Below are 48,883 nucleotides of genomic sequence, written 5' to 3'. Positions count from 1 at the left end.
GTAAATCCAAGTACGTGCGGCGGGGTGGATGGTTCGATTTTGTTTTCAACGACGTTGCCCACGGGGAGTTACACGTTGACGTATGAGAAAAACGGTCAATCGAGTTCGGGTTCGATTACGGTAGGAACGCCAAGCGGCCGCGTGGGGGGAATGTCAGCTACGTTTACGTTGTCAGGACTAGGCGCGGGCAGTTATGGTAAGTTCAAAATCCTGTACGAAGGTTGTGAAGTTACGTTGGCGGGGCCTTTTACGCTAACTCAGCCTCCCTTGGCCACTGCCAGCGTGACGGGAACTTCCATCGTTTGCCAAAATGCCCCTAACGTGCCCATTACCTTTACGGGGGCCAATGGTACTCAACCTTATACTTTTGAATATCGTGTCAATGGTGGGAGTATCCAAACCCTCAAAACAACGGGTGGCTCTAGCACCGCAACGCTTCAACAAACAACTGCTTCGGTGGGCGTCTTTACCTATGAATTAGTACGGGTTTCCGATGTAAATTGCGGTCAAGCCCAAAGCGGCACGGCGGTTGTAAGTGTACAAGGTAAACCCACGATTACGCTTACTACATTACAACAAACCTTGAACGAAGGCAATTCACAAACTTTCTGCGACACGGATGCCAATCCTGTTAACAGTTTACAGTTTGGGGTTTCGAGTTCGTGTGTTTCGGGTTCACCTGTTTGGCGAGTTCAAGTTGGTAGTGGTGCATGGAGCGACTGGTCAGCGACAGCCCCAGTTTCCCAATCCTCCAATAACCAACCCCACCGTTACCAAGCAGCTTGTGATGCGAACTGTTCCGTGACTTATACGTCACCAATTGAGTTGACGATAAATTACCGTTCGACCGTTCCGCAAAACGTGTCGCTGTTGGTGGACGGGGTGACAGTTGCCGTAGGCGAGACGAAGGAAGTGTGTAGTTTGGTGAATATGCCTCTTACATTTAATGCCAATTGCGGAGCTCACGAAGTGATGATTTATTCGGTGGATGGTGGCGAGTACAGTGCGGGTGTACCCGTAGGCTTGGTGGATAATCAGTACCACAATTACCGCGTGCGCTGCCGCAAATCAGACGGAACGCCATCGTGCGTGGAATCTGAGTCGGGGGTGATGCGCTTAAAACTGGTCACCATTCCATCAGCGCCGACGGTCTCGTTATCATTGACAAGCAGTTGTAACCCATCGGCGAGTTTCAGCGGCCAATCAACTTGCGGCAGTTTGCGCACGGTTTGGTACAATGCGACGACGAATGTGGCTTTGCCAAGCTTACCTTCAACCGTTCCAAGTCAAACGACGTCGTACTACGCTCGTTGTCAAACGGAAAACGGTTGTGTAAGTGAAAAGAGTAATGTGGTGACGTTTACCTTGCCGCCAACCCAAGTAGCTCCTGTGATTACAGCTTCGCAAGAAATTGTTTGCGCGGGCACGATGGTCACAATTTCGGCGAACTGCCCCGCAGGAAGTACCACAAGCTGGAATACGGGCATTACTACACCAAGTTTTGAAGTGGCCTTTAACAACGTGACGAAGCAAACGTACTGGGCAAAATGTATCTTTGACGGTGGCTGTCAAAGTGCCGAAAGTGTTCACAAAGATATTTATTGGAATGCGTTTGTGGTGACGTTGATCAACATTGGTGAATCAAAATCAGCCATCAAAACCAATGACCGCGCGGCGTGGCGTAGTCAGTTTATCACGCGTGATGGTGGCCCTGAGTTGGAGCAAAGCACGCAGGTAAATCCAACTTTGTATTACGTCGAAAATGCCAATAAAACAGCCCCTCGCTACTGGACCATCAACGTAGAAGCTTGCGGATTAAGCACCGACGGTTCGTTGACATTCGATATGTTGGCGACGCCAGAAATGGGCGTGATTCGTTCGTTCAACACGCACGAGAACAACGCGCCGTATTTCATGTACGCCAACCGTGAAGGCTGGACGGAGTTGTACGGACAAAACCACCCTGCCTACGGTTTTTACCAAGACAACGGTGCAGGTGGTAACGTATATGACGCAGGGTTACCCAAAGGATTGTACAAATTAGGCATTCGTTACTGGGATCAAAAAGGCTGGGGCAGCATTTACCCCTCTACCCGCAAACCGCAAGGTAACGTGTTGGCCTACCAAGAATATTGGTTCCGTATCCAGTCGCGGGATGGAGTAGGGGTAGGAGCAGCGAGGACAGCGGACAGCGAAGGGGCAAATGGCAAATGGCAAGGAGCAAGAGGCGAAGGGCAAGAGGCAAATGGCAAATGGCAAGGTTCGGATAACGGGCCTTTTGCTTCGGTCATGCCCAACCCTGTGACTAACGTTCTCCGCCTGAAGGTTCAAGACAGCAAGGGGCAAGTGGTGCAAACTTCGTTGACGGATGCTTCTGGTAGAGAGGTCGTACGTCGTCAATTTGTGCCCGAAACCAACACCCATCAAGAGGAGTTTGGGGTAAGTGAATTGCCGACGGGAATGTACTTCTTGAAGGTGACGACAGAAACACAACAAGCAACCTTGAAAGTGGTAAAAGCACCGTAGTAAGGGGCAAGTAAGGCAAAGGGCAAATAATGCAAGAGGCAAGAGGCAAAATAATGCAAGGGGCAAATGGGCAAACTTTTCCCTTGCTAACTTGCCCCTTGCATTTTGCTTCTTGAAAAACTTGCTAACTTGCCTTTTGCCCCTTGCTAACTTGCTTCTTGAAAAACTTGCCTTTTGAAAACTTTATTTTTCTAAAAAATGCTTCATTGCCCAGTGGAGAAGTATGTTTTTTTCTTTGGGTAAATTTAGCTTTTGAATTATGTTTGAACGGTGTTTTTCTACCGTTTTTTCCGAGATAAATAGTAAATCACCGATTTGCTTGGATGTTTTTTGTTGCGCGATGAGTTCCAGTACCTTCTTTTCGGCAAAAGTTAACTCTTCGCTTTCGTTGGCCTGGTGTTTGTTTGCTTCTTTTAAAATCAAGTCACTCATGTATTTGCCACCTTGTGCAACGGTTTCCAAACACAGTTTTAATTCAGCTTCTGAACCTTCTTTGAGCAAATAACCCGACAAACCCATGTTTTTAGCACGTTTGTAAATCGTGGCCTCTTTGTGCATCGTAAACAGAATAACGCGCGTAGAAATGCCCCGTTGATGTAGCTTTTCTAGCACTTCCAAGCCGTCCATTTGGGGCATACTGATGTCCAAAATCGCCATCTTGGGTTTGTGCCTGACAATCCACTCAAACGCTTCTAGTCCATCGGTGCAGATGTGTACTACCTTGTACCCCAGCGACGTCACAAACGCTTGGGTGCCGTAAAGGGTAAGGGGATGGTCGTCGGCAATTAAGACACTCACTGGGTTTTTCTCTAAAACGTTGTTTTTCATTTACTTAGCTATTTCTACATCAATCACTGAGCCTTCGGGCGATGATTGTATATGGGTGGTTCCTCCAATAATTCGGCTACGTTCTATGATGTTGTGGAGCCCGAAAGCATCGGTGCTCGACAGGGTTTTGGCAACGTCAAAGCCTACGCCGTTGTCGCGGATTTGTAGGTGGATTTTTTCGGCAGATTCGGTCAGGGTAATTTTGGCCGCGTGCGCCTTGGCATACTTGATGATGTTGGTCAGGCCTTCTTGGATGATGCGATAGAGCTGCAATTCGGCTTGTGAACTCAGCGAGCCTTGGTAGTCAAACTCGGTGCTAACCATCAGGTTATGTTGGGCCTGAAACCGCTCTATCAATTGTTCGATGTTGGGCTCTAGCCCAATTTTGTCAAACATCACGGGGTGCAAGTTTCGACTAATGACCCGCACGTCGTTGATGATTTGGTCAATCTTCGTATTGATCACCTCGGGGTCTTGTTTCTCACTTTTTTTGAGCGACAACAGTTCATAGTTGATACTGTCGTGCAAATCTCCCGCAATTCGCTTGCGTTCTTCTTCCGTTTTTTCTAACAGTTGTTTGGTATAATGTAAGTTTCTTTCTTTTTCGGTCTGCAATTGTTTTTTTCGTTGCCACAAAATAAAATACGCCACAAAACCCGAGAGTGTCACCAAAATACCTATCAGGATGAGGTTCTTTTGTTGTTCGTTTTTTAAACTCGACTGGTAGAGCTTTTCGTTGATTTTGTTTTTTTCTTGTTGGTATTTTAATTCACGGTCTTTGAGCGCCGACAAATGCTCCTCTTGTTTGTAAATGGTGTTGAGCGAATCATAGACCTTGAGGGCGTTGAACGCCGCCGAAATATTGCCCAAGCGTTCGTAGGATCGGTACAGCTCTTCGTAGGTATAAAGCCCGTATTTGGTGATTTTGCAGGAGTCGGCGGCTTTGATGGATTGGGCGGCGGCTCTGCGCATTCCTGCTTCGTTGCCCATTTTTTCGTAGAGCTGAATGAGCTTGGTATAAATCATCGGCACGTCGCAGGTGCTGCTGCGTTGTAGGTGCGTCAGGGCTTCGTAGTAGCGCCGTTCGGCATTGGGGTAGCGCTTTTGCAAATACAGCAAATAGGCTTCCTGCATGTTGATTTTTGCCCGCTGCTCTTCGTCCAAATACTGGTAGTTGGTGCGGGCAAGTTGCTGCATTCGCTGGTCAGCCTCCTCGTAGCGGTGGGTATCAAATAAGACATACGCCTTCTGACACGAAATATTGGCTTCAAAATAGGCGCGGTGGGCAGTTTTGCGGCCATAAAACAAGGCGGAGTCTAGCTGCTCCAACGTGGTGGTGTAGTCAAAAAGCCGTTTGTAGGTGTGCGAAAGGTACAAAAAAGCGTAGAAACGGTCTTCGTTGGAGGTCGTTGGGGCATCAATCATGCGGCGGAGCAGCACAATCGACGAATCGTAACGAAAGGCGTTGTTGAGCACATATACTTCAAGTCCCAGCTTGTTTATCGACGGTTTGGGCAGCGGACTTGGGGTTTCTTGCCCCCAAACGTGACACAAAGTAACCATCCAAAACAAATAAAAGTAGCCGATTTTCATAACCTAAAAATAAGGGTTAACCCTTATATCATTTTGTTTTTTTTTGACAGACCTTTGTACTGTACATACAATTACCCTACTTTGTTATAACCTCAACCTACCTCACCCCCAACCCCTCTCCTTTCTGGAGAGGGGCTTTTTTCGTTCTTATTGGCATATATTTCCCTTAAAAAGTCATAAAAGTATCCAAAAAATAAGGGTTAACCCTTATTTTTTCTCGTTTTTTTTTGCTATTTATTTGTGGCTTCAAATTTAACGGACTACGTATATGAAGCTACATTATCTCTTTACACGTTTAAAACACCTCAAAATCACCTACCTCACCAGCCTATTTTTGGTGCTGGGACTGGGGGCAAGCCAGCCACTGTTGGCCCAAACAAAACTCTGGGCGGGAGATGCAGGGACCAACGACTGGAATAACGCCAGCAACTGGAGCCCAGTGGGTGTTCCTACCGCCACCAACGATGTGATTATCACAACCGTATCATCACCACTGCTTTACCCAACCATCAGCACGACCGATGCCAAAGCCAAGTCGGTGTTTATCGTGTCTTCTAGCGCTGCCCTGACCATTGCCAATACGGGAAAATTAACCATTAATGGATTTAATAATACTACTAATACTTCTTTTACCAATAGTGGGATTTTTGAAAACAGCGGTCAGTTGGTGTTGGGAAATGAAAGTGCGTTATATACTTATGGGATTAAAAACAATGGGATTGGGACGATTAAAAACAACGCAGGGGCAACCATAGCGGTGGATAATACCTCGAACATCGCAATAGATAATAGTGGTACGTTTACCAATGCAGGAACGGTGAATGTGGGTCAAACGCAGTCGGTGGGAAGTGCTGGTTTAAACAATCTTGGGTCATTTGAGAACAAAACAGGGGGAGTGTTCAAAATAGACCGATGTGTCCTTCGGGCTATGGAAGTGAATGAAACGGCCACTTTTGTGAATGCGGGAACTATCAACATTGGCGTGGGTGGAAGTGTGGGTAGTGTTGGTATCACCTCTAAGGGAAGTTTTGATAATAACTTAGGCGGTGTCATCACCATTGACAATTTCAGTAACTATGGAATTGAACATGTGGTTGGCACTTTCCGAAACTATGCGACCATCATAATAGGAGCCACTGCGGGAGGAGCGTTTGGTTTGGGTAACGGAGCTACTTTTATCAATGACGGTTGTAGTGCCTTGCTGTCGGTTCAGTCTAATAGTCGAATTTTTAGCGGTTCTGGCGCTACCACAAGCAATTCAGGGACCATCATCGAAAAAGCCTCGGGCAACAGCAACATCACGGCCAACACGGGCTTGATACAAAACCTCAACGGAGGTACGTTTAACGTAGGCGCGGGGCCACTCCCCGTCTTGGTAGCGGTTGGGGCGCCTCCTACCACGTTCAACGGCGGCGATGGCTCCATCAAAATCAAAGGTTTGCTCAACGATACGTACGAGCTGACTTATAGCAAGGACGGCGGAAGCCCTACCACCAACAGCGTGGCAGTGACCACCAACGAAATCACGATTCCCTCTTTGGGCGTGGGGACGTATGCCATCACAGTGAAAGGAACCACCTGCAGCACCCTTGAGTTTAGCCTATCGACCATGGTCGAAAACCCAACGCTCACCCTAGGAGTCGCTGTTGTACCAACGACCTGTACGGGTACGGGGAGTATTGCGTTTACGAGTACGGTTTACAGCGGCACTACCCAAACGTTGAGTTACAGTTACCAAGCCAACGGCAACGCCACGGCTGAAACCCGCACGGCTTCGGTGACTATTGAAAGCAATGGCACTTTTACGTTAAACAATCTTCCCATTGGTATTTACAGCCAGTTTGCGATTGGAGGAATTAGCGCTACGGGGAGCCGTGTAATCAATGTCCTTGCTAACGAAACTACGTTGATATGGACGGGCTGCGCCAACGGCGAATGGCACAACGCCGCCAACTGGAGTAACCTGACCGTTCCTGCCGCCACCGAGGATGTAAAAATCGGAGTGGTGTCATCACCACAGCTTTACCCAACCATCAGTACCACCGATGCCAAAGCCAAATCAGTGATTATATTTTCCAGCGCTACCCTGACCATTACTAACTCGGGAAAGTTGACCATTAACGGATTTAGAAATAATCTTTCTTTTGACAATAATGGGACTTTTGAAAATAACGGTCAGTTGGTATTGGGAAATGAAAATGCGCTGGGATCTACAGGGATAGCAAACAGAGGAACTTTTAACAACAACGCCGGGGCAACCATTACGGTGGATTATACATCCAACACTGCAATAAATAACGATCCAAATGCTACGTTTTCCAATGCGGGGACGGTGAATGTGGGCCAAACGCAGTCAGTAGGTGCTAATGGTATTGCATGTGCTGGTGGTACATTTGAGAACAAAACAGGGGGCGTGATAAAAATAAGCCGATGCACAAATGCGGCGCTGATTGTTAGTCCAGGCATTACGTTCACCAATGCAGGCACGATAAATGTCGGTAATGTGGGGGGAATACTTCTATTTGGTATTTATAATCTTGGTAATTTTGACAACAATGTGGGAGGGGAAATTACCGTTGATAATTTTCCTTTTAACGGTGTCGGTATAGAAAATAGTGCCAGTGGGGTTTTCAGAAACTATGCCAGCATCATTGTTGGAGGCATTGCAGCGAGCGTAAACTCACGCGCCTTGAATAACGGGGGTACGTTTTCAAATGTAGGTTGTGGTTCTTTGCTGTGGATTAAGTCAAATAGCATAATCACAGGCACAGGCACGACCAACAACGCAGGGATGATCATCGAAAATGCTACGGGCACTAGTACCATAACGGCCAATACTGGGTTGGTGCAAAACCTCAACGGAGGGACGTTCACCATTACCCAATCCGCCACATCGGTACCTGTCTTTACCCCCCTTGGCATTGCTCCCTCCAACTGCCCAACCAACAACAATGGTAGTGTGTTACTTTTAGTAGAGCCCAATACGGAGTACGCCGTTACGCTAGGCGTAGGAGGCACTCCCCAAAACCTAACGTCTAACGCCAGTGGGCAGTTAAGTATGGGTGGTAATTTATCAATCGGTACATATACCATCACCCTCAAAAAAGCCTGTTGGCTGCAAGCCATCACTAGCACGGTTACGGTATCAGAGGCAGCTTTGACCAACGGAATTAGTGCGAATCAGAGTGGGGCTAATTGTACAATAAAGGGACGCATCGAGTTTGCTACCAACTTGGGCTTTACGGGTACCTCAAGTACGTATCCTGTTACCTACAAACGCAATGGCGTCAACCAATCGGGACAACTAGTAGTCACAAGTAAAGGTGGGGTTATTAGTGAATTGACCGAGGGCACTTATTCCGACTTTAAAGTGCTGGAATACGGTACGTGCGAAGTAGTGAATGCAGGAATAATCTATGTAGCTGGAATAGTTTCTCCTGCTACAATTACTTCTCCCACTACTTGCGCGGGTACAGACGGAAGTGTATTATTTAACGTTGGAATCAATCCAGGAACGTATTCGTTGAGTTACAAAAAAAATGGTACTACCGTAACAATTGATGTGACGGTAGTGCAGGTGGGTAGGGCTAGACGGTTTAACTTGTCTAATTTGAGTGCGGGCATTTATTCGGATTTTGTCTTGACTGCAGACTGTGCACTTTCTTATTCACCCGTTATCCGTCTTGGCGATTTGCCCAACCCTGCCGTAAGCGGTACAACGGCCGTTACGACCGTGGGGGGCAGCGATGGCAGCATTCAGTTGTCGGGCTTGGCTGTGAGCAAAAGCTACAGCATCAGTTACCAAAAAGACGGCGGTACGGCCGTTACCACCACCGCCAGTTCCAATGCCGATGGCAATCTTACCCTCGCCAATTTGGGCGGAGGAAGTTATACCAATATCATTTTAACCATCAGTGGTTGCAGCAGCAGTGCGCTTTCGGCTACGGTGAGTGCGCCTGCGTCTGCCTTTACGTTTGCCTACAGTTCAACGGTGCCACCGAGCGGCTGCGGCGCGATGGACGGCGCGCTGGTATTTACCACCACCCTGCCCGTAGGTACCAACGCCTATACCTTAGATTATACTTTCCTTGGGAGTCCTGGTGTTGCCACTATTTCGGTTACGGCGGGCAGCGGAGGCAACAATACCTTTACCTTGTCGGGACTCAGGGCGGGGGCATACCGAGATTTCAAGATTGTGCATAACAGCACCGATATTACGATAACAGACATTCTTACGGTATCCAATCCCAACAAACCAACCTTTGCGGTGGGTACCAAAACACCACCGAGCGGCTGCACCACCACCGACGGTAGCATTCAGTTGACGGGTTTGGCGGCGAGCACCAGTTACAGCGTGAGCTACCAAAAAGACGGCGGCACGGCAGTGACGGCGACGGTCGGCAGCGATGCTTCGGGGAGTTTGGTGATTAGTAGTTTGGGAGCAGGTGCTTACACGAACATTAAAGTGACGTTGAACAACTGCATCAGTGACGCCGCCACGGCCACCCTAAGCGCACCGACGTTTACGCTGACCCAAACTGGCATCAGCAATCCTACCACTTGCGGCGCAACGGACGGCACACTATCGTTCTCAACCAGCTTGCCAGCGGGGAATTATACCTTGAGTTACAAGAAAGGCAGCGACGCACTTTCAACCCTTATTACAGTAGGTACGTCGCGCGGACGGGTGTCGGCGGTAGGAAACACCGTTGTTCTACCAGAACTTGGCGCAGGTACTTACAGCGATTTTAAAATAACCTATACTGGCTGCGAGGTGACTTTGGCGGGGCCTTATTCGCTATCCGACCCCAACAAACCGACTTTTGCGGTGGGGGCCAAAACGCCACCGAGCGGCTGCAACACCACCGACGGCAGCATTCAGTTGACGGGTTTGGCGGCGAGCACCAGTTACAGTGTGAGCTACCAAAAAGACGGCGGCATGGCAGTGACGGCGACGGTCGGCAGCGATGCTTCGGGGAGTTTGGTGATGGGTAGTTTGGGGGCAGGTGCTTACACGAACATTAAAGTGACGTTGAACAACTGCATCAGCGACGCCGCCACGGCCACCCTAAGCGCACCGACGTTTACGCTGACCCAAACTGGCAGCAGCCATCCTACCACTTGCGGCGCAACGGACGGCACACTATCGTTCTCAACCAGCTTGCCAGCGGGGAATTATACCTTGAGTTACAAGAAAGGCAGCGACGCACTTTCAACCCTTATTACAGTTGGTACGTCGCGCGGACGGGTGTCGGCGGTAGGAAACACCTTTGTTCTACCAGAACTTGGCGCAGGTACTTACAGCGATTTTAAGATAACATACAAAGGTTGTGACGTGACCTTGGCGGGGCCGTACACGCTGAATGCCCCTTCCTCGGTGACGGCCAGCATTGCGGGCTCAACCACGGTTTGCCAAAATGCAGCTTCGGCGACCATTACCTTTACGGGCGCAAACGGAACGGGCGTTTATACGTTTGGCTACCGCATCAACGGCGGGCCGCTGCAAAGCGTTTCGTCGGCCAGTGGCGCCAATACCGCTACGGTGACGCAACCCACCACGACCGCAGGCGTATTTGTGTATGACCTCGTGAGCGTGTCGGCTGCCAATTGTAGCCAAGCGCAAACGGGCAACGCTACGGTGAAGGTACAAGGCAAACCAACGGTTACGCTGACAACCCTCCAACGCACCTTGGTTGAAGGTAATTCCCAAACCTTGTGCGACACAGATGCTAATCCAGTTAATGGTTTACAGTTTACGGTTTCGGGTTTGTGTGTGGTAGGCAATCCTGTTTGGCGAGTACAAGTAGGGAATGGCGTATGGAGCGACTGGTCGGCGACAGCCCCCGTTTCTCAATCCTCCAATAATCAACCCCACCGCTACCAAGCAGCTTGTGACGCAACTTGCCCCGCAACTTACACGGGACCAATTGAATTGACCATTACTGGCCGTGCTTCGGTACCGCAAAATGTGTCGTTATTGGTGGATGGCGTGACGGTAGCCGTGGGCGAAACCAAAGAAGTGTGTAGCTTGGTCAATACGACCCTCACATTTAACGCCAATTGCGCTGGGGGAGAAGTAGTTCTTTACTCAGTCGATGGTGGCGAGTACAGCGCGGCCGTTCCAACGGCTTTGGTGGACAACCAATTCCACAACTACCGCGTGCGTTGTCGCCAATCGAACGGTGCTCCATCGTGTGTGGAATCGGAGTCGGGCGTGATGCGGTTAAAATTGGTGGTCATTCCATCGGCACCGACGGTCTCGTTGTCGTCAACAAGTAGCTGTAACCCATCGGCAAGTTTCAGCGGACAATCGTCTTGCGGAAGCCTGCGCACAGTTTGGTACAATGCCAGCACGAACGTGGCTTTGCCAAGTTTGCCATCAACCGTTCCAAGCCAAACAACGTCGTACTATGCTCGTTGTCAAACGGAAAACGGCTGTGTAAGCGAGAAAAGCAACGTGGTGACGTTCACGCTAACGTCGGGACAAGCAGCGCCCGTGATTACGGCCAGTCAAGAGATTGTTTGCACGGGTACAACGGTGACGATTACGGCCAACTGTCCCGCAGGAAGCACCACGAGCTGGAATACAGGTGTGACTACGCCAAGTTTTGAAGTGGCTTTCAGCAACGTAATAAAGCAAACGTACTGGGCAAAATGTCTATTTGAAGGTGGTTGCCAAAGTGCTGAAAGTGCTCGCAAGGATATTTATTGGAATGCGTTTACGGTGACGTTGATCAACATTGGCGAAAGCAAATCTGCCATCAAAACCAACGACCGTTCGGCTTGGACGAGCCAGTTTATCACCCGCGACGGTGGCCCCGAATTGGAACAAAGTACGCAAGTGAATCCGACGTTGTTTTACGTAGAAAACGCCAACAAAATGGCCCCTCGCTACTGGACGATACATGCGGATGCGTGCGGTTTGGGCACAAACGGTTCATTGACGTTTGACATGCAAGCGGTACCCGAAATGGGTGTGATTCGTTCGTTCAACACGCACGAGAACAACGCGCCGTATTTCATGTACGCCAACCGCGAAGGCTGGACGGAGCTATACGCCCAAAATCACCCTGCGTACGGATTCTACCAAGACAACGGCGCGGGTGGCAACTCCTACGATGCAGGTTTACCCAAAGGGTTGTACAAACTAGGCATTCGCTATTGGGACATGAAAGGCTGGGGCAGTATCTTTCCATCCACCCGTAAACCGCAAGGCAACGTGTTGGCCTACCAAGAATACTGGTTCAGAATCCAGTCGAAAGATGGAATAGGCGTAGGCGCAGCGAGGACAGCGGAGAGCGAAGAGGCAAAAAGCAAAGGTCAAGGGGCAAATGGCAAAGGGCAAGAGGCAAAAAGCAAGGGGCAAGGGGCAAGGGGCGAAGAGCAAGGGTCGGATAACGGACAACAGCTAACCGATAACGGCGCTTTCGCGACCGTTCTCCCCAACCCCGTCAGCAACATCCTCCGCCTTAAAATCCAAGAGAGCAAGGGGCAAGTGGTGCAAACGGTTTTGACGGATGCTTCGGGTCGCCAAGTGATGGGTCGTAAATTTGTACCCGAAACCAACACGCACCAAGAGGAGTTTGGGGTGAGTGAATTGCCAGCGGGAATGTACTTCTTGCAGGTGACAACCGCCGACCAGCAAGCGACCTTGAAAGTGCTAAAAATGAATTAAAATGTAGTAGCTTTAATATCGTAGTGCTTAGAGGGCCTCCAATTTTTGGGGGCTCTCTTTTTTGTAAAAATGCCCGAAAAATGGCGTTTTGTAACTGCTTGATAATCAGCGAGTGGAACATTAGAGCAAAAGAAATGGAACATTAGAGCAAAAGAAAATTTGGTGAATGGAACATTAGAGCAAAAGATGGAACATTAGAGTTAATACCATTCGGGGGGCGGAGCGTATGTTTGTGAGCGTACAAACGCGGTTTAAATCAATGCACTTTTACCCTTTTCTCAACCATGACAAAACTCTCCATCATCGTCATTTTGGGGGTCTTATTACTGCTTTGCTGCATCTAAAAAAACAGACATCCAAGTTCATTTTTATCAAAAACTCTAATTTTTTATGAAACAACTAGTACACTTCATTTGGTTAATCTTGCTGAGTCAGCAAGCATTTTCCCAAACCATTACGTGGACAGGAGCTACGGATACCGATTGGGCAACGGGCACCAACTGGTCCACAAATGTAGCACCTACAAATGCCAATAAAGTAAACATTCCAGGAAGCTTGGTGCGTTATCCTGTGCTAAACACCAACGCCTCTATTCAGAATTTAGTGGTAGAGGCGGGGGCAACCCTCACCGTCAATGCCAGTAAAGAACTGACGATTAATGGAAGTGGGAATGATGCTTCGCTGTCTGTCAATGGGACGGTCGAAAACAACGGAAAGATTACCGTCAATCAAGTTACTTCGACTACTGCCGATGCGATACAGTTGGGAGGGAACGGGCAGTTTACTAATAACGCGGGGGCTACGCTGACGGGAGCTACGATTGGTTTCTATGGGATTAGAGTAGTTGGGAGCGCGGTATTGCTAAACCAAGTCGGTGGGACACTTAGCTTTGCGGGGTTCTCTGGTTCCATGTTTTTATCGGGTAGTACTTCCCCCGAAATGGTACAAAACCACGGTAAAATGACCTTGGGAGGACAGATGGAAAAATACGCGGGGCTGTTTCACAATTATCCTTGTGGGGTGGTAAAACTGCTCGCAGGAGAAGTGTATAACAACGGGGGACAAATCCTCAACGAAGGCTTTTTTAGCGCTGCCTCTAATCTCAATGGCAATAGCACTGAGTCCGATTTTATCAATAATGGAATTGTTTATGTGGGAGGGACGACTTCCTACACCAACAATGCCATCCGAATCTTCAACAATGCTACATCGACCAGTATTTTTGAGTTTGCGGCAGCGAATAATTTGACGGTGGAGGGAATTTATAAAGATGAGGCGGCTACGGCCTCGGCAGGTGGTTTTAACCAAGGAACGAATACCTTTACGCACTTTGGTTTATCGGCGGGTTCGCAAACACTCTACGCCAACATCACGCGCTCAGGCGGTACGTGCCCCCAAATTGTACCCTTTACGTTTGTAGTTGCCACGGCCTCTACTTTCACCACACAGCCTGCCAGTCAGATCGTCTGTGCTGGGAGCTCTGCCTCATTTACGGTTGCGATTGCCAACGCCACAGGTTATCAATGGCAACTCAATACGGGCGGTAGTTGGAACAATGTCCCCGCCACGAGCCCTTACACCAATGGAACCACGGCCACGCTCAACATCAGCAATGCGACGGGTTTGAATGGGTACCAATACCGCTGTGTGGCAACTGGCTCTGGTGGGGCGACGGTTACATCCAATGCCGCTACGCTCACCATCGGTGCGGGTGGAGGTTCAAATCCCACGGGCACACTCACGTGGACGGGTGGAGTGGATACCGACTGGAACACTGCCTGCAACTGGTCGCCTAACAGCGTGCCCACGGCCACCAATGATGTTGTGATTCCAAACACAACCAACAAACCGACCATCAGTACTGCTGCTGTGGCTCAATCGGTGGAGGTGCAGACAGATGCAGTGCTAACTATTGCGGCGACCAATAGCCTGACCATCAATGGCTCAAAGTTTATAGCAGGTTCTAGATCTGGCTTGTTTAATGCAGGAACGGTTCATAACAACGGGCAGCTTATTTTGGGAAATACGGGCAGTGTGGGTCAAAATGCGCTTTGGAATAGAGGTACTTTCAACAACAACATCAGCGCAGAGATTAAAATCAGTAATGCCACATCTGCCAGCATGCTCAATGAAACTGGTAATTTTACTAACGCTTCCACCATCACAATAAACGGCGGATTTGTTGGGCTTTGGAACAGAAATCATGCTGTTTTCAACAACACGAGTGGAGAAATAAAAATTGATAACACATCGGAAAATGGAATCTCAAATATTACAGAAAGCACCTTTAACAATGCAGCCAAAATTACTATTGGTGCAGTAATAAGTGTAGGTAAAAATGGAATTAACAATTTTGCGAGTTTCAGTAATACTACTGGAGGAGAGATTACAATTAACGCTATAAATGCGAGTATCTATAATGATAATGTGGCTCTTTTCACCAATGCCGCTAAAATTACCATTGGCACTACTGCAACTGCGGCAAATACAGGTATTTGGAATCGTGGTTTATTCAACAACAACACTGGAGGAGAAATCAAGATTGATAACACAACGGAAGTAGGTTTGCGGAATCTAGAGGGCACTTTCACCAATGTTGCTAAAATTACCATTGGGGCTACTGCGAGTGTGGGAGGTACTGGGATATTTAATTATGCTGTTTTTAACAATAACACCGGAGGAGAAATCAGGATTGACAATGCAACAGGGCAGGGGGTGGAGAATGAAAGTGGCACTTTTACCAATGCCGCCAAAATTACCATCGGATTTACGAGCAGTACAGGGCAGTATGGCATTCATAATCGTGATAACGGTACTTTTAACAATAATTCGGGAAGTGAGATAACTATTGATAGATCAACAGTTGCCGGCTTAATGAATATTCGCACAAGTACTTTCATTAACACCGCCAAGATTACCATTGGAGCTACGGCGAGTGTGGGGGGATACGGGTTAGCTAATGCTTTTACTGGTTCTTTTACTAATAACCCGGGCGGAATCATAACCCTTGATAATTCAAGTACTTCTGGAATCACTACTTCGGCAGGCAGCACCTTGACGAATGCCGCCACCATCATTGTTGGAGCCACGGCAAGTACCGGGACATATGGGCTGGGAAACGATGGGGCCGTCAATAACACTGCCTGCGGCAAACTCATTGTAGCGTCAGGCATTCTCCAAAACAATGCCTCCAGAACCATCACCAATGCGGGGCTGGTTCAAGTAGCTGGTACTCTTGACAATAACGGTACGTTTACCAATGACGGCGTATTAAAATACGGTTCACTCACAGGTACTGTCACCAATGCTACGAACGCATCACTCATCGTTAACAACACGCCTACGCCAATTTTCACCTACGGCGGTACGTACGATGGTGTCATCAATGGCATTTATACCGATGCGGCGGCGACGCTTCCAGCGGGGACATTTACCGCGCCCAATACGTTTACTCCCTCGGGTTTGCTAGCGGGTTCGCAAACGTTGTACGCCAAAATTACCCCCCAAGGTGGCGGGTGTGTTTATGTGGTGCCGTTTACGTTTGTGATTGCTCAGGGAGATTATACCTGGACGGGGGCGGTATCTAAAGATTGGAATACCCCAGGCAACTGGCTGGTAGGAGGCAGTGTCCCCGCCGTTGCTCCAACGTTTGGCTCACAAACGGGAAATCGTACCCTTATCCCTGTTGTTGCCAATGGTAATTATCCCGAGGTAACTGCCGCTTCAGGTGCTCGTTCGGTAACCATTGCGGCCAATGCCAGTTTGACCATAAAGAGCACAGGCAATTTGCAAATTGTGGGCAGTGATACCGACGGCGTAACCAGCGCAGGAACGTTTACCAACAACGGAACGGTACTGATTGACTCTTCGTACAACGACGGTTTTGTGAACCAAACGGGTGCTTCCCTCATCAACACCAATGCCTTGACGGTGCGGATGGGAACGGGCAACCGTCTCGAAAACTACGGCAGTGTGAACAACAGCGGGACGTTTACCGTGGGCGGAGGATTAGCCACGGCCATTCTCAATCACCCCGCCGCTACCCTGACCAATACGTCCACTTTTGCCGTAAGTGGCGGGTTAACGGGAGGGATTCATAACCAAGGTACCATTGATAACTCAGGGCAGTTTACAGTAAGCGGGGGTGTTTCGGGAACGTTGTTTATCAATCAAGAGACCGTTACCAACCGCTCAGGCGCTACCATGACCATAGGTAAACACGATTCATGGATTTTTGATAACCAAAAATTGGTAGAAAATGAGGGAAATTTGAATATAAGTGAGGGAAAAGGTACAGGGGCTATTAACCGACAGGGAGCGACGATACGGAATAAGGCAGGGGGAACATTGTATATGACTGGGACTTTAAAGACAGCGTTTAGAAACGGCGGCCTCCTTGAAAACTACCATTTAGTCGACTTTAATGGTACTCCCGATACTTGTTTCTATAACTTACCAACGGGTGAAATTAAAAATGAGGCGACTTTTAGGGTGAGTGGGACGAATCGAGGCATCATCAACTTGGGTAAATTTACCCACGGCTCGGCTGCAATTTTAGATACTTATAGTATAGGTGGTATTGGATTTAAAAACGGTGGTACATTTTTGAGTGCTACAGGTTGTGTAATCAATTCAGTGTCAATGAATGACCTACTTCTAAACTTGCCTAATGCCTTATTTGAAAATAAGTGCGCTACTACTTTCGGAAGTTCTCGCAACGCCATCGTCAACCAAGGGCGATATACGCATACGGCGGGGAGCTTTACGGGCGGGAGTTTGAACATTATCCTAGAAAATTCAGATTACGCAGAAATCAACGTGCCATTTACTTCAACAGGAAGTATGGGAAAGTTTTTTGTCAATAGTGATACGTTGATTTTAGGGCCTCAAACAACCGTTACTACAAGCCCAAACCCTTTTTCAACACACAGCATACCACTCACCAATACCAGCACGGGTTATGTACATTCGCAGGCTGATTTTACGATTAGGTCTGCTACTACCCTCATAGATAATGCAGGTAAAATGGTGTTGGGCAGTCAGTCAACGCTTATTGGGACAGACATGGGTACGCCCATCGTCAATACAGGAAACCTTACCAATGAAGGCACGGCTAATTTTAACCGCTTCGGAGGGTATGGCATTGATAACTCGGGGACGTTTACTAATAAAGGGCGCTTTGAAACGGGCAACAGCGACAAAAGCATCCATAACAACGGCGGTACCATCGAAAACTCAGGTGTGATGGAAATCGACTCGGTGTTTCGGGATGCGGTTTTGCAGGAAGGCATCGGCAGTAGTTTTACCAACACCGCTACGGGACAAATCAACGTGGACTTTGTCTTTGGCAATGGTATCAACAATACTGCTGGTACGTTCACCAACAACGGAACGCTCCTCATTGCCCAAACGGATACCGTGGCATTGTCAGGCGTCAACAACGCAGGGATGTTCCAAAACAACAAGCTGATGCGCATTGGAGGGGTTGGTAAAATCAAACAGCACGGGCTGTACAATACGGGTACGTTTACCAACAGTACCAATAGCCAAGTGTTTTTGCAAAGTGCCGAAGGCTCGGGCATTACCAACCAAGGAGGAACCATCACCAACCAAAATTGCGCTTACATCGAATCAACGCCCGCGATTCTCAACGCGGCGGGAAGCTTTAGCAACGCAGGGATTATCAAAAAACGAAAAGACAATATTGTCGCTGTCAGTACGATAAGTGCGAACTCGGGCAAAATCATCAACGAAGACACCGACGCCTTCAACGTGACGGGAAGCAACAGCGGCGCTACCATCAGCATTACCAGCAGCAACGCCTCTATGTCGCTGTGCGCCAATACGCGTACCCTCACGGCGACTCCTTCGGGCGGTACATTTAGCGTTACGGGGCCTGGTTCACTGGCTGGTAATGTCCTGACGGCTACGGGCGTTGGCACGATTGTCGTTAGTTATGCGTACAACAACGACCCAAGTTGTCCCTACTTTGCCAATCAAACCATCGAAGTAATTTCGACGGCAACCCCTACGGGCATCCTCACGTGGACGGGCGCTGTGAGTACGGATTGGAACACCGCCTGCAACTGGTTACCCGCCAGCGTACCTACGGCTACCAACGACGTAGTGATTCCGAACACCACCAACAAACCGACCATCAACACCGCTGCCGTGGCGCAATCGGTGGAGGTACAGACGGGGGCAGTGTTGACCATTGCTGCAACCAAGAGCCTGACCATCAATGGATCAAGAACGGTAGCGGCTTTTTTTGCTGGATTTCACAATGCAGGCACGGTGCAGAACAACGGACAGCTCGTATTGGGAAGCACAGGCAGTGTAGTGCAACATGGACTTATCAACCGCGCTACTTTCAACAACAATACTGGTGGGGAAATTAAAATTGATAATGTTGTCGATATGGGTTTATACAACACAACGGGGGCGACTTTTACTAATGCGGCAAAAATTGCAATCGGAGCGACGGCCAACATTGGCACCCAAGGCATAGTAAACGATGGTACTTTTAACAATAACGCAGGAGGGGAGATGACGATAGATAGGTCAACTCAAATAGCGTTATTCAACCAAAATGGTACGTTTAACAACGCGGCAAAATTGACCATTGGAGGGGTAGAAAGTGCAGGAGATGAGGGTATTAAGAGCTTTAACGTTTTTAATAATAATACAGGCGGAGAAATCAAGATAGAGAAAGTCGTTAAAAACGCACTAAGCAGTGGTGGACCATTCACCAATGCGGGTAAAATTGTCATTGGGGCTTCAAGTGTAATCGAGAGTGGTATCCTCAATGGAGCAGTTTTTGATAATAACGCAGGAGGAGAAATAACCATTGATAGAACCACCGCTGCGGGCTTGTTTAATTCGGGGTCGTCGGTGCCAGGGGTCTTCAATAATGCAGGAAAGATTACTATCGGAGCTTTGTCAAGTTTAGGCAGTACGATGGGGTTGGGTAACATTAATACGTTCAACAATAACGCTTGCGGTCAAGTAATCGTCGTAAGTGGTACTATATCAAACGATGTATCAGGAAGTGTGACCAATTTGGGCCTCGTACAAGTCGTTGATACTCTTGAAAATAACGGTACGTTTACCAATGACGGCGTATTAAAATACGGTTCACTCACAGGTACTGTCACCAACGCTACGAACGCATCACTCATCATTAACAACACGCCTACACCAATTTTTACCTACGGCGGTACGTACAACGGTGTTGTCAACGGCATTTATACCGATGCGGCGGCGACGCTTCCAGCGGGGACATTTACGGCACCCAATACCTTTGTGCCTTCGGGGCTGCCAGCAGGTGTGCAAACGTTGTACGCCAAAGTTACGCCTCAAGGGGGTGCGTGTAGTTATATCGTGCCGTTTACGTTCAATAACACGGCACTTGCGCCCGTATTTACGACCCAACCCACGGCAATCAGTCGTTGTTCGGGCAGTTCGGCGAGCTTTACGGCCGCCGCTACCAACGCAACAGGCTACCAATGGCAGTTGAATTCGGGCGGTGGCTGGAGCAACGTACCCGCCTCGGCACCTTATGCCAACGGCACAACCGCTACCCTCACAATCAGTAATGTTGCGGGTTTAAATGGCTATCAATTCCGCTGCGTAGCCATCGGGGCAACTGTCAATACCAACTCCGACCCTGCGACGCTGACGGTAATAAGCAAACCAACGATTACGCTAACAACCCTTCAACAAACGTTGAACGAAGGTAATTCTCAAACCTTCTGCGATACAGACGCCAATCCAGTTAACGGTTTGCAGTTTACGGTTTCGGGTTTGTGCGTGGTGGGTTCGCCCGTTTGGCGTAGCCAAGTGGGCAGTGGCGCATGGAGCAACTGGTCAGCGACAGCCCCAGTTTCCCAACCCTCCAATAACCAACCCCACCGCTACCAAGCGGCTTGTGACGCGACTTGCCCAAGTACCTATACGTCGCCGATTGAGTTGACGATAAATTACCGTGCGTCCGTTCCACAAAACGTGTCGTTGTTGGTGGATGGCGTAACAATTGCCGTGGGTGAGACGAAGGAAGTGTGTAGTTTGGTGACTACTACCCTAACTTTTAATGCGAATTGCGCCATGGGTGAAGTGATTCTTTACTCAATTGATGGTGGAGAATATAGTTCAGGAGTACCCGTTGGCTTGGTGGATAACCAGTATCACAATTACCGCGTACGTTGCCGTAAATCGGACGGAACGCCATCGTGTGTGGAGTCAGAGTCGGGGGTGATGCGGTTAAAATTGGTGGTCATACCAGTAGCGCCGACGGTATCATTGTCACCGACGAGCAGTTGTAACCCATCGGCGAGTTTCAGTGGCCAATCAACTTGCGGAAGTTTGCGCACGATTTGGTACAATGCGACCACGAACGTGGCACTTCCAAGCCTTCCTTCAACCGTACCAAGCCAAACGACGTCGTACTATGCGCGTTGTCAGACGGAAAATGGGTGTGTAAGTGAAAAGAGTAATGTCGTAACGTTTACGTTAACGCCAACGCAAGTTGCTCCCGTGATTACTGCCTCGCAAGAAATTGTTTGTACGGGTACAACGGTGAGAATATCAGCCAACTGTCCCGCAGGAAGTCAGACGTTCTGGAACACGGGTGTTACTGCGCCAAGTTTTGAGGTCGCTTTCAACAACGTGACGAAGCAAACATACTGGGCAAAATGCCTTTTTGAAGGTGGCTGCCAAAGTTCGGAAAGTGTTCGCAAGGATATTTATTGGAATGCGTTTGTAGTGACGTTAATCAACATCGGCGAAAGTAAGTCGGCGATAAAATCAGCCAACGATAAGTCGTTGTGGAGTAGCCAATTTATTACCCGCGACGGTGGCCCCGAATTAGAACAAAGTACGCAGGTGAATCCGACGTTATTTTACGTAGAAAACGTCAACAAAATGGCCCCACGCTACTGGACCATCAACGTAGAAGCCTGCGGATTAAGCACTGACGGTTCGTTGACATTCGACATGTTGGCAACACCAGAAATGGGCGTGATTCGTTCCTTCAACACGCACGAGAACAACGCACCGTACTTCATGTACGCCAACCGCGAAGGTTGGACGGAGTTGTACGCTCAAAATCATCCCGCGTACGGATTTTACCAAGACAACGGTGCGGGTGGTAACGTATATGATGCAGGGTTACCCAAAGGTTTGTACAAGTTAGGCATTCGTTACTGGGACCAAAAGGGCTGGGGCAGCATTTATCCCTCAACGCGCAAGCCGCAAGGCAACGTCTTGGCGTACCAAGAATACTGGTTCCGTATCCAGTCGAAAGATGGGGTAGGGGTAGGAGCAGCAAGGTCAGCGGATAGTGAAGATGCAAAAAGCAAAGGGCAAGGAGCAAGGGGCGAAGGGCAAGGTTCGGATAACGGAAAACAGCTAACGGATAACGGCGCTTTCGCGACTGTTCTCCCCAATCCCGTCAGCAACATTCTGCGCTTAAAAGTGCAAGACAGCAAAGGGCAAACAGTGCAAGCTGCGTTGACGGATGCAACAGGTCGGGAAGTTTTGCGTCGCCAATTTGTACCCGAAACCAACACCCACCAAGAAGAGTTTGGCGTGAGTGAGTTACCGACGGGGATGTATTTCTTGAAGGTGACGACAACCGACCAGCAGGCGACGCTGAAGGTGGTAAAAGTGAATTAAAATATGAAAATGTTCAAAATGAGGAAAAGAAAGTCCATTTTGAGTTAATAAAAATTAAAATCCCCGCTGAGGGGATTTTTTTATTGTTCAAAATGAGCAAAAGAAAGTCCAAAATGAGATAACACCTGCATTTATAAAACCCTCAATTTTGGGCTTCACAAAACCACACTCAATCACACACAAAAAACTACATTTCCTTTTTAATTACCCTACTTAATTAATCTTTCATGGTAGAAAGGGAAGGAGGCTTCTGGGAGCATTTGACGAAATGTTCCTGCCTCCTTTTTCTACTGCCGATTCACTTTGAACACACTTTAACGTTTCTACTAATGCAAAAGCTATTTATTCACTTGGCATCCTTTTTATTTAAGGACTTTTGTGTTCCGACAACAGCCAGTAGGCAAACTTTTATTTTCGGTTCGCTTATTAATGGTCAATTGCGCCTGGAATCCATTTGGCGACAAATCTTATTAGTACTTCTTTTTTGCGGAGGGGTTATCTCTTCATTTGCTGCTACCATTACCGTTACAAATGGGAATGACAGCGGTAGTGGGTCATTCCGTAACGCAGTGGCTAGTGCAATCAGCGGCGATATCATTGTTTTTAATTCTAGTGTCACCACGGTAAACTTATTTAGCGGTGAAATTGCTTTCGGTAAAAACCTTACCATTGATGGAGGAACTTCGGGCGTAACGATTAACCGCTCCGTAGGTTACTTTCGTCTATTTAAAATTACAACAGGAACAGTAACATTTAATCGAATCAACCTCACCAATGGTAACTCTACAGATGAAAACGGTGGCGGTGCTATTGAGGCTACTGGAGCTGTGACCTTGAACATGACCAACTGCAATATTACTGGCAATAATTCTTCTGGTGGTGGTGCTGCGATGGTACTAAGTGGGCCAACTACGCTAACCAACTGTAACATCAGCGACAACACAACTACAAACACAGTTGGCCATGCTATATTGTTTTATCCACCTGGTAATTTGACCATGACTGGATGTACTGTATCAAACAATACAGGTAATCAGGGCGGAGCAGCGGTGGATTTGCGTGGTGGTGCTGGTGGGGCAATGACTGTTATCATTACTAACTGTACTATTAGCGGTAATAGTCGGGGTGGAATTATTACCCCTAGCAATGAATGTACCATCACGATTACTAATACAACGATTACCAACAATAGTAGTGGCTTTGAAAATTACACGAATAAGTGTACGATGAAAAATACGATTCTGGCAGATAATAACGCTGCGGATTTGTATTTTACAAATGCCGTTTTTCTGTCTGGTAGTACGAATAATATTCTAGGAAACGCGGGTGCTAGTGGCCTAGTCAACGGTGTTAACGGCAACCAAATTGGTGTTGACCCCAAATTATTGCCATTAGCGAGCAACGGAGGCTTTACTCAAACCCATGCACTAAGCGGCTGTAGTCCAGCCATCAATGCTGGTGCCAGTACGGGAGCTCCTTCTACAGATCAGAGAGGCAATAGCCGATTTGGTACAGTGGACATAGGTGCATTTGAATATCAATCCTCGCCTTCATCCATCAGTATTACCTCCTCAGTCACTAACGCGTGTAATGGCAACAATGGTAGTATTGATTTAACAGTAAGTAACGGAACAGCTCCTTATACCTATAGCTGGAGCGGTTCGGGCAGCGGTACTGATCCACGTACGAATCTAGCGGCTGGTACCTATAATGTTACCGTTACAGATAACGCAGGCTGCACGGGCACTCACAGCGCTACGGTGACTAATATAACACCGACAACCTCTAACGCTGGCCCCAACCAAACGGGAGCGACTACTTGCGGTGTGACGCAGGTGACTTTGTCGGGCAATACGCCGACGGTAGGTACGGGTTCATGGAGTGTGGTAAGCGGTACAGGCGGGACCTTTGGTAATGCGAATAGCCCGACATCAACGTTTAGTGGGACGGCAGGAAGTACTTACACATTGCGCTGGACGATTACGAATGGAAGTTGTACTTCTACTGATGATGTAACTATTACTTTCAACCAAAATCCAACAACCTCTAACGCTGGACCCAACCAAACGGGAGCGACTACTTGTGGTCTAACGCAGGTTACTTTGTCGGGCAATACGCCGACGGTAGGTACGGGTTCCTGGAGTGTGGTAAGTGGTACAGGCGGGACCTTTGGTAATGCGAATAGCCCGACATCAACGTTTAGTGGGACGGCAGGAAGCACTTACACATTGCGTTGGACGATTACGAATGGAAGTTGTACTTCTACCGATGATGTAACTATTACTTTCAACCAAAACCCGACAACCTCTAACGCTGGCCCCAACCAAACGGGAGCGACTACTTGTGGTCTAACGCAGGTTACTTTGTCGGGCAATTCACCGACAGTAGGTACGGGTTCCTGGAGTGTGGTAAGTGGTACAGGCGGGACCTTTGGTAATGCGAATAGCCCGACATCAACATTTAGCGGAACGGCAGGAAGTACTTACACATTGCGCTGGACGATTACGAATGGAAGTTGTACTTCTACCGATGATGTAACTATTACTTTCAACCAAAACCCGACAACCTCTAACGCTGGCCCCAACCAAACGGGAGCGACTACTTGTGGTCTAACGCAGGTTACTTTGTCGGGCAATACGCCGACGGTAGGTACGGGTTCCTGGAGTGTGGTAAGCGGTACAGGAGGAACATTTGGTACTGTTTCGAGCCCGACGTCAACGTTTAGCGGGACGGCAGGAGGCACTTACACATTGCGTTGGACGATTACGAATGGAAGTTGTACTTCTACTGATGATGTGATTATTACTTTCAACCAAAACCCGACAACCTCTAACGCTGGTCCCAACCAAACGGGAGCGACTACTTGTGGTGTGACGCAGGTTACTTTGTCGGGAAATACGCCGACGGTAGGTACGGGTTCTTGGAGTGTGGTAAGTGGTACAGGCGGGACATTTGGTAATGCGAATAGCCCGACGTCAACGTTTAGCGGGACTGCAGGAAGCACTTACACATTGCGTTGGACGATTACGAATGGAAGTTGTACTTCTACTGATGATGTGATTATTACTTTCAACCAAAACCCGACAACCTCTAACGCTGGCCCCGACCAAACGGGAGCGACTACTTGCGGTATAACGCAGGTTACTTTGTCGGGCAATACGCCGACAGTAGGTACGGGTTCATGGAGTGTGGTAAGTGGTACAGGCGGGACATTTGGTAATGCGAATAGCCCGACGTCAACGTTTAGTGGGACGGCAGGAAGCACTTACACATTGCGTTGGACGATTACGAATGGAAGTTGTACTTCTACCGATGATGTAACTATTACTTTCAACCAAAACCCGACAACCTCTAACGCTGGCCCCAACCAAACGGGAGCGACTACTTGCGGTGTGACGCAGGTTACTTTGTCGGGAAATACGCCGACGGTAGGTACGGGTTCTTGGAGTGTGGTAAGTGGTACAGGCGGGACATTTGGTAATGCGAATAGCCCGACGTCAACGTTTAGCGGGACTGCAGGAAGCACTTACACATTGCGTTGGACGATTACGAATGGAAGTTGTACTTCTACTGATGATGTGATTATTACTTTCAACCAAAACCCGACAACCTCTAACGCTGGCCCCGACCAAACGGGAGCGACTACTTGCGGTATAACGCAGGTGACTTTGTCGGGCAATTCACCGACAGTAGGTACGGGTTCATGGAGTGTGGTAAGCGGTACAGGAGGAACCTTTGGTACTGTTTCGAGCCCGACATCAACGTTTAGCGGGACGGCAGGAAGCACTTACACATTGCGCTGGACGATTACGAATGGAAGTTGTACTTCTACTGATGATGTGATTATTACTTTCAATCAAAACCCGACAACCTCTAACGCTGGCCCCGACCAAACGGGAGCGACTACTTGCGGTGTGACGCAGGTTACTTTGTCGGGCAATACGCCGACAGTAGGTACGGGTTCATGGAGTGTGGTAAGCGGTACAGGAGGGACCTTTGGTACTGTTTCGAGCCCGACGTCAACGTTTAGCGGGACGGCAGGAAGCACTTACACATTGCGTTGGACGATTACGAATGGAAGTTGTACTTCTACTGATGATGTAACTATTACTTTCAATCAAAACCCGACAACGCCAACGGCTTCGGTGACGGTACAACCGACGTGTACTACGCCAAAAGGAACAATTGTGGTGACAGCCCCCGTGGGGACGGGCATCGAATACAGCCTTGGCGGTACGTACCAAGCTTCGGCGACGTTCAGTAATTTGGACGCGGGGAACTACAATGTGACAGCGAAGGACGTGGCCACGGGTTGTATATCGCCGAGTTTGGCTTTGACGGTGAATGCAGTGCCCTCTGCCCCTGCCCAACCAACGGCTTCGGTGACGGTACAACCGACGTGTACTACGCCAAAAGGAACGATTGTGGTGACGGCCCCTACAGGCACCGATATTCAATACAGTCTTGGCGGTACGTACCAAGCTTCGGCAACGTTCAGTAATTTGGATGCAGGGAATTACAACGTGACGGCGAAAGACGTGGCCACGGGTTGTATATCAACGAGTTTGGCTTTGACGGTGAATGCGGTGCCATCTGCCCCTGCGACGCCAACAGCTTCGGTGACTGTACAACCAACGTGTACCACGCCAAAAGGGACGATTGTGGTGACGGCCCCCGTTGGGACGGGCATCGAATACAGTCTTGGCGGTACGTACCAAACTTCGGCGACGTTTAGTAATTTGGACGCAGGGAATTATAATGTAACAGCGAAAGACGTAGCCACGGGTTGTATATCACCGAGTTTGGCTTTGACGGTAAATGCGGTTCCATCTGCCCCAGCTCAACCAACGGCTTCGGTGACGGTGCAACCGACGTGTACCACGCCAAAAGGGACAATTGTGGTGACGGCCCCCGTTGGAACGGGCATCGAATACAGTCTTGGCGGTACGTATCAAACTTCGGCGACGTTCAGTAATTTGGACGCAGGGAATTATAATGTGACAGCGAAAGACGTAGCCACTGGTTGTATTTCACCGAGTTTGGCTTTGACGGTGAATGCGGTGCCATCAGCTCCTGCTCAGCCAACAGCTTCGGTGACTATTCAACCGACGTGCACCACGCCAAAAGGAACAATTGTGGTGGCAGCCCCCGTTGGGACGGGTATCGAATACAGCCTTGGCGGTACGTACCAAACTTCGGCGACGTTCAGTAATTTGGATGCGGGGAATTACAATGTGACAGCGAAAGACGTAGCAACGGGTTGTATTTCAACGAGTTTAGCTTTGACGGTGAATGCAGTGCCATCAGCCCCTGCCCAACCAACGGCTTCGGTGACGGTACAACCGACGTGTACCACGCCAAAAGGGACAATTGTGGTGACGGCCCCCGTTGGGACGGGCATCGAATACAGTCTTGGCGGTACGTACCAAGCTTCGGCGACGTTCAGTAATTTGGATGCAGGGAATTACAACGTGACGGCGAAAGACGTAGCCACGGGTTGTATATCAACGAGTTTAGCGTTGACGGTGAATGCAGTGCCATCTGCTCCAGCCCAACCAACAGCTTCGGTGACGGTACAACCGACGTGTACTACGCCAAAAGGGACAATTGTGGTGACAGCCCCCGTTGGGACGGGTATCGAATATAGTCTTGGCAGTACGTACCAAGCTTCGGCGACGTTTAGTAATTTGGACGCGGGGAATTATAATGTAACAGCGAAGAACACGACCACTGGTTGTATATCACCGAGTTTGGCTTTGACGGTGAATGCAGTGCCATCAGCACCTGCCCAACCAACGGCTTCGGTGACGGTACAACCGACGTGTACCACGCCAAAAGGAACAATTGTGGTGACAGCCCCCGTTGGGACGGGTATCGAATACAGTCTTGGCGGTACGTACCAAGCTTCGGCAACGTTCAGTAATTTGGACGCAGGGAATTATAATGTAACAGCGAAAGACGTAGCAACGGGTTGTATTTCAACGAGTTTAGCTTTGACGGTGAATGCAGTTCCATCAGCCCCTGCCCAACCAACGGCTTCGGTGACGGTACAACCGACGTGTACTACGCCAAAAGGAACAATTGTGGTGACAGCCCCCGTTGGGACGGGTATCGAATATAGTCTTGGCAGTACGTACCAAGCTTCGGCGACGTTTAGTAATTTGGATGCAGGGAACTACAATGTGACAGCGAAGAACACGACCACGGGTTGTATTTCACCGAGTTTAGCTTTGACGGTGAATGCGGTTCCCTCTGCTCCAGTTCAACCAACGGCTTCGGTGACGGTACAACCGACGTGTACCACGCCAAAAGGAACAATTGTGGTGACGGCCCCCGTTGGAACGGGCATCGAATACAGCCTTGGTGGGGCGTATCAAACTTCGGCAACGTTCAGTAATTTGGATGCGGGGAATTATAATGTAACAGCGAAGAACACGACCACGGGTTGTATATCACCGAGTTTGGCTTTGACGGTAAATGCGGTTCCATCGGCCCCAGCTCAACCAACGGCTTCGGTGACGGTGCAACCGACGTGTACCACGCCAAAAGGGACGATTGTGGTGACGGCCCCCGTTGGGACGGGCATCGAATACAGCCTTGGCGGTACGTATCAAACTTCGGCGACGTTCAGTAATTTGGATGCAGGGAATTACAACGTGACGGCGAAAGACGTGGCAACGGGTTGTATTTCACCGAGTTTGGCTTTGACGGTGAATGTGGTTCCATCTGCTCCAGCTCAACCAACGGCTTCGGTGACGGTACAACCGACATGTACCACGCCAAAAGGGACAATTGTAGTGACGGCCCCCGTTGGAACGGGGATCGAATACAGTCTTGGCGGTACGTACCAAGCTTCGGCGACGTTCAGTAATTTGGATGCAGGGAATTATAATGTGACAGCGAAGAACACGACCACGGGTTGTATATCAACGAGTTTGGCTTTGACGGTGAATGCGGTGCCATCAGCCCCTGCCCAACCAACAGCTTCGGTGACGGTACAACCGACGTGTACTACGCCAAAAGGGACAATTGTGGTGACGGCCCCCGTTGGGACGGGCATCGAATACAGTCTTGGCGGTACGTACCAAGCTTCGGCGACGTTCAGTAATTTGGACGCGGGGAATTACAATGTAACTGCGAAAGACGTAGCTACGGGTTGTATATCAACGAGTTTGGCGTTGACGGTGAATGCGGTGCCATCAGCCCCAGCCCAACCAACAGCTTCGGTGACGGTACAACCGACGTGCACCACGCCAAAAGGGACAATTGTGGTGACGGCCCCCGTTGGGACGGGCATCGAATACAGTCTTGGCGGTACGTACCAAGCTTCGGCGACGTTCAGTAATTTGGACGCGGGGAATTACAATGTAACTGCGAAAGACGTAGCTACGGGTTGTATATCAACGAGTTTGGCTTTGACGGTGAATGCAGTGCCATCTGCCCCTGCGACGCCAACAGCTTCGGTGACTGTACAACCAACGTGTACCACGCCAAAAGGGACGATTGTGGTGACGGCCCCCGTTGGGACGGGCATCGAATACAGCCTTGGCGGTACGTACCAAGCCTCGGCGACGTTCAGTAATTTGGATGCGGGGAACTACAATGTGACAGCGAAGAACACGACCACGGGTTGTATTTCACCGAGTTTAGCGTTGACGGTAAATGCAGTACCATCAGCTCCTGCCCAACCAACGGCTTCGGTGACTGTACAACCGACGTGTACCACGCCGAAAGGGACGATTGTGGTGACAGCTCCCATTGGAACGGGCATCGAATACAGCCTTGGCGGTACGTATCAAACTTCGGCGACGTTCAGTAATTTGGATGCAGGGAACTACAATGTGACAGCGAAGAACACGACCACGGGTTGTATATCAACGAGTTTAGCGTTGACGGTAAATGCAGTACCATCAGCTCCTGCCCAACCAACGGCTTCGGTGACGGTACAACCGACGTGCACCACGCCACAAGGGACGATTGTGGTGACGGCCCCCGTTGGGACGGGCATCGAATACAGCCTTGGCGGTACGTATCAAACTTCGGCGACGTTTAGTAATTTGGACGCGGGGAATTACAATGTGACAGCGAAGAACACGACCACAGGCTGTATATCACCGAGTTTGGCTTTGACGGTGAATGCAGTGCCATCGGCCCCTGCGACGCCAACAGCTTCGGTGACTGTACAACCGACGTGCACCACGCCAAAAGGGACGATTGTGGTGACAGCCCCCGTTGGGACGGGCATCGAATACAGTCTTGGCGGTACGTATCAAACCTCACCGACGTTCAGTAATTTGGATGCAGGGAATTATAATGTGACGGCGAAGAACACGACCACGGGTTGTATATCACCGAGTTTGGCTTTGACGGTGAATGCAGTGCCCTCTGTCCCTGCCCAACCAACAGTAGGCACGCTAACGCAACCGACCTGTGCATTGGCTACGGGAAGCGTCGAATTGAGCGGTTTACCATCGAGTGGTACATGGACATTGACGCGCAACCCTGGTTCGGTAACTAGCACGGGCACGGGCGGGACGACGACGGTTTCAGGGTTGGTGTCAGGCATATACACGTTTACCGTGACCAATGATGTAGGCTGTACTTCTGGGGTAAGTGGGGATGTGGAGATTACTGTGCCACCTAGCAATGTAAGCATTACAACGGCAGCAAGCGCGCCTATTTGTGCAGGAGCGACTTCCTTCACAATACCTTACACGGCCACGACGGGTAGCCCAATAACTTATTCGATTACGGGAGTAGGAATTACATCGGTTAGCAACGGAACACTACCTTCAACGCCGATTGTGGTGAATTTGAGTGTGCCAGCGGCGGGTAATTCAATTTCGTATAGCCTTGTTGTGAGCAACGCTGGCGGCTGTGTTTCGCCAAATGTTACAGGTAGTGTAGCCGTCCAAAACAAACCAACGATCACGCTAACGACGCTTCAACAAACCCTAAACGAAGGCAATAACCCAGTTTTGTGCGATACGGATGCGAATCCAGTTAACGGTTTACAGTTTGGGGTTTCGAGTTCGTGTGTTTCGGGGTCACCCATTTGGCGAGTTCAAGTAGGCAGTAGTGCATGGAGTGACTGGTCAACCAATCCACCCGTTTCCCAATTATCCAATAACCAACTCCACCGCTACCAAGCGGCTTGCGACGCCAATTGCGCTTCGACCTATTCGGGCGTGATAGAATTGACGATCAATAACCGCGCTTCCGTTCCGCAAAACGTGTCGTTGTTGGTGGACGGGGTGACGGTAGCCGTGGGTGAGACAAAGGAAGTGTGTAGTTTGGTGAATATGCCTCTTACATTTAATGCGAATTGCGCCACGGGTGAAGTGATTCTTTACTCAATTGATGGTGGAGAATATAGTTCAGGAGTACCCGTTGGCTTGGTGGATAATCAGTATCACAATTACCGCGTACGTTGCCGTAAATCGGACGGAACGCCTTCATGTGTGGAGTCAGAGTCGGGGGTAATGCGGTTAAAATTGGTAGTCATTCCATCGGCACCGACGGTATCATTGTCACCGACGAGCAGTTGTAACCCATCGGCGAGTTTCAGTGGTCAATCAACTTGCGGAAGTTTGCGCACAGTTTGGTACAATGCGACGACAAACGTGGCTTTGCCAAGCTTACCCGCCACTGTTCCTACAGAAACGACCTCGTACTATGCGCGTTGTCAGACGGAAAATGGGTGTGTAAGTGAAAAGAGTAACGTAGTGACGTTTACTTTAACGCCAACCCAAGTAGCTCCCGTGATTACGGCAAGCCAAGAGATAGTTTGTACAGGTACAACGGTCACTATTTCAGCCAACTGTCCCGCAGGTAGCCAAACGTTTTGGAACACGGGTGTTACTGCGCCAAGTTTTGAGGTCGCTTTCAACAACGTGACGAAGCAAACATACTGGGCGAAATGCCTCTTTGAAGGCGGTTGCCAAAGTGCTGAAAGTATTCGCAAGGATATTTATTGGAATGCGTTTGTGGTGACGTTGATAAACATCGGTCAAAGCAAGTCGGCGGTGAAGCCAACGAACGATAAGTCGTTGTGGAGTAGCCAATTCATCACCCGCGACGGTGGCCCCGAATTAGAACAAAGTACGCAAGTGAACCCGACGTTATTTTACGTGGAAAACGCTAACAAAATGGCTCCACGCTACTGGACTATCAACGTAGAAGCCTGCGGATTAAGCACTGACGGTTCATTGACATTCGACATGTTAGCAACACCCGAAATGGGGATAATTCGTTCGTTCAACACGCACGAGAACAACGCACCGTATTTCATGTACGCCAACCGCGAGGGCTGGACGGAGTTGTACGCTCAAAACCACCCTGCCTACGGTTTTTACCAAGACAATGGTGCTGGCGGTAACGTATATGATTCGGGGTTACCCAAAGGCTTGTACAAGTTAGGCATTCGTTACTGGGATCAAAAGGGCTGGGGCAGCATCTATCCTTCAACGCGTCAACCGCAAGGCAACGTGCTGGCGTACCAAGAATACTGGTTCCGTATCCAGTCGAAAGATGGGGTAGGGGTAGGAGCAGCAAGGACAGCGGATAGTGAAGATGCAAAAAGCAAAGGGCAAGGAGCAAGGGGCGAAGGGCAAGGTTCGGATAACGGAAAACAGCTAACCGATAACGGCGCCTTCGCGACTGTTCTCCCCAACCCCGTCACCAGCATTCTGCGTCTGAAGGTGCAAGAGAGCAAAGGGCAAACAGTGCAAGCTGCGTTGACGGATGCAACAGGTCGGGAAGTTTTGCGTCGCCAATTTGTGCCCGAAACCAATACCCACCAAGAAGAGTTTGGGGTGAGTGAACTGGCAAGCGGCGTGTATTTCCTACGGGTGCAAACCGAAAATAAACAAGAAGTACTCAAAGTGCTCAAGGTAAACTAAGTGCAAGGGGAGGGGTTTTGATACCCCTCCCAATAGTTGTTAGTAAAACATTATATATTTTTTTAGTACATCGGTATTTGGTGAGTTGTCTTAAGAAGTTAAATTTCTGATAATCAGAAAAATAGGCGCTATTTTTTTGCTATTCTAAAGAAGGTAAAGGGGAGCGTCAGCAGGAATTATGCTTAAATATATACCACAAAAAGTCATAAAAATATCCAAAAAATAAGGGTTAACCCTTATTTTTTCTCGGTTTTTTTTGCTATTTATTTGTGGCTTCAACTTTAACGTACTACGTGTATGAAGCTACATCTCCTTATTTCACTCGTAAAAGATTTTAAAATCTCCTTCTTTTCAGCCTTTTGTTGTTGCTGGGACTGGGTTAACCACTTTGGGAACAATCTAGCTCTTGAACTCCAACAATTAATTAGAAACTCAAAAACAAATAGGCTAAAAATTACGAAACAAATACCTGCAACTAACTGGCTACGGCTACTCCCCTTTCTTATAGCCTTATGGCACCTGCCCAATGCGCTAAGTGCCCAGTGTACCACAGGTTTAGGCAATGGCGACGACGCTTCTATTGGCTTATTTGGTCACCCTTGGATACAAAGTTTTCAAGTGAGTTGCACAGGTAAGCTAACAACTATTGTTTTAAAACCTACTAGCGCAGGTGGTTCAGCCATTGATGTTATAAATGCTGACTCAAAAATTAATACTAGTTTAAGACTATTAAATTCGAGCAACACAGTAATAGCTAACGCTACTATTGGTGGCTCACCACACACAGCTACATGGGGGCCTGGCAATACCTACACCTTCGATTTTTCGGCTGCCAACATTACTCTTAATGCTAATACTACTTACAAATGGGAGTTGTTTAATGTAAATTTGACTAATAATCAGCCAATTGACATAGCTTATCTGGCCTTTACTAATACGAGCACATACGCACTTGGCAACGCAACAATTGATGGTGCAAACTATCCCAATGGTAATATACACAATTGGGATGTAAATGTAGTGGCTGCGTGTACAAACCCCACCATCATCACTCATCCAGCCAATGCCACTGCCACAGTAGGCGGCACCGCCAATTTTAGCGTAGCCGCCACAGGTGCCAACCTAAGTTACCAATGGCAATATGCACCGATTGGCAGCGGCACGTTTACCGATATTGCTACCGCTACCAATGCTACTTATACCGCTCCAGCAGCCAAGGTGGGCCAGCACCGCGCAAAAGTATTGAGCGACGGCGGGTGCGAAGTATTCAGCAATGCCGCTACCCTTAGCAGCCCAGGGCATTTTGTAGTTCAATACACCTTACCCGCAGGCCAAAATTCGCTTTTCTTCAAAGCGCTAACCAATGGAGTAGTCAACTACACCTACACCACCTCAGCTGGCAACAGCGGTTCGGGTAGTTTTTCACAGGCAACGCCACTTGGTTTACCTGCTTTCGCTAACGGAGCTTTAACATTGCCTTTAAACAATACGTCTGTACTAAACGAGGTAGTTACCTTAGCGATAGAAGGTACTAACTTGAAACAATTTCAAACCGTTGGGGCATCATCTATCTACTTTACCGATGTTCTCCAATGGAGCACCACTGCTTGGACAAGTGTTGATAATATGTTCTACAATAGTTCTAAGCTTACTACCATTTCAGCCACTGACAAGCCCGACTTAAGCATCGCTAGCAGTATGAGAAGCATGTTTAGGAACTGCAGTACCTTGGTAAGTGTACCGAATATGAACAGTTGGAACACCAGCAATATTCAAATTATGGACTCTGTTTTTGTGGGCTGTAAATTTTTTAACCAAAGTCTAAGTGCTTGGAATTTAAGTAATGTTACGTCAACGATTGGCATGTTTGCCCAAGCTGCTAAGTTTAATAACGGAGGCGATCCAGGTATCAACGACTGGGATGTGAGCAAGCTGACTAATGCCAGTTTTATGTTTGCACAAGACAGCACTTTCAACCAGCCTGTTGGCAAATGGAATATGGGTAATGTGACTGGTTTAAGAGCTATGTTCTTTGCTGCTACCAACTTTAACCAAGATATCAGTAATTGGGATGTAAGAAAAGGCATTAACTTTCAGCAGATAGTGGGTAATACCAGTAGCTTTAACCAAAATTTGGGCAAATGGAACTTAAAATCAGCTACCAATCTGAGTAGTATGCTAAGTGGCTCTGGTATGGACTGTAAAAACTACAGTGCCACCCTCGTGGGTTGGGCCAACAACCCCGAATTAGCAACAGGCAGGACTTTTCAGGCGGCAGGCAAACAATATGGAACAGATGCAGTGGCGGCCCGTACTTTATTAACCACGCCAACAAACAGTGGTGGTAAAGGCTGGAGTATAACTGATGGTGGTATAAGCAACACGGCTTGCATACCTAAACCAGTATTTTCAGCTATCCCCAACCAAGCTACTTGCGATGGGCAAAACATTAGCAACATAGCCATAGAACTTAGTGGCGAGATAGATGGCCTTACCCTTGCGGCGACCAGTAGCAACGCAGGTATTACCCCTATGTTTACCTTTGGTGGCAGCGGAGCCAGCAGAACATTAACCATCGCCACCGCCGCTGGCCAAATAGGCGCTAGCACCATTACCGTTAAAGCCACCAATAGCTTGGGCGGTAGTTCGGAACAAACGTTCTTGCTGGAACTGGGGAATAAAGTAGTACAAGAGGGAACATCGACTACGTTTGCGACTGGATTAAACAATCCTGTAGATATTGACTACAACGCAAATGCCAATGTACTATTTGTTTCAGAGCGGACACAAGGAAAAATCATTAAGATCGATGCTCAAGGGAATAAATCTGATTTTGCCACGGGTTTGAACACTCCGGAAGGGATATCATATAATGGAGGTTCGAATATCTTATATGTGGCCGAAAATCAAGCATTGCGAGTAAGTGCGATAAACTCTATTGGTGAAAGAGTGGATTTTCGTACCAATTTGGAGGCAACTCCGACTCGCTTGGGAGGAGCTTTTCCTTTATATCTATCTTTAAGTACTGGATCATTCTTTAGGATACTCCCAACGCCGAACTTACAAATCTCAAGCAGTATTTTTGTGGTAGATGATATGGTGATTACGGGAAACGGGGATGCGTTGGTCACCCGGGGTGGCTCAGGGATAACCAATCGGATTACTTCCAGTGGAAGCATATCTGTTTTTAATAACACCATCAGTTATCCCACGGGCATCGCAACATCACCAATCAATGGAAAGATTTACATAACCAGTGATTATGAGGGGCAAATCAAACAGATAGACCCAGATGGTTCAAATATGGTTACCTACAAATCTGGAATCGCACCAATAGCATTGACATTTGATTCAGAAGGAAATCTCTACGGCATCATTAGGCTTTTCTCTCCAAATGGAAGTTATATCGTAAAAATTGCACCTCCGACAATAAGCTACGAGTCCTGCAACGCTAAGCCTGTGTTTAACCCAACTACGGTGGGAGCAGTCACCGCTTGCCAGCGCAGTACAGATGGAAGCTTGACACCGATTAGCCTCAGCGTTAGTGATCCCGATGGAACCATACAAACAACCACCGTCACCAGTAGTAATCCTAGCTTAGTTGCTGCTACTAATACTGGCAGTGCTACGGCCGTACAAATAGCCCTTACCCAAAAGGCCAATCAGAGTGGTTCGGCTACGATTACCGTCGAAAGTACGGACAATAAGAACGGAAAATCGACCCTTAGCTTTACGGTGACGGTTAAACCTAACCCCGTAGCTACCGCAACGCCTTCTACGCAAAATGTTTGTTCGGGGGGAGCCATCACGGCCATTAACTTAACAAGCTCATTAACGGGGACTTCGTACAGCTGGACCCGCGACAACACCATGAGTGTTACGGGTATTGCAGCCAATGGCAGCGGTAACATTAGCGGTTCACTCACCAACACGACCACCGCCCCAGTGACGGTAACGTTTACAATTACCCCCACGGCGGACGGTTGCCAAGGAGCCCCTACGACGGCCACGGTGGTTGTTAACCCCACTCCTAACGTCGTAGCAACCCCTTCGAGCCAAACGAGTTGTCAAGGTGCAGCCATTACGGCCATTACATTCTCTAGCAATGTGTCGGGAGCCACTTATAGCTGGATTCGCGACAACACCGCGAATGCCACGGGCATCGCAGCCAGTGGAACGGGCTCTATTAGCGGTTCGCTGACCAACACGACCAATTCACCCCTAACAGTGACGTTTACGATTACTCCCACGGCCAATAATTGCCAAGGGACATCTACCACGGCAACTGTGACAATTGGCGATGCCGAACCACCTACAATTACGTGTCCTGCGAATATTTCGGTCAATAGTACTTCTGGTCTTTGTGGAGCGGTAGTAACTTATACGGCACCTGTTGGATTAGACAATTGTTCAGGAGCGACAACGACGCAAACGGCGGGCTTGGCATCGGGTGCGACTTTCCCCGTGGGTGTTACCACCAATACGTTCAAAGTAATGGCCGCCAATGGTCAAACAGCGACTTGCTCGTTTACGGTGACAGTGGTGGATGCCGAACCACCTACAATTACGTGCCCTGCGAATATTTCGGTCAATAGTACCCAAGGCTTGTGTGGAGCGGTAGTAACTTATACAGCACCTGTTGGTTTAGACAACTGCTCGGGAGTGACAACGACGCAAACGGCAGGCTTGGCATCTGGGGCGACTTTCCCCGTGGGTGTTACCACCAATACGTTTCAAGTAATGGCCGCCAATGGTCAAACGGCAACTTGCTCGTTTACGGTGACGGTGGTGGATGCCGAACCACCTACAATTACGTGTCCTGCGAATATTTCGGTCAATAGTACTTCGGGGCTTTGTGGAGCGGTAGTAACTTATACAACACCTGTTGGTTTAGACAACTGCTCGGGAGTGACAACGACGCAAACGGCAGGCTTGGCATCGGGGGCGACTTTCCCCGTGGGTGTGACCACCAATACGTTTCAAGTAATGGCCGCCAATGGTCAAACAGCAACTTGCTCGTTTACGGTGACGGTGGTGGATGTAGAACCACCTACAATTACGTGTCCTGCGAATATTTCGGTCAATAACACCCAAGGCTTGTGCGGAGCGGTAGTAACTTATACAGCACCTGTTGGTTTAGACAATTGTTCAGGAGTGACAACGACGCAAACGACAGGCTTGGCATCGGGGGCGACTTTTCCCGTGGGTGTTACCACCAATACGTTCAAAGTAATGGCCGCCAATGGTCAAACAGCGACTTGCTCGTTTACTGTGACAGTGGTAGATGCCGAACCACCTACAATTACGTGTCCTGCGAATGTGGTAGTTTGTGAAGGGGCAACGGTGACGTTTGTACCACCCGTTGGTACGGATAACTGTTCGGGTGCGGTAACGACACAGACGGCAGGCTTTCCTTCGGGGACGGTGTTTCCCGTAGGTATTACAACGAATACGTTCAAAGTAACGGCGGCCAATGGTCAAACGACGACCTGTTCATTTACGGTGACGGTTCAAAGTAAACCTACCATTACCCTCAGTACGCTGCAACAAACGTTAAACGAAGGTAATTCCCAAACTTTCTGCGATACGGATGCCAATCCTGTTAACGGTTTGCAGTTTAATGGTACGGGTTCTTGTGTGGTGGGAAATCCCGTTTGGCGAGTACAAGTGGGCAGTGGCGCATGGAGCAACTGGTCGGCGACAGCCCCCGTTTCCCAATCGTCCAATAACCAACTCCACCGCTACCAAGCGGCTTGTGATGCGACTTGCCCCGTGACATACACGTCACCGATTGAGTTGACGATTAATTACCGCGCTTCAATGCCACAGAACGTGTCGTTGTTGGCCGACGGAGTTTCGGTGAATGCAGGTGAAAGCAAAGAAGTGTGTAATATCGAAGGTAACTCCATTACGTTTAACGCGACGTGTAGTGCTGGAGAAATGCTACTTTATTCGGTGGACGGCGGGGAGTACAGTAGTATTGTACCAACGCAATTGGTGGACAACCAATACCATAACTACCGCGTACGCTGCCGCAAGTCAGATGGAACGCTTTCATGCGTGGAGACAGAGTCGGGGGTGATGAGGTTGCGAATTACGAGTTCGTTGGCGGCTCCCGTGGTGAGTTTGAACGTGACGAGTGGTTGTGGTAGCCCCGTGGCGTTTAGTGGCACAACCAACTGTGGAACGATGACGACGATATGGTACAATGCCTTGACCAATACGGCTTTGCCTACGTTGTCCAATCAAACGCCAACGGAAACGACGTCCTATTATGCACGTTGTCAGGCGAGTGGAGGTTGTATGAGTGAGAAGAGCAACGTAGTGACCTACACGGTTGTTCCCGTTAATACGGCTCCTATAATCACAGCTTCACAAGAGATTGTGTGTACAGGTACAACGGTGACGATTACGGCCAATTGCCCCGCAGGAAGCACCACAAGCTGGAACACAGGCATCACTACCCCAAGTTTTGAAGTGGCTTTCAGCAACGTAATAAAGCAAACGTACTGGGCAAAATGTATTTTTGCAGGCGGCTGTCAGAGTTCTGAAAGTGTTCGTAAAGACATTTATTGGAATGCGTTTGTGGTGATGTTGATCAACATTGGCGAAAGCAAATCCGCCATCAAAACCAACGACCGTTCGGCTTGGACGAGCCAGTTCATCACCCGCGACGGTGGCCCCGAATTGGATCAAAGTACGCAAGTGAATCCGACGTTATTTTACGTAGAAAATGCCAACAAAATGGCACCTCGCTACTGGACGATACATGCGGATGCGTGCGGCTTGGGGACAAACGGTTCATTGACGTTTGACATGCAGGCGGTCCCCGAAATGGGTGTGATTCGTTCGTTCAATACGCACGAAAACAACGCGCCGTATTTCATGTACGCCAACCGCGAAGGCTGGACGGAGCTATACGCTCAAAATCACCCTGCTTACGGCTTTTACCAAGACAATGGTGCAGGTGGTAACGTATATGATTCAGGGTTACCCAAAGGCTTGTACAAATTGAGTATTCGTTACTGGGATCAAAAAGGCTGGGGCAGCATCTATCCTTCAACGCGCAAGCCGCAAGGAAACGTGCTAGCGTATCAAGAATACTGGTTTAGAATCCAGTCGAAAGATGGAGTAGGCGTAGGAGCAGCGAGGACAGCGGAGAGCGAAGAGGCAAAAAGCAAAGGGCAAGGGGCAAATGGCGAAGGTTCGGATAACGGAAAACAGCTAACGGATAACGGGCTTTTCGCGACCGTTCTCCCCAACCCCGTCACCAACATTCTGCGTCTGAAGGTGCAAGACAGCAAAGGGCAAGTGGTGCAAGCTGCGTTGACGGATGCAACAGGTCGGGAAGTTTTGCAGCGTAAATTTGTACCCGAAACCAATACCCACCAAGAGGAATTTGGGGTCGCGGACTTACAAAACGGAGTATATTTCTTGAAGGTGAACAGTGGTAACCAGCAAGTTACCTTGAAAGTGGTGAAGCTCAATTAGAATTTTCTTTGTTTTTAGGGCAAAAGGCCTTGCTTATCGTTTTGATGAGCAGGGCCTTCTTGTTTTTGGAGTACGTGTACAGTTACTATTTTTGGGGAAGTAAATACCCAACAAAATTTTCTTAACTAGGTATCTATCGCGTTATTTTTTGAAGTTGTACAAGTTGACAAGGTATGATAAAGTGTAAATTCGTACGTTATTGTTATTTTATTGTTCTTTGTGGGATACATTTGTTGGAAAGCCGCGCACAAGATTTGAGGCATCCCGAAGCTTACATTCAGGCGTATGATTCTGCGTACCGTTATCCTTACCCAAAGCGGTGGGATATGATAGAGTTAATCCATCCAGTATTATTTAGACACCTGGGAACGAAAGAGGGGCTGCTATTTAGAAACAGAATAGAAGAACTCGCGGCGCGCCAGCACAAGGATGAAAAAGGAGTATTGATTGCGCAAATTTCAAAAATGGATTACTTACAGCAAACTTCTAAAGTGCCATTGAGTGAATTTGAAAATTGGTACAAAATGTGCATCAACGAAGCGGATCGTATCGGATTTGAGGAGATTAAGGCGAGTTTTGCATTCTTATATGCTGCCAACCTAACCTTCAACTATCAAAAAGATGTGTTGGCGTTGTATTATTTACATAAATCAGTAGAGTACAGTGAGGCCACAAAACACGTCATTAGCCCTATTCGTCGAGAGATGCTCTTTGTGGGACTGTCGAGAATTTTTTACCAATTTGATGATTTCGCAAGTGCCATCAATTACGGAAAAGAAGTAGAAAAATACAATATAGGGGTTTCGTACAAATTCCTGACATTGGATGTGATAGGTACGTCTTACCTTAAAACCAAAAACTATCAAAATGCGCTGCTTTATTTCAACAAAGGGCTTCAAATGTACCAGAAGTTCTTTACCAAAGACCCGTCTAAGCTAGGGTGGAAAGGGATTTTGTTGGGGAAAAAAGCCCATGTTTATAAGGCCATTGGACAATTGGATTCTGCCATCTATTATTACAGAATTGGGATAGAAGATACCCGTAAGTATCAATTGCTCGATAATACGTGCGGCTTTGCCATCAACTTGGCCGATATTTACCTCATACAGAAAAAAATCAACGAGGTAGAGCCATTGATTGACTTGGCTCAGGAATCCACTCGAAAACAAGGGAATGAATTTGATAAATTTCAGCTCCATCAACTACTGAGTAGGTATTACACGACTGTGGGTAATTTCCCTCTGGCGATTCAACACAAAGATTCCACGCGTTTCTGGGATGATGTACTCGAAAAAAGAAGGGGGAAAAATGTTCAGATTCAGGCTGATTTACAGCTTGAAACCGAACGGCGGAGAAATACCGAACGGAGGTTGGTCGAAAATATTCGACAGCAACAAATCAGTAGAATTGTGGCCATCGTCATTGTACTTTTACTGAGTTTGGTGGTGTTTGTGCTCGTACTAAGGCAAAAGCTACTGGTGAAGGTCAAAGAAAAAGAGCTTGAAATTCGTCAGCAGGAGGCGGCAAGGCTCAACCTAATTGAGCAGGAAAAAGCCAAACGCGACTTGATTATCGCCCAAATGAAGCTAGAGGAGTTTACCAACATCATCATTGCCAAAAACAAGCAGATTGAACTTTTAGTGGTCGAAAATACTGAAATTGATAATTCATTTAGTATTCAACAACTGCGCAACAACACGCTCCTTACCGATGAGCAGTGGGATAATTTTAAAATTCTTTTTGATAAAGTTCATGTTGGTTTTTTACATCGATTGCGGGAAAAAATCCCAGGCATATCCCCTGCCGAAGTGCGATGTATGGCGTTGGCCAAATTACGATTAGACAATAAAGAAATGGCTTCCTCGCTGGGAATCTCCGTAAATGCGGTTCGAAATGTGTGGTATCGACTTAAAAAAAAGATTGACCTTCCCGAAGACGCTACGTGGGGGGATATTGTAGATACGATTTGATGGAGCTGTATTTGCCTGAAATACAGTTGGTTATATTTTGTGATGTTTTTGTGATGCTCCCAATTTGGGGAAAATTTGGTAGTACTCTAACCTTGTGGCACAAAATCACTCACTCACGAAAAAAAACTCTACCGTTTTTTGTAACCAACTTATTCGTATGAAAAAAACGCTATCATTTGTTTCTAGTATTGCCGTTTTACTACTATTGATTGGCAGTACCTACGCCCAAACAAAACGGTTTGTCAAACCAACGTCCTCGGGTACGGGCGACGGTTCTTCTTGGACCAATGCCAGTTCAGATTTACAAGCAATGATGAACGCCTCAGGTAACGGCGACCAAGTTTGGGTAGCCAAAGGTACCTACAAGCCTACGTCAGGTACTGACCGTACGGTGTCGTTTGTGATGAAGCCAGGGGTGAAAGTATATGGAAGTTTTGCTGGAAATGAAACCATACTGACCCAACGTACCACGGCAGTGATAGCCGCTAACCCCTCCGTTTTGAGTGGTGACTTAAAGGGAGATGATGTGGTGACTGGAAAGGGAGAAACGTTGGTGATTTCTAACAATGGCGAGAACTCGCAAAACGTTGTACTCAACTGGGACAATGGTTTGACAGCGGACAACTCATGCCTTGATGGGTTCGTAATCTCGGGAGGGAATGCCCTTCAAGGCAGAGGTGGGGGAATGCTTAATTTTAACTCGGCTCCAGTACTTCGGAATATTATCTTTAAGGGAAATGCTGCAAGTAATGCTGGAGGCGGTTTGTTTATCAACGCGTCGTCAGATGCAACCATCACAAATGTAGTGTTTGAACACAATATAGCCGCGCAAGGTGGAGGGATGATGGATATGGCATCTACTATGCGGATTCAAAATGCAATTTTTGTTGGGAACAAGGCGCGCGAGGGCGGAGGGCTTTATGTGTATGTTTCTAAATTGACGATGGTAGGGGTTGTTTTAGTAGAAAATGATGGGAGTGGAGTGTTCTTTGATGAAAGTACCAATTCTTCCAGAATTACAAATACTATCTTTTTTCGTAACAGTCTAAGAGGTAGCACTTTTGCGGAAGGAATAGATGTCAAAATAGTTCCGACAGGAGGAGTTGTGTATATCGAAAATTCACTTTTGCAATTAACCAGTGATTTTTATTCAGGCAAGCCAGTTGTTGTCCAAGATGCTAATAATCTATTTGCTATAGATCCCCTTCTCGCTAATAGTGAAGATTTCGACGGTGGGGATGATACCTACCGAACAGCTGATGATGGTTTACGGCTCTCCCTTTGTTCTCCGTTGATCAATGCTGGTATTGACGTAAGTAATCAAACGACTGATATTCTGGATAACCCCCGAAAAGTAGGTGGTTCAGTAGATATAGGCGCGTATGAAAGGCAAGAAAGTCGGGCACGAACACCGACTGTAAAGGTCATAGATCCAAGCAGCTGTTCTACTAATGATGGAAGTATAATATTGGGCGATTTAGTGCCTGGGGTTGACTATATGTTAAGTTATAAAAGGAATACTGTACACGCAGGCCTTTCCACTGTATATGCAGATGTAAATGGACAAGTGATTCTACCACAATTAAATTCAGGAATCTATACTGAGATTCAGCTAGATAACATGTATTGTTTATCAGATATTGTAAGCGTTACTCTAAAAGATTCACCTAGACCATCAATCACCCTAGGGACGATCCCCGCAGAGGTATGCTATAACGTCCCTTCGTTTGAAATACCATACACATCTACGACAGGATCGCCAGTTACGTATTCTATAACGGGAAAAAATATTGTCACTGTCACCGATGCTCCTCTTCCAGCGTCATCCATTACGGTAATATTCTCTAGGTTGTCGAGCTTACCACAACCACTTGATTTTGTTTTAACCGTTAAAAATGCGAATGGATGCACTTCGGAAGCCATCATCTATCAGGTACAAACCAAAGGATCGCCAGTAGGGACTGTGAATGTAGTTCCACCAGATTGCGTCAATGACGGGAAGATTCAAATAGCATTAAAGTATAATGGCTTAGGAAGAATTAGCTATTCAGTCGGAGGAACCGACTACGGCGTGGGCGGAACGGTGCCAGTACCTTTTTCAGAGAAGAGTGATACCTCGATCTTGGTTATACCTAAGGGAAATATGTTTTCTACAAAATATTATTTCAGGGTAGAATATGATTACTTAAATTGTAGTACATCAAGAACATTTTTAAGAGACTTCCCTACTCTTATCACCAATTGCTGTCCCATCTTACCAACGTTGGAATTACCGCAAACGCTAATATGCGCCAACAGTCCCTTTAGCATGAGTGCAAAAAATATGTCAAGCATGGAGTCATTTGACGTGGCAGGGGTGGATTATGGGGTCAAATTTGTCTATTTTTCTTCTCCGACCAACGATCCTTACACGGGCGGAACGAGCATAGGGAGCGTAGATTTTGCCAATTTGGTCGATGACAAACGAACGGCCACTTTATCCAATACTACCCTTCCTGCGGGCACTTATTACGTATATGCTATTTTATCGACGCTTCCAAGTGACAATACGTGCCGCCCTTATGCGCAAGGGGTTTTGGTCGTGCATCCTAAACCTTCCATTTCAACCGTGCCTGTCGCTGCCATTTGTGCCACAACTACAACGTTGGAGATTCCGTATAACGCTACTACTAATTCGCCTGTTACGTACTCGTTGGCGGGCGCGGGTATCAATGCGGTGAAAAACGCACCTTTACCTTCTTCGTTTTTGACAGCGGCGGTGAACTCAGGCGGCGGGAGTACGATAGCCTATAGTCTGACGGTCGCATCGGCCGTTGGTTGTACTTCCGACGTTGTAAGTGGTAATGTGTCCATTAATCAAACGACGGTGGGGGGCGTAGTAGAAGGTTCGACAGCTTTGTGCGTAGAAACAAAGACAACAAAGCTCAAATTGGTGGGGCAAACAGGTACGATTTTAAAGTGGCAATCGTCCGCTAATGCGTCGTTTAGCTCTCCCGTTGATATTGCGGTAACTACTGCTGAGTTTTCACCGAGCACCATCACCCAAACCACTTATTATAGGGCCATGGTACAAAACGGTGTGTGTGCTGCCCAAGCCTCCACAACGGGTGTGGTCACTCTACAGAGTAAACCCACAATTACGCTGTCAACACTTCAACAAACGCTCAACGAGGGTAACAGTCAGACATTCTGCGATATAGATACCAATCCAGTTAATGGTTTACAGTTTACGGTTTCTGGTTTGTGTGTGGTGGGAAATCCTGTTTGGCGAGTACAAGTGGGCAGTGGCGCATGGAGTAATTGGACAACCAGTCAACCAGTTACCCAGTCCTCCAATAACCAACTTCACCGCTACCAAGCGGCTTGTGATGCCAATTGCGCTTCGACTTATTCAGGCATGATAGAATTGACGATTAATAACCGCGCCTCAACGCCGCAAAACGTGTCACTGTTGGTGGACGGGGTGACGGTAGCCGTAGGCGAGACGAAGGAAGTGTGTAGTTTGGTGAATATGCCTCTTACATTTAACGCCAATTGCGCCACGGGTGAAGTGATTCTTTACTCAATTGATGGTGGAGAATATAGTTCAGGAGTACCCGTTGGCTTGGTGGATAATCAGTATCACAATTACCGTGTACGTTGCCGTAAATCAGACGGAGCGCCTTCGTGTGTGGAATCTGAGTCGGGGGTAATGCGGTTAAAATTAGTCACCATTCCTTCTGCACCGACGGTATCATTGTCATCAACAAGCAGTTGTAACCCATCGGCGAGTTTCAGCGGACAATCGTCTTGCGGCAGTTTACGCACGGTTTGGTACAATGCCACCACAAACGTGGCTTTGCCAAGTCTTCCCGCCACCGTACCAAGCCAAACGACGTCGTACTATGTGCGTTGTCAAACGGAAAATGGTTGCGTGAGTGAAAAGAGCAACGTGGTGACGTTCACTTTAACACCAACGCAAGTAGCGCCCGTGATTACGGCAAGTCAAGAGATTGTTTGCACAGGCACGACGGTGACGATTTCGGCCAATTGCCCCGCAGGAAGCACCACGAGCTGGAACACAGGCATCACTACCCCAAGTTTTGAGGTAGCCTTCAACAACGTGACGAAGCAAACGTATTGGGCGAAATGCCTCTTTGAAGGCGGTTGCCAAAGCGCAGAAAGTATTCGTAAAGATATTTATTGGAATGCGTTTGTGGTGACGTTGATCAACATTGGCGAAAGCAAATCCGCCATCAAAACCAACGACCGTTCGGCTTGGACGAGCCAGTTTATCACCCGCGACGGTGGCCCCGAATTGGATCAAAGTACGCAAGTGAATCCGACGTTATTTTACGTAGAGAATGCCAACAAAATGGCACCTCGCTACTGGACGATACATGCGGATGCGTGCGGCTTGGGCACAAACGGTTCATTGACGTTTGACATGCAAGCCGTACCCGAAATGGGGGTGATTCGTTCGTTCAACACGCACGAGAACAACGCGCCGTATTTTATGTACGCCAACCGCGAAGGCTGGACGGAGCTATACGCCCAAAACCACCCTGCGTACGGATTTTACCAAGACAATGGTGCGGGTGGTAACGTATATGATTCGGGGTTACCCAAAGGTTTATACAAATTAGGCATTCGTTATTGGGACCAAAAGGGCTGGGGCAGCATTTATCCCTCAACGCGCAAGCCGCAAGGCAACGTGTTGGCCTACCAAGAGTATTGGTTTAGAATCCAATCGAAAGATGGGGTAGGGGTAGGAGCAGCGAGGACAGCGGAGAGCGAAGAGGCAAAAAGCAAAGGGCAAGGAGCAAATGGAGAAGGGCAAGAGGCAAGGGGCAAATGGCAAGGGTCGGATAGCGGAAAACAGCTAACGGATAACGGGCTTTTCGCGACCGTTCTCCCCAACCCCGTCAGCAACATCCTGCGCTTGAAAGTGCAGGACAGCAAAGGGCAAGTGGTGCAAACGGCGTTGACGGATGCAACAGGTCGGGAAGTTTTGCAGCGCAAATTTGTACCCGAAACCAATACCCACCAAGAGGAATTTGGCGTGAGTGAATTGCCGACGGGAATGTATTTCTTGAAGGTGACGACCGCCGACCAGCAGGCGACGCTGAAGGTAGTGAAGGTGCAGCAGTAAGTCATATTTAACGGAGTAAAATAAGGGGTTGCTTGAATGGCTGTTACATTCAGGCAACCCTTTCTTGTGAAAACAAAAGCAAAAAATATACCTTTTTAGAAGAAAAAAACAAAAAGGCCAAAAAAACAATTTTAGGTTAAAAATAAATTTTGTCGTTATTTGTGTTTCTATTTTACCCGAATGCGCTATTTGCTCTATTTTGACTGTTATGAACTTTAAACTAATTGTTGTCTGCTTTATATGTATAGGTTATCAACAATTGTTTGCGCAAAAAGCAATTACAATTAACGACAGCGTGTCTTCACTTCCCCTGAGCCAATTTGCGGAAGTGTTCCGCGACCCTACCCAAAAAATGGGTTTTGCGGAAGTGCAAAAGCAGAAATTTATGCCTGTTAACGCACCAGCGTTTCAGTATGCTTTTTCTAAAGATGTGTTTTGGTTTAAGGTTCAAATAGATAATCAGAGCCGTTTAAACCAAAACAATTGGTACATGGTCTGGAGCGACGGGCTCAAAGACCACGTAGATTGGTACGCGCCACAACCCGACGGAAGTGTCCAAATCCAATACGGTGGAATGCTTACGCCGCACGCCCAGAAAAAATACCAAGGGCAATTGCCCGTTTTTAAACTTGGGCTACTGCCTAAAAATCAGAAGATTACGTATTATATTCGCTTGCAGGCGGACGAGAGTGTTGTGGGACAACTCACGTTGATGACCCACCAAGTGTATATCGATCAGGTGTCAACGAGTCTGGCTCCGATTTGGATGGAGATTGGGATTCAGTTGCTAAGGGTGCTTTACAACATCATTTTAGCGTTGTACATCCGCAACACTTCTTTTCGTTGGTATGCCTTTCATACGGTCATAGTTACGTTGTCGGTCTTGGGCTCAATAGGCTTGATTGGTGCCTATTTTAGCGATATTCCGTGGTTGGCCAAAGTCCTCAATTCGGGCTTTTACCAGCTTATGCCCGCCACTTATACGCTCTTTATGTACTCCCTGCTCCAAGTTCCGTTGCACTTTCCTAAGCTGAAGTGGGTGTTTCTGGGCGTGGTATTTCTGAGTGTGGGGCAGGTATTGGCTGTGTTGTGGTGG

At 48.1% G+C, this 48,883-nt stretch carries 10 protein-coding genes; 8 read left to right on the top strand and 2 right to left on the bottom strand.

Features of this window, described 5'->3' with window-relative positions; all coding sequences use genetic code 11:
- The coding region (locus FHS57_RS30280; RefSeq protein ID WP_183980341.1) for a T9SS type A sorting domain-containing protein at window positions 1-2,526 on the top strand (2,526 nt) is incomplete at its 5' end.
- Between the two features lie 183 nt (window positions 2,527-2,709).
- On the opposite strand, the gene FHS57_RS30275 is transcribed toward FHS57_RS30280, so the two are convergent.
- A complete protein-coding gene (locus FHS57_RS30275; RefSeq protein WP_183980339.1) occupies window positions 2,710-3,354 on the bottom strand; it encodes a response regulator in 645 nt (214 codons plus the stop codon).
- Entirely contained in the window at window positions 3,355-4,947 is a 1,593-nt protein-coding gene (locus FHS57_RS30270) for a tetratricopeptide repeat-containing sensor histidine kinase (protein ID WP_183980337.1), read from the bottom strand.
- A 268-nt stretch (window positions 4,948-5,215) separates the two neighbouring features.
- Here FHS57_RS30270 and FHS57_RS30265 point away from each other — a divergent pair, with 268 nt between their 5' ends.
- From FHS57_RS30265 to FHS57_RS30235, 7 genes are all read left to right on the top strand, one after another.
- On the top strand, window positions 5,216-12,622 hold the full coding sequence (locus FHS57_RS30265) for a DUF8693 domain-containing protein (RefSeq protein ID WP_183980335.1): 7,407 nt from the start codon (window positions 5,216-5,218) through the stop codon (window positions 12,620-12,622).
- 390 nt (window positions 12,623-13,012) lie between these two features.
- Window positions 13,013-22,294, top strand: coding sequence for a DUF8693 domain-containing protein (locus FHS57_RS30260; protein WP_183980333.1), 9,282 nt, complete (start codon window positions 13,013-13,015; stop codon window positions 22,292-22,294).
- 329 nt (window positions 22,295-22,623) lie between these two features.
- On the top strand, window positions 22,624-33,195 hold the full coding sequence (locus FHS57_RS30255; RefSeq protein ID WP_183980332.1) for a choice-of-anchor Q domain-containing protein: 10,572 nt from the start codon (window positions 22,624-22,626) through the stop codon (window positions 33,193-33,195).
- A gap of 297 nt (window positions 33,196-33,492) precedes the next feature.
- Window positions 33,493-40,686, top strand: coding sequence for an HYR domain-containing protein (locus FHS57_RS30250; RefSeq protein ID WP_183980331.1), 7,194 nt, complete (start codon window positions 33,493-33,495; stop codon window positions 40,684-40,686).
- A gap of 173 nt (window positions 40,687-40,859) precedes the next feature.
- Complete coding sequence (locus FHS57_RS30245) at window positions 40,860-42,656, top strand: helix-turn-helix transcriptional regulator (RefSeq protein ID WP_183980330.1); 1,797 nt, start codon at window positions 40,860-40,862, stop codon at window positions 42,654-42,656.
- A 157-nt stretch (window positions 42,657-42,813) separates the two neighbouring features.
- Window positions 42,814-47,787: a DUF8696 domain-containing protein gene (locus FHS57_RS30240; RefSeq protein ID WP_183980329.1), complete on the top strand. Its 4,974-nt coding sequence runs from the start codon at window positions 42,814-42,816 to the stop codon at window positions 47,785-47,787.
- 295 nt (window positions 47,788-48,082) lie between these two features.
- The coding region (locus tag FHS57_RS30235; RefSeq protein WP_183980328.1) for a 7TM-DISM domain-containing protein at window positions 48,083-48,883 on the top strand (801 nt) is incomplete at its 3' end.

Source organism: Runella defluvii (assembly GCF_014195535.1).
Lineage (GTDB): Bacteria > Bacteroidota > Bacteroidia > Cytophagales > Spirosomataceae > Runella > Runella defluvii.
Note: the sequence above shows the minus strand (reverse complement) of the source record. Positions and strands in the feature narration are given on the sequence as shown.

Bases quoted from the DNA above. Each gene is read 5' to 3' on its own strand.
- FHS57_RS30250 (WP_183980331.1), top strand. From the start codon at position 33,493: ATGAAGCTACATCTCCTTATTTCACTCGTAAAAGATTTTAAAATCTCC.
- FHS57_RS30270 (WP_183980337.1), bottom strand. From the start codon at position 4,947: ATGAAAATCGGCTACTTTTATTTGTTTTGGATGGTTACTTTGTGTCAC.
- FHS57_RS30275 (WP_183980339.1), bottom strand. From the start codon at position 3,354: ATGAAAAACAACGTTTTAGAGAAAAACCCAGTGAGTGTCTTAATTGCC.
- FHS57_RS30265 (WP_183980335.1), top strand. From the start codon at position 5,216: ATGAAGCTACATTATCTCTTTACACGTTTAAAACACCTCAAAATCACC.
- FHS57_RS30245 (WP_183980330.1), top strand. From the start codon at position 40,860: ATGATAAAGTGTAAATTCGTACGTTATTGTTATTTTATTGTTCTTTGT.
- FHS57_RS30260 (WP_183980333.1), top strand. From the start codon at position 13,013: ATGAAACAACTAGTACACTTCATTTGGTTAATCTTGCTGAGTCAGCAA.
- FHS57_RS30240 (WP_183980329.1), top strand. From the start codon at position 42,814: ATGAAAAAAACGCTATCATTTGTTTCTAGTATTGCCGTTTTACTACTA.
- FHS57_RS30255 (WP_183980332.1), top strand. From the start codon at position 22,624: ATGCAAAAGCTATTTATTCACTTGGCATCCTTTTTATTTAAGGACTTT.